Below are 57,671 nucleotides of genomic sequence, written 5' to 3' on the forward strand. Positions count from 1 at the left end.
CCGCGGGCGCCGTCCGCGACAGCCGCACGGCCAGCGCGGCGAACACCGTGCAGCCGAGCGCCGGCACGACGAGCGGCACCAGCTGCCAGGTGACCACACCGGCGAGCACCAGCGCCACCAGCAGCGCACCGGAGCCGCGCAGGTCGCGGACCGCGAGGACCGCCGCCTCGCGCAGCAGAGGGAGCCAGCGCGACTCCGGGAACCAGAGCGCGGACGCCGTCAGCACGACGACCAGCGCACCCGCGAGCAGCGCCGCGCAGACCACCGCGACCGCGGTCGCCCCGGGCAGCGCGCCGGTCGAGGCGACCAGCAGATCGAGGCCGAGCACCGCGGAGAGCGCCAGCAGCGCGAGACCGACCGGCAGCGAGCGCAGGACGCCGGTGCGGGCCTCCGCCAGTGCCGTCCGCAGCGGCGACGGCTCGTCGAGGACGAAGCGGCGCAGGTGCCGGGCACCGACCGCGAGGGCGAGCGGCAGCGTCACGAGCGGCAGCGCGAGCAGCGTGACGAGGAGCCCCGTGAAGAGGACCTCGGCGAACAGCGCGAACCGGTTCGCCGCCCCCGGCCAGCGCAGCGCCGTGCCGTCGGCGGCGGCGGCGCGCGCCTCGCGCTGCGCTCGTGACGCGCGGCTCATCCCTTGAGGCCCTGGGTGGCGACGCCGTCGACCAGGAAGCGCTGGAAGATGATGAAGAAGATCAGCACCGGCAGCAGCGCGAGCACCGAGACGGCGATGGTCGCTCCGTAGTCGGACGCCGAGGTCTGGTCGTTGTAGACGCGCAGCGCGAGCGGCAGCGGCTGCTGGTCGGGCGTGTTCAGGTAGAGCAGCGGACCGAGGAAGTCGTTCCAGCTCCAGATGAAGGCGAAGATCGACGAGGTGATCAGCGCCGGGCGGATCAGCGGGATCGTGATCGAGCCGAAGATGCGCAGGTGGCCGGCGCCGTCGATCCGCGCGGCCTCGTCGAGCTCGCGGGGCAGGTTGCGGATGAACTGCACCATCAGGAAGACGAAGAACGCTTCCGTCGCGAGGAACTTGCCGATCAGCAGCGGCCAGTAGGTGTCCATCATCCCGAGGGTGCGGAAGATCGTGTACTGCGGGATGAGCAGGACGTGCATCGGCAGCAGCAGCGTGCCGATCATCAGCGCGAAGTAGAGCGGACGGCCTCGGAAGTCGAGCCGGGCGAAGGCGTAGGCCGCCATCGACGACGAGATCACCACTCCGATGACCGAGCCGACCGCGAGGATCGTCGAGTTGAGGAAGAAGCGCCAGAGCGGGACTCCGCCGACGCCGGCGAGCACCTTCACGAAGTTGTCGAGCGTCGGGTTCTGCGGCAGGAGCGAGGTCTGCCCGCCGAACTCGCTGTTCGGCTTGAACGCGGCGGCGCCCATCCAGACCAGCGGGTAGAGCACGATCGCGGTGAGGACGATCATCGCCGCGATCCAGACCAGAGTCGCGGTCTTCGGGCGCTTGCGGCGCGGGCGCCGACGGGGTGCCGGCTCGGTCAGCGCCTGCGTGTCGGCCGAGGGGAGAGTGGTGTCGAAGGTCGTCATCGTGTGTCTCCCGAGTAGTGCACCCAGCTCTTCTGGGTCTTGAAGAGGACGAAGGCGAGGACGCCGACGAAGAGGAGGAGGACCCAGGCCATCGCCGAGGCGTAGCCCATCTGGTTGTTCGTGAACGCGCGCGTGTAGAGGTACACGGTGTAGAAGTTCGTCGCGCCGGCCGGACCGCCGGTGCCGTTGCCGATGATGTACGCCGAGGCGAAGACCTGGAAGGCGTTGATCATCTCGAGCAGCAGGTTGAAGAAGATCACCGGCGAGAGCATCGGCAGCGTGACGCTGCGGAACTTCCGCCACGGACCCGCTCCGTCGACCATCGCGGCCTCGTAGAGCTCGGCCGGGACCTGCTTGAGGCCGGCCAGGAAGATCACCATCGGGGCGCCGAACTGCCAGACGGCCAGGATGATCATCATCGGCAGGATCAGGGCGGGGACCCCGACCCAGCCGCCGATCTGGATGCCGAAGATCTGCAGTCCGGAGTCGACCGGTCCGTCGGTCGAGAACATCGCCCGCCAGACGATGGCGATGCTGACGCTCGCGCCGATCAGCGACGGCGCGTAGAAGGCCGAGCGGAAGAAGCCGGTGCCCTTCGCGCTGTAGTTGAGCAGCATCGCCACGACGAGGGCGGCGGCCAGCTTGACCGGCGTCCCGACGAACACGTAGGCGAGCGTGAGCTGCACCGACTGGAGGAACCTCGGGTCGGCGAAGAGGCGCTCGAAGTTCGCTGTGCCGATCCACTCCGGTGCCCGGAAGAGGTTGTAGTCGGTGAAGGCGAAGTAGAGGGACATCAGCATCGGGCCGAGCGTGAGCCCGACGAAGCCGATCAGCCACGGCGAGAGGAACGCGTAGCCGGCCAGGGTGTCCCGCTGGAGTCGCCGCCGCGCCGGAGGGCCGACCGGACGAGGGGTGCTCGTCCGGTCGGCGATCGGCGTGACGCGACCGTCGGCGGCGGTGCCGCTCGGGGTCGACGTCGTCGTCATGTGATGCCTTTCCTGGCCTGGATGAAGGGGATCAGTAGGGGGGCGGATCGGTGCGTACCGGTCAGTTCTGGAGCGTGACGTCGGTCTCGTCGAAGAACTGCTGGACGGCCTCGTCGACGGTGACCGCGCCGAGACCGAGGCTCGTGCCCAGGTCGAGGAAGTTCGCCTCGATGGCGCCGTAGCCGGCGACCGGAGCGGCCGGGGCCTCGCCGAGACGGTCCTCGACGGAGTCGAGGTAGTCGGCGACCTGCTTGTCCGGCCCTTCGAGGTTCGCGCCGGCGAGCTGCTCGGAGGACGCGGGGATGCCCAGCGTGGCGCCGAAGATCTCGCCGACCTCGGGGCTGTTGATCAGGAAGTCGAGGAACGTCGCGGCGGCCTCGGGGTGCTCGGTGGCGGACGAGATCGCCTGCATCAGACCGACCTTCTGGTAGAGGTCCTTGCTGCCCTCGTCCGAGGTCGGCGGGGCGGTCATCACGATCTCGGACGCGCCGCTGTCGCCGATGTAGCCGCCGAGGAAGTTGCTCCAGCTCATCTCGCTGGTCGCGATGCCGGCGCCGAAGCCCGACTTGGGCAGCAGCTCCTGGAGGCGCGCGGCCGGCACGCCGGTGCTCGTGCGCATCTCGTCGCCCTGCTCCCAGAACGCGGCGAGGTCGTCCTCGGTGAAGCCGAGCTCGCCGTCCTCCGTGAACAGCTCCTTGCCGTCCGCGCGCAGCTGCAGCTCGAAGTTCTGGATGCGGCCGGTGTAGTCGGTGCCCCCGTAGACGGCGCCGCCGGTCTTGGCGGTGACGTCGGCGACGTACGCCGCGTAGTCCTCCCAGCTGCCGCCGCCCGCGTAGGGCTCGACGCCGTTCGCGGCGAGGAGGTCCTGGTTCTGGAAGACCGCCCAGGCGCTGTAGCCGGTGGGGATCGCGTAGGTCGCGCCGTCGAGCTCGCCGGTGGCGAGCAGCTCGGGGGAGATGGTGCTCTCGTCGACCACGCCGCCGAAGTACTCGGACAGGTCGCCGAGCAGGCCGTTGTCGCCGTACTGGCGGAGGTAGGTGTAGTCGAACTGCATCACGTCGGGGAGTCCGCCGCCGGCCGCCTCGGTCTGGCGCTTCTCCCAGTAGCCGGGGTAGTCGGTGAAGGTCGAGTTGATGGTGATGTTCGGGTGCTCCTCTTCGAACAGCGCGATGGCCTGGTCGTAGCGGGCGGCACGGTCGTCGTTGCCCCAGAACGTGTAGTCGAGGGTGATCTCCTCGTCGGGGTCCAGGGTGGCGGAAGCCCCGGAGCCTCCACCGGAGCAGCCGGTCAGCGCGAGGGCGGCCACGGCCACGGCGGCCACCGCCGAGTAGCGCTTGCTGTGTGAGCGGAACATCGTCGTCCTTTCGAGAACATCATCGTTTCGAACCCCGAAGTGAAATGAAACGTTTCGGGAAAGCGTTTGCCCCAAAATACGGCGGCGACTTGCGCACGTCAAGCCGACGGGCCCGACGGGGTGTCGGAGCAGACCAGCACGCCGTCGACGACGGTCAGCACGGCGGCGCGCACGTGCGAGCGGCGCCGCTCCACGGACGGCGGCATCGAGGCGAGCTCGCTGCCGTCCCAGCCCGGGTGGGTGAAGTAGACGATCAGGGCGCGGTCCCCGCCCAGGGGCACCACGTCGGCGTGCCGGGCGACGATCGGCGCACCGTCGAGCCGCTCGGGCGCCGTCAGGATCAGACCCGACCGCTCGCTCTGCCGGCGCCAGTCGCCGACGCCGTCGGGGGAGTGGTGCACGGCCAGCCCGCGCCACTCGTCCGTGATCAGCCAGTACCGCCCGGCGAGCGGGAGGACCTTCGGCCCCTCGTGCGGGCGCCCGCCGACGGCGACGCCCTCGATCCGCCAGGACGCGGGATCGCCGGGGTCGTCGCTGACGGCGACCACGGTGCTCGAATCGCGCCGCTCGTCCTTGGCCCACAGCCGGTACCGCCCATCGCCGGTGCGCGCGACGGCGGCGTCGATCACGCGCTCCGAGCCGAGGTCGATCTCGCCGAGGAGGCGCCAGCTCTCGAGGTCGTCGCTCTCGAACTGCGCGATCGTCGCCCGCCCGCTCCAGTCGCCCGGCGCCCCGTCGATCCGGGTGAGGAACATGCACCAGCGATCGCCGAGTCGGACGACGTCCGGCGCCCACAGCGTCGACGGCTGCGCGGTCAGCCCGGCGTCGAGACCGGCCGCGGTGCCGCGGTACTCCCAGGTGACCCCGCCGTCTCGCGACACCGCGACTCCGACGGCACTGCCGTGCACCCACTCGACCCCGGGGAGATCCAGCGTCGCGCGCCGCTGGGTGTAGAACAGGCGCCACTCGCCCCGGAGGGTGTCCGCGACCAGCACCGGGTCGGTCGGGCCGTCGAAGACGGGGTCGCAGTAGGGCACGGCGAAGGCGTCCTCGCGCAGGGGCATCGGCTCGATCATCGGGTCCTCCGGGTCGGATGCGCCGGCTCTCCCGGCGCGGGTCGGTCCGATGCACCCTAGCCAGGAAAACGCTTGCCGGAAGGACGCGGCCCCGGGTAGCGTCGAGGTCACGTCCCCGCCGGAGCGGCCGCTCCCGGCCGCGCTGGGGCGCCCGGATCGGAGTCGACCGTCTCGTGAGAGAAGCCCGCGCCTCGCAGGCCCCGCTGCTGCTCGACCGCCGCCACCCCGGGCGCTCCGCCCTCCGGCTGCTCGGCCGCTACCGCCCGCGGGTGGTCGTGGCCGTGCTGTTCTTCACGGTCAAGGACACGCCGCTCTGGCTGCTCCCGGTCGTCACCGGCGCGATCGTCGACGTCGTCGTCGCCGGCGGTCCGGAGTCGACACTCTGGCTGTGGGCCGGCATCGCCCTGGTCGCGCTGCTGCAGAACTACCCCAACCACGTGATGTACACCCGGCTCTACATGAGCGCCGTGCGCCAGACCGGGACCGACCTGCGCAACGCCCTCGCCGCCCGGCTGCAGAACCTCTCGATCGGCTTCCACTCCCGCGCGAGCTCCTCGGTCGTGCAGACCAAGGTCGTCCGCGACGTCGAGAACATCGAGGTGATGTACCAGCAGGTCGGCCATCCGCTGCTCTCCGCGACGATGGTGGCGATCGGCGCGATCGTCATGACCGCCATCGAGGTGCCCGCCTTCCTCCCCGTCTACGCCTGCGCGATCCCGCTCGCGGTGCTGCTGCGCGCCTTCCTCGGCCGCCGCTCCCGGCAGAGCAACGAGCAGTTCCGGCGCGAGGTCGAGCACTTCTCGGCGGGGGTCGGCGAGATGGCCACGCTGATCCCGATCACCCGCGCGCACGGCCTCGAGCAGACCGCGGTCGCCCGGGTCGCCGCGGGCGCCGAGGGCGTCCGCTCCGCCGGCTACAGCCTGGATCTGCTGAACGGCCGCTTCGCCTCGCTCTCCTGGGTGAGCCTCCAGCTGCTCGGCATCGCCTGCCTCGTGCTCGCCGCCTGGGTCTCGATCAGCGGCTGGCTGCCGATCACGCCCGGGCAGGTCGTCCTGCTCAGCTCCTACTTCGCGCTGCTGACCGGGGCGATGACCAACCTGCTGATGCTGCTGCCCGTGATCGCCCGCGGCACCGAGTCGATCCGCTCCATCGGCGAGCTGCTCGAGGACCCGGACCTCGAGCAGAACGAGGGCAAGGCGCAGGCGGCCGAGGTGCGCGGCCGGATCCGCCTCGAGGACGTCACCTACCGCTACGGCGCGGACGGCGCCGGTACCGAGAGCAGCGCCGACGTCGCGAGCAGCGTCGGCGTCCAGCGCATCGACCTGGACATCGAGCCGGGCCGGACGGTCGCCTTCGTCGGCTCCTCCGGCTCCGGCAAGTCGACGATGCTCAACCTGGTGCTGGGGTTCCTCCGTCCGACCGGCGGCCGCATCCTCCTGGACGGCGTCGACGCCGAGACGCTCGACCTGCGCACCTGGCGCCGCTCCGTCTCGGTCGTGCCGCAGGACTCGGTGCTCTTCGAGGGCTCGATCCGCGACAACGTGGCGTACGGACTGACCGGCGTCGGCGAGGAGCGGATCGTCGCCGCCCTCCGCGACGCGAACGCGCTGGAGTTCGTCCGCGAGCTGCCGGACGGCCTCGACTCGGTCGTCGGGGAGCGCGGTGCCCGCCTCTCCGGCGGTCAGCGCCAGCGGATCGCCATCGCCCGCGCCCTGGTCCGCGACCCGCGGGTGCTGCTGCTCGACGAGGCGACCAGCGCGCTCGACCCGGAGTCGGAGGCGGCCGTCAAGGAGGCGCTGCTGCGCCTGATGCGCGGCCGCACCACTCTGGTCGTCGCGCACCGGCTCTCGACGATCCGCTCGGCCGACACGATCGTCGTGCTCGAGCGCGGCCGGATCGTCGAGACCGGCAGCCACGAGGAGCTGCTGGCGGCGGGCGGGCGCTACGCGACGCTGCACGCGGTGCAGGCGGGGCGCTGAGCCGCCGGTCCCGCTCCCCGGCGCCGGCTCAGCCCGGCGGCCGCCCGACGCCGATCGACCAGGCGAGGGGCGGCGGCGTGCCGTTCAGCGCCCACTCGCCGACGATCCGCTGCTTGTAGATCACCGGATTGTGTGCGCCGACGGTGCGGGCGTTGCGCCAGTGCCGGTCGAGGGCGGCAGTGGCGGCGACCCCGGAGGAGCCCAGCGCGTCGAAGAGCAGGGTCGCGGCGCGCGGCACCGACTCGGTGAGCAGCACCTGGGCCCGGTAGACCTCGGCGCCGGCGGCCGGCACCCGCGCCGGATCCTCCGCAGCCTCGCCCACCGCCTCCGCCGCGACGAGCACCGCGGCCCGGGCGCCGAAGGCGATCGCCGAGATCGCGCCGACCACCTCCTGGATCTGCGCGTCGTCCCGCCCGTGATCGGCCAGGCCGTGGCTGTAGACCCGCGAGCGGGTGCGGACGGCGGCGATCGCGTCCCGCTCGACCGCGGCGGCGATCCCCGCCAGCACCGCGAGCAGCTCGAGCTGGAAGAACGGCGTCTGGTGCGGTGCCCGCAGGACGGAGGCGAAGACGTGCTCGGGCTCGACGAGCGCGTCGCTGAAGACGGTGGTCCCACTGCCCGAGAGCCGCTGGCCGAAGCCCGACCAGTCGTCGGTCGCCACGACGCCGCGCTGGTCGACGCGGACCACCACGGCGGTGTCCGTCCCGTCCTCGCGGCGCACGACGACGTCGGTCCAGTCGGCGAAGATCGTGCCGGTGGAGTAGTACTTCGTCCCGTTCACGACCAGGTCCTCGCCCCGTCGGGTGAGCGTGGTCTGCGTGACGCCGACCGCGGCCGTGCCGATCTCGCTCCAGGCGTTCCCGACCAGCTCGCCCGCGGCGAGCCGGCGCAGCCAGCCGTCGCGCGCCGGCGACGGCGGGAAGGACAGCTGGTCCTCGACGAAGGCGAAGTGGCCGCGCAGCGCCTGCGCGACGTTCGAGTCCGCCGTCGCCAGCTCGATCAGCAGGGACGCGGTCTCCCGCAGCGAGAGCCCGCGGCCGCCGTGCTCGAGCGGCACCCGCAGACCGCCGAAGCGGGCCGCGCGCAGCCGCTGGATCGGCTCGAAGGGCAGCTCGCGGTCGAGCTCGCGCTGGACGGCGCCCGCCGCGATCTCCTCGAAGACCGGGCGGAACGCGGCGCGCGCCTCCGCGAGACCCGACTGTCCGGTGCTGCTCACGTGCCCGGTGCCGCTCATGTGCCCGGTGCCGCTCACGTGTACAGGGAGAGCGGCTGGACGTCGCCGGTCAGGTAGTTCGCGCCGACCTCGAGCTTCTTGTAGTCGACGGGGTCGTGCAGCGAGTGGGTGCGGACGTTGCGCCAGTAGAGGTCGAGCCCGATCGAGCTCTTTGCGGACGAGGAGCCGGTCGCCTCGTAGATGCGGGTCGTCACGTCGAGCGCGAGCGCGTCCGTGACGATCTTCACCTTCGCGATCTCGATCGCCTGCGCGGCGCGCGACTCGGCCGTCACCGCCGCGCCGCGGGCGACCTCGGCGTCGTGCAGCGCGCCGACGCGGTCGGCCAGCGCCTCCGCGGCCGCCGTGTGCGCGACCAGCTCGCCGTAGAGCCGGCGCACGAACGGATCCTGCGCGTAGGTCTCGACGCCGGAGAGGAACCAGGAGTTCTTCCGGCCGAGGGTCAGCCCCCGCCCCTTCGCCAGCGCGCCCTGCGCGATGCCGAGGTAGAGGTTGCCGAAGCCGAGCTGGATCGACGGCGTGATCAGGGTCGCGAACGGCTCGTCGACGAGCGCGCCGAGGATCTCGGACGCGTCCACCCGCACGCCGGTGAAGCGGACCGAGCCGGAGGCGCTCTGCCGCTGGCCGAGGTAGTCCCAGTCGCCGAGCGGCTCGATGCCCTCGCGGTCGCGCGGAAGCACGAAGGTCAGCGTCTCGCCGGAGCGGTCGCCGGACGCGATCACCGCGTTGACCAGGACCGCGTCGCCCGAGGAGACACCGGTCGAGAAGCGCTTGAGCCCGTTCAGCTCGAAGCCGTCGTCGCGCGGCGTCAGCTCGAGGTCGGGGTCGACCGGATTGACCGAGTCGCCCCAGAGCCACCGGCCCTCGATCGTCGCGCGGTAGAACCGCTCGCGCTCCGACTCCGGGGCCGAGAACGCGATGTTGGCGGAGTTGACGTAGTGGTAGAGCAGGATCTGCGCGAGCGAGGCGTCGGCGGCGGCGAGGATCCGGATCACCCGGAACGCCGTGCTCCAGACCGCTCCGCCGCCGCCGAACTCGGCCGGGTCGAGCAGGTTCACGAGGCCCGAGGACCGCAGCGGCTTGAGCTCCGTGGTCGGGTCGAGGTTGCCGCGGTCGCGCTCGAGGACGTCCACCGCGAGGGTCTCGGCGACGCCGGAGGCGACGGCGTCCCAGTACTCGTGCTCGGCGGGGGTGGCGACGCGGTCCCAGTGCGAGCGCGCACGCTCCTGGCGGGTCTCGGGGCTGGTCGGGGCGGGGGCTGTCTGGGTCATCGGACGGGCTCCGGGTCGAGGGCGGGCAGGACGGAGAGGACGCTGTCGGGCAGCCCGTCGGCAGCGCTGGGCGAGCCGGTCCAGGCGCCGCGGTAGGCGGCGGCGGGGTGCGAGTCCTTCACGCGGGCGCTGCCTGGGCCCTGGAGGTACTCGCGGAGGGTCGAGCCCTCGTACTCCTCCCAGACCCGGCCGCGCCTCCGCAGCTCGGGAACCGCGAGGTCGACGAAGTCCTCGAAGGTGCCGGGGGTCACCACGTAGGCGAGGTTGAAGCCGTCGATCCCGGCGACGTCCACCCAGCGCTCGAGCTCGTCCGCGACGGTGCTCGGCGAGCCGACGATCACCGGGCCGATGCCGCCGATGCCGAGGTACTCCGCGACGTCGTCGGGGGTCCAGGCGCGGTCGGGGTCGGCCTTCGTGAAGATCGAGAGCGCGCTGCGCACCGCGTCGGTGTCGACGTAGTCGAGCGGCACGTCCGCCGGGAACTCCGAGAGATCGAGCCCCGCCCAGCCGCCGTAGAACGCGAGCGCCCCCTCGCGGGACGAGTACGTCTTGAAGTCGGCGTACTTGGCCTGCGCCTCGGCGTCCGTCTCGGCGACGATGACGGTCGCGAGGATCAGGATCTTCGGATCGGTGCGCGCGCGGCCGTGCTTCTCCGCGGCGTCGCGGATGGCGTCGGTGGTCCGCCGGGTGAGCTCGGGGCGGATCGCGTTGATGAAGACGGCCTCGCCGTGCTTCGCCGAGAAGTCGATGCCGCGCGGCGAGGCTCCGGCCTGGAAGATCACCGGCGTGCGCTGCGGCGACGGCTCGGAGAGGTGGATGCCCGGCACGCGGTAGTGGGTGCCGGAGTGGCCGATCGGGTGCACCTTGCGCGGGTCGGTGAAGACGCCGCGCTCGCGGTCGCGCAGCACCGCACCCTCCTCCCAGGAGCCCTCCCAGAGCTTGTAGCTGACGTCGAGGAACTCCTCGGCGATGTCGTAGCGCTCGTCGTGCGGGATCTGCCGCTCGAGCCCGAGGTTCTGCGCGGCACTGTCGAGGTAGGAGGTGACGACGTTCCAGCCGATGCGGCCCTTGGTGAGGTGGTCGAGCGTGGAGAGCCGGCGCGCGAGCGCGTACGGCTGCTCATAGGTGGGCGAGATCGTGACGCCGAAGCCGAGGTGCTTCGTGGCCGCGGCCATCGCGGGGATCTGCAGCAGCGGGTCGTTCACGGGGACCTGCGCGGAGTCGATCAGCGCCGGACCGACGGAGCCGCGGTAGACGTCGTAGACGCCGAGCACGTCGGCGAGGAAGAGCGCGTCGAAGGTGCCTCGCTCGAGCGTCCTGGCGAGGTCGATCCAGTACTCGAGGTCGTTGTAGCGGTCGGCCTGCGAGTCGGGGTGCCGCCAGAGGCCGGGCGCCTGGTGGCCGACACAGGTCATGTCGAAGGCGTTGAGGACGATGCGGGACGCCATGTGATTCCGTTCGGTTCGGGGCTGGTGCGCTTCGGACCCTAGGAGGGACGGCCGGCACCGTGTCGGCGCGCGCGCAACCCGGCGTAACGAACGGCCGCCGTGTTGCGCCGTGTGACGCCGCGTTGCGGTGGATGACCGGCCGGCGTGACGAGCCGCCGCGCCACCGCCACGATGTCCAGCAGCACCACCCGCTCCTCCGCGGATCCGGCGCCCCACAGCATCCCTCTCCTCCCGAAGCAGGCCCTCCCATGCGATTCCGCTCCCTCACCTCCGCGGTGGCGCTCCTCGCCGCCGCGACGCTGGTCCTCACCGGCTGCTCCCTCAAGGAGGAGTCCTCCGGCGCGAACGGCGCGAACGCCGCCGCCGCCGAGGCGACCACCGCCGCGGCCTCGACCGCCGACGTCCCGAGCCTCGAGGGCAAGACGGTCGGCGTCGCGGCGAAGGACATCGTCCACGACTTCTCCCGCATCGTGTACCAGTCGGTGCAGGACCGCGTGGAGGCGCTCGGCGGCACCGTCGTCGCCACCCAGGCCGAGGCCAAGGACGACAAGCACGTCTCGGACATCGAGAACCTCGTCTCGCAGAAGCCCGACGCGATCATCGTCATCCTCGGCGACGCGACGACCCTCGCCCCGGCGCTGAAGGAGGTGCACGACGCGGGCATCCCGCTCTTCACCATCGACAACGTCTCCGAGTACTCCGAGAACAACGTCACCAGCGACAACTGGCAGATCGGCTCGACCCTCGCCCGCACCATCGCCGAGGACATCGGCGGCTCCGGGCAGATCCTGGTCTTCAACGGCTTCCCGGGCGTCGCGCCCTGCCGCATCCGCTACAACGAACTCAAGCTGGTGCTCGAGGACTACCCGGGCATCTCGATCCTCCAGCCCGAGCTGCAGGACAAGTACGAGGGCACGATCGAGGACGCGAAGCAGCAGATCGGCGATGCCCTCTCGCGCTACCCGAAGGGCGAGATCTCGGCCATCTGGTCCTGCTGGGACACCCCGCAGATCGGCGCCGCCCAGGCCGTCGACGCGGCGGGCCGCGACGAGATCAAGATCTACGGCGTGGACGCCGACCAGGGCGCGCTCGACCTGATCGCCGACCCCGACTCCTCCTACACCGCGACCGTCGCGCAGCAGAACCTCGCCATCGGCGCCGGCTCGGCCGACAACGTGGCACGCTTCCTCGGCGGCGAGGCGGACTCGGTCACGCCGACCACCTACTTCGCCCCCGTGCTCATCGACAAGGCGAACATCGCCGAGAAGACCGCGGAGCTCGGTCTCGGTGGCTGATCCCGCGACCGTGCAGCCCCCGGCCCTCGTGATGGCGGGGATCTCGAAGTCCTTCGCCGGAGTGCCGGTGCTGCGCGACGTCGGGCTCACCGTCGGCCGCGGCGAGGTCGTCGCTCTGGTGGGCGAGAACGGCGCCGGCAAGTCCACGCTGATCAAGATCCTCACCGGCCTGTACTCGGCCGACGGCGGCTCGATCGCCATCGACGGCGCGCCGGTGGCGATCGCCGCCCCGCGCGACGCCGAGCGGGCCGGAATCCGCGTGGTGCACCAGGACCGCCACCTCGCCGGCCGCCTGACCGTGGCGGAGCAGCTCTACCTCGGCCACGAGAACCTGCGCCGCCGGGGCACCTCGGCCGAGGCCGTGCTCGCGGAGCTCGTCGGACTCGTCGTCCGCGGCGACACCCTGGTCGACGACCTCACCGTCGCCGAGCAGCAGCAGCTGCAGATCGCCCGCGCGCTGCTGGTCGAGCCGCGCCTCCTGGTGCTCGACGAGCCGACCGCGCCCCTGGCCGCCGCGGAGGTGGCGGCGCTGTTCGCCTCGATCCGCCGGCTGCAGGCCCGCGGCGTCGCGGTGATCTACATCTCGCACTACCTCCAGGAGGTGCAGCGCGTCGCGAGCCGCGTGGTCGTGCTGCGGAACGGCGCCGACGTCGGCGCGCTCGATCTGATCGAGGGCGACGCCGAGCAGGGCGCGCGGATCGTCGAGCTGATGCTCGGCCGCGACGTGGAGGAGTTCGCCCTCCGCTCCGACCGGGTGGTCGCCGCCGACGTCGCGCCGCTGCTCGAGCTCGAGGCGCTGACCGTGCCCGGCGCGCTCGACGCCCTCGACCTGGTCGTCCGGCCCGGCGAGATCGTCGGCGTCACGGGCCTCGTCGGCTCCGGGGTCGACGTGCTCGCGGACGCCGTGGTCGGCCTCGCCCGCCGCAGCGGACGGGTGCGCGTGGCCGGCACCGCCACCGCTTCCGCCCGGGCCTTCGTCGCCGCGGGCGGCGGCTACGTGCCGAGCGACCGCCGTCGCGACGGCGTCCTCCTGGCGCACACCGTCCGGGAGAACCTCTCGATCGCGTCGCTCGGGCGGATCAGCCTCGGCGGCCTGCTGCCCAGCCGCCGGCGCGACCGGGCCCTGGCGCTCGAGCAGATCGCCGCGCTCGACGTGCGGCCCGCCGATCCGGAGGCCGTGGTCGGCACGCTCTCCGGCGGCAACCAGCAGAAGGTCGCCCTCGGCAAGTGGCTCGCCGCCGGATCGCGCGTGCTCGTCCTCGACCAGCCCACCGCGGGCGTCGACGTCGGCAGCCGCGCCGCCGTCTACGCGCTGGTGAACCGGCTCGTCGACGAGGGCGCCGGCATCCTCCTCGTCTCGCTCGACCTCGAGGAGCTCGTCGGCCTCGCCGACCGCGTCCTCGTGCTGCACCGCGGCGCCGTGCGCGCCGAGCTGCCCCGCACCGAGCTGAGCACCGACCGCGTGCTCGCGCTCGCCTCCGGCGCCCTCGACGCACCCGCCTTCGACGCTCGGGAGAGTGCCCGATGACCCTCACCACCGCACCGACCGACGACGCGACGACGGAGGCGCCCGCGCTGCCGCGCGCCCGCCGCCGCGGCATCGGCGCCCTCGCCCTGATCGGCTACCTCGTCGTCGTCCTCGAGATCGCGGTGTTCAGCGCCGCCTCGCCGGTCTTCGCCACCGGCGGCAACCTCGCGACGATCCTGATCCAGGCCGTGGTCCCCGCGATCGCCGGCTTCGGCCTCGCGATCGTCGTGATCACCGGCGGCGACGACGTCGTCCGCGGCGGCATCGACCTCGCCTCCGGTCCGATCGTCGGGCTCTCCGGCGTCGTCGCGGCCGTCGCGCTGACCGCCGGTCTCGGCGCCGTGCCCGCCGTGCTGCTGGCCCTGCTCGTCTCGGTCGGCTTCGGCGCGATCAGCGGCACCGCCGTCGTGCTCGGCCTGCGCCCGCTGCTGGCCACGCTCGCCGTCTCCGGCATCGTCGGCTCCGTCGTCTTCCTCGCCACGGACAACGTCAAGGTGCCGGTCGCGGATCCGCTGTTCGACTGGCTGCGCGGCGGCAGCGTGCTCGGCGTCCCGGCGCCGGTCGCGGTGCTCGCCGTCGTGACGGTGCTGACCGCGCTCGCCGTCGGGCGGACCCCGTGGGGCACCCGCAGCTACGCCGTCGGGCAGAACCCGACCGCGGCGAGCGTCGCGGGCGTCTCCGTCTGGCGCCACGTCCTCACCAGCTACCTGCTCTCCGGGCTCCTCGCCGGGATCGCGGGCCTGCTGCTCGCCGCCCGCCTCGCCGCCGCCGTGCCCGGGATCGGCAACCAGATCCTGCTCGACATCATCGTCACCGCGTACCTGTCGGTCGTGTTCTCGCGCCGCTTCGTCGTCACCATCGGCGGCACGCTGCTCGCCGCCGTCTTCGTGGCGGCGCTCGGCAACGGCTTCACCCTGATCGGCGTCGACAGCCAGTGGGTCGGTGCGATCAAGGGGCTGCTCATCCTGCTCGTCCTCGGCCTCGCGGCCCTGCGAGAGAGAGGGGTCCGCTCGTGACCGCCGTCGCCCTGCCCGTGTCCGAGTCGCGCCGCGCCCTCGCCGTCAGGCTCCTCGCGCCCGCCGCGGTCGTGCTCATCCTCGCCGTCTTCGGCACGAGCGTGCCCGGCTACTTCGCGCCGACGAACCTGCTCAACGTCGCGAGCGCCGGCGCGCTGCTGCTGATGGCGGCGTGCGCGATGACCCTCGTCGTCCGCGCCGGCGGGATCGACCTCTCCATCGGCATCGCGATCGACCTCGCGGCGCTGGCGGCGACCGCGCTGATCGCCGACGGCTACGTGACCTGGTTCGCCGTGCTGATCGGCCTCGGCTTCGGGATGCTCGCCGGCGTCGTGAACGCGGTGCTGGTGATCGTGCTGCGCATCCGCGCCTTCCTCGCGACGCTCTCGGTCTGGTTCATCGGCACCAGCGCGCAGCAGCTGCTCACCGGCGGCGGCGCGCCGATCTACCTCCGCCGCCAGGAGACGCCCGACGCCTTCGCCGCCTGGGGCAACGCGACCGTGCTCGGCATCGGCACGCCGGTGCTGCTGGCGATCGCCGTCGCCGTCGCGGTCTGGCTCTTGCTCGACCGCACCCGCTGGGGCCGTGTGCTCACCGCGGCGGGGGAGCAGCCCGGAGCCACCCGCATCGCCGGCCGCCGCGTCGGGATCTCCCTCGCCTCCGCGTTCGTCGTGGCGGCGCTGATCGGCGCCCTGGCCGGCATCGCGCTCGCCTCGCGCAGCTACGGCTACTCGCCGGCGAGCGGGCAGCTCTACGTGCTCGACGCGATCGGCGCGGTCTTCATCGGAGCGACGCTCTCGGCGCACGGGCGGCCGAACGTGCTCGGCACGGTGATCGGCGTGCTGATCTTCGGCCTGATCAACAACGGCCTCGTGCTGCTGGGCGTCTCGTTCTACTGGCAGGGCCTCGTCCGCGGCTCCGTGCTGCTGCTGCTCCTGCTGGCGACCGCGCTGCTGCGCCGCGAGTCGATCGCGCCGCCGCTGAGGACGCTGCTCTCGCCGCGGCGGTGACGGGAGGGGCGCCGCACGCCACCGCCGCGCGGTGAACGTCTCAACCGGTCGTGCGCTTCGACCCGCACCCGCCTCCTCCGGGGGACCGCCCGACCGTCGGCGTCCTGTACGCCGCGACGGATGCCGTGACGTCGCTCGGCGAGACCTCCCAGCGTCGACGGGTCGTCGATCGTGTTCAGAACGCCCCTCGGCTGATGGGCTGGCGTCCGTCCCGTCCGCTGACGCTCCTCGATCCCACCGGTCAGTGGCCGGTCCGCAACGGCTGGCGCTACTGCAGGGTGACCGTCACCGGCGCGCTGACGGTGCTGTTGCCCGCGGCATCGATCGCCCGGGCGGTCAGCGCGAACGTGCCGTGCTCGCCCGCGGTGCTGGTGGTCAGCGACCAGGTGCCGTCCGCGTTCTGAGCGGCGTCGCCGACCTCGGTGCTGCCGAGGAGGAAGGTGACGCGGGTCACGGCGATGTCGTCCGTCGCGGTGACGGTGGCGGTCGTCGAGCCGCCGAGCACGGAGCCGGAGCGCGGCGAGGTGATCGTGACGGCGGGGGCGGTGCTGTCGACGGCGGGCGCCTTCTTCTGGGCGGGCTTCGCGGACGCGGGAGCCGGAGTGGTGGCGGGCGTCACGGTGGGCTTGCCGGCAGCGGGGTTCGGAGCCGCGGTGGTCGCCGGAGCCGGAGTGGCCGCCCTCGGAGAAGGGGACGCCGTCGGGGTGGTGGTGGCGGTGGGCGCCGGGGCGGTCGCCCGGGCGGCGACCTTCGCCGACGCGGGAGTCGCGCCGCCGGAGACGGCGACGCGGTCCCAGACGCCGGTGAGATAGGCGGTCGTCGGCCGCGGGGCCAGCGCGTCGAGGCCGGCGGCGGTCAGTGCGCTGAGGGTGGTGTCGACGGAGAAGCCGCCGCTCCGGGCGACCTTGCCGGTGAGGGTGGTCCGGGAGCCGGAGACGGCGTTCCAGGTGGGCTGCAGCGAGCCGGTGAAGATCGAGTCGGTGGCGTCGACGTTGCCGCCGCCCTTGCCCTGGATCGCGCTGACGCTGCCCTTGCCGTTGATCGCGCCGGGGGAGCCGGCGCCGCCCGGGAGGAACGGGTAGCGCTGAGCGGCGACGTCGCCGCCCAGGATCAGCGCGTGGTCGAAGAGGACGTTCTTCACGCCGCCGACGATGACGGCGCTGTTGTTGGAGCTGAAGACGGCGGTGTCCCGGACGGTGACCTGGCCGGTGATGCCGGCGCCCTCGATCTGGAGGCTGTCCGTGTGCGGGCGAGCGGGGTTCGCGCCACCGCCGTACGGCTTGTCGACGTAGTACGAGGGAGCGATGTAGTCGCCCTCGACGAGCACGTCGCTCACCGTGTTCGGCGCGTACGCCTTGATCTGCGCGGAGTCGCCGCTCTTGAGCTTCGACTCCGGCTCGACGATCTCGAGGAGCTCGACGTCGCGCACGGGGATCCCCGAGGAGGCGGCGAGGCCGACCCAGTTGTTCGCGATCCGGAGCCAGGCGAACGACGAGTGCGTCGCGCCCTTGACGTCGATCGAGTCGATGTCGAAGCGCATCAGCGTGATGCCGGTGACGCCCTTCAGCATCCAGCTGCCGCCGGTGACGGACTGGAAGCCGTCGCGCGCGGTGATCAGGACCTTGAGCGGACCGTCGTTCGTGTAGCCGTCGAGAGCGGACAGGTCGTCGATGCGTCCCGGAGCGACGCGGACGACGGCGCCGGCGGCGATCCGGGCGGGCGTCAGGGCGTCGAGCGCCGCGCGGATCGCGGGGCCCGACGCGGCGACGTCGACGACGGTGGTGCTGCTGGAGAGCGCGGAGCGGATGTCCGGGGTGTCGGAGGGGTAGTGCGTGCCGTCCGGACCGAAGGTCGAGGCGCTCGCCGCGGAGGCGGCCGGAGCGGCGGAGGCGGCCGGGGCGATCTGGAACGAGGCGCCGGTGACGGCGATCCCCACGGCGGCGGTGACCGCGAGGGTGCGGAGAACGGCGGGCGCCCGGCGGGCGGACGGAGCGGCGGGCAGGATTCGTGACATGGCGGTGTCTTTCGTTGGGAGGGCGGGGTGACGGATCGCCCGGCGCTGGGGTCGAGGACCCGAGGCGCGCGACGGACCGGGGTCCTCGCACAGGGGGAGGAGCCCCGGAGACACGCATCGGTGCGTTCCGGGCGGGACAGCGACGGCCGAGCCGCATGCACCCTGTCTCCGTGAGGACGGGTGGGGCGGCGGCACCCGGTCGGACCGGGACGTGCGCTGAGCAACGGTCGGAAACGTATGCGGACGGACCGGTCGATCGACAGAAAGTGGCACGGATCGTGCTGTTTGTCTGGAAACGTTGTCATCGGGGAACGACTCCGGCGGTTCCTGCCTGAGCTGGGCGGGGTGCGCGGGCCGTGCCGAGCCGGTGAGTGACCGCCATCACTCCCCGGCTCGGCACGACGGCTCACTCGGTGGCGCTGCCGGCGCGCCGGCGACGGCGACCGAGGAGGACGCCGACCGCACCGAGGAGTCCGAGGAACCCGGCGACGGGCAGCACTGCGGCCGCGTCGGAGCCGGTGGAGGCGAGGTGACCCGCCGGCGTCCGATTCGACGCCGAGGCCGCTGCACCGGCCGGTGCCGTGGGGACCGAGACCTCGGTGGCCGGCCGGGTCGCCGCTCCCGGCGTCGGAGTGGGGGTCGGCTCCGAAGCGGGTCCGATCGGGACGGGAGTCACCGCGGGGATCGGCAGGGTGCCGAGGATGTTCTCCGTGTAGGCGACTCCTGAGGGCGTGGTGGCGGTGGCGAGTGACGCGACGAAGATCGAGTGGTTGAAGACGTCGCGCTCGGTCACGGTGCTCTCGAAGGAGACGACACCGGTCTCCCCGACGGGCAGCTCCGCGAGCTTCTCGCTGTCCGCGACCTGGACGTCGCGGAGGGCGACGTCGCCGGTGTTCGTGACCTCGGCGACCCAGCGCACCTTCGTCCCGGCGACGACGGGCTCGCCCTCCTCCGTCTCGAACGTGCCCGACACCTGCACGTCCAGATCCGGCGCCTCGGCCGCCACCGGAGGCTTCTCGGGGATCGGGAGCCTGTACTCGAACGGCGCCGAGACCGTCACGCGGGAGCCGTCCGGGAGGGTGCCCCGGACCGGCTTCGACTCGGCCGGCACGAACCCGTCCTGGAGGTTCTGCGCACTGACCACGGCCTCGGTCGTCGTGAGCCGGAACGACTCGCCGACCGCGAGCGTCTTCCGTCCGAGGACCTCCTTCAGATCGACGCCGCCCGTGTTCTCCACGTCGTAGGAGAACTCGACGCGAGTGCCCTCCTTCACGAGCTCGCCCGGGTCCGTGAGGAACGTCCCGGTGATGGTCACCGTCACGGCCGGGACGGCAGCGGTGGGTTCGGGCGTCGGCGCACCGGTGCTCGGCGCGGGTGTCGGCGCAGGCGTCGACGTCGTCGTCGACGTCGGCGTGGGCATCGGCGACGGCGAGGGCTCGGAGGTCGGCTGCGGCGACGGCGCGCCCTGCGGCAGCGCGACTCCGGTCGAGGCGCTTCCGGCGGACGCCGCCGGTGCTTCAGCTGCCTGGGCGCCGGGCGCGGCGCAGCCGAGCAGGCCGACGGTGAGGACGAGGGACGCTGCGACGTCGAGCGGACGGCCGCTCGATCGGCGAGGCGCCGGGGACTGCGAAGGGCGAGTGTGCATCTGCGACTCCTGTAGGGGGCTCGGCGGAGCAAGCGAGTGAACCGAGGAAGTATCACACCCCTTTCCCAGGCGCGCCGTGCTGGAGGCGCGGACGGCGCGGGACGTCGGGCTGCTCGGGCACAGCACGAAGGGCCGCGGTGCACCCAGCACGGCGGCCCTCCCTCGCTGCTCCGCTACAGGAGCCTCACGGGCTACTGCAGCGTCACGGGCACCGGGGCGCTCTCCGTCACGTTGCCCGCCGCATCGGTCGCCCGGGCGGTGAGCGCGAAGGTGCCCTGCACGCCGGCGGTGTCCGAGCTGAGCGACCAGGTGTTCTCGCCGGTCTGCACGCCGTCGCCGATCTCGATGCCCTCGACGGCGAACACGACTTCGGTCACCGCGACGTCGTCGGTCGCCGTGACGGTCGCGGTCGCCGGTCCGCCGAGCACGTCGCCGGCCTCCGGGGCGGTGATCACGACCTCCGGGGCGGTGGTGTCCTCCGCGGGGGTCTCCGGCTCGGCGGGTTCCTCCGGCTCGGTCGGCTCCGTCGTCGGTGCCGGAGCCGGGCTGGTCGGCGCGGACGGGGTCGGCGCAGGGGCGGCCGTCGCGGTCGGCGTCGATGTCGGCGCGGGCGCGGGGCTGCCGCCGAGGGAGACGTCGTCCCAGATGCCGGCGAGGTACGCGGTGGTCGGCCGCGGGCTCCGCGCGTCGAGGTCGGCGGCGGTCATCGAGCCGAGCGACGGGTCGACCGTGAAGCCGCCCGAGCGCGCGGTCTTGCCGGGCAGGTTCGTGCGGGTGTTCGACACGGCGTCCCAGGTAGGCTGCAGCGAGCCGACGAAGGTCGAGTCCGACGCGTCGACGTTGCCGCCGCCGGAGCCCTGGACGGCGCTCAGGCTGCCGGGGCCGTTCTGCGCTCCGGCGGAACCGGCGCCGCCCTTCAGGAACGGGTAGCGCTGCGCCGCGGTGCTGCCGCCGACGATGAAGGCCTCGTCGAAGGCGACGTTCCGGACGCCGCCGATGATGACGGCGCTGTTGTTCGAGGCGAACACCACCGTGTCGCGGAGGGTGACCTGGCCGGTCACTCCGGAGCCCTCGATCTGCAGGGTGTCGGTGTGCGGGCGCGGCTCGCGGGAGCCGCCGTACTTCGCGTCGACGTAGTAGGAGGGCGCGATGTAGCCGCCCTCGACGAGGACGTCGGTCAGCAGGTCGGGCGCGTAGGCCTTGATCTGGGCCGAGTCGGCGTTCTTGACCGTCGAGTCGGGCTCGACGACCTCGATCAGCTCGACGTCCCGCACGGGGAGACCCGCCGAGCCGGCGAGGCCGACCCAGTTGGCCGCGACGCGCAGCCAGGCGAACGACGCGTGCTTCGCGCCCTTCACGTCGAGCGAGTGGATGTCGAAGCGCATCAGCGTGATGCCCGTGACGCCGCGCAGCGCCCAGTCGCCGCCGGTCACCGACCGGAAGCCGTCGCGCGCGGTGATCAGGACCTTGACGGCCCCGTCGTTCGTGTAGCCGTCGAGGGCCGAGATGTCGGCGAGGCGGCCGGGGGCGACCCGGAGCACGGCGCCGCCCGCGATCTGGCGCGCGGTGAGGGCGTCGAGCGCCGTGCGGATCGCCGGGCCCGAGGCAGCGACGTCGACGACGGTGGTGCCGCGGGGGAGGGCGCTGCGGATGTCGGGGGTGTCGGAGGGGTAGTGCGTGCCGTCCGGACCGAAGGTCGTGGACGCGACGGCGGCGGAGGCGGCCGGTGCGTCCTGGATCACCGTCGCGGTGACGGCGATGCCGACGGCGGCGGTGATCGCGAGGAGGCGGGCGAGGACGGTCCTCGCTCGGGAGCGCGGGGACGACCTGGGGGGAGTGGCTCTGGCCATGGGGGTGTCTTCCGATCGGGTCGGGCAGCGGGGGAAGGGGTGCCCGGAGCGCGCAGCGACCCGGGGGTCGACGCGCTGGAGTGCCCGAGGCCCTGGGGAGGGGTCTCGGAGGTCCGCGGCAGTGCGGTCCGGGCGGAGGGGGCGGGGAGAGCAGGGCGGATGAGGCGCGGAAGGGGGAGCGGGAGCCGCGCTGGGAAAGGGCGGGGCGCGGTGCTCCCACGCGCAACCGTAGAGGATGCGTCCCTCTCATGGGGGTTGTGGCGCTCGTGGCGGAGGGGACCGTACTATGCCGCGGCGCGGCGAGACCCGCTCGGTCGCCGGTGCGGGGTCTCGAGACGCCGCCGCGGTGCCGCTCGACCGGCACGGGCGGGGACGCCGAAGGGCCGGCGCCTCGTGTCCGAGGGGCCGGCCCGTTCAGGGGCGGGGGTCTAGCGCAGAGTGACCGTCACCGGGGCGCTCGCGGCGACGTTGCCCGCCGCGTCGGTCGCCCGGGCGGTGAGCGGGAAGGTCCCGCGCATGCCCGCCGTGCTGGTGGTCAGCGACCAGGTGCTCGCGCCGGTCTTGACGCCGTCGCCGACCTTCAGGTTGCCGATGTAGAAGGCCACTCCGGTGACCGCGGTGTCGTCCGTCGCGGAGACCGTGGCGGTCGTCGTCCCGCTGATCACGGCGCCGGCCGACGGCGAGGTGATCGCGACCGTCGGCGCGGTGGTGTCGGCGACGGGGCCGCTGCCGCCGTCCTCCCCGTCAGGAGTCTCCGCGGGGAGGTCCGGGGTCTTGGTCGGCGTCGGCGTCGGCGTGGCGGTGGGCTCCGGGGTGGTGGTCGGCTCGGGGGTCGCGGTCGGAGTCGGCGTCGCGGTCGGGGTCGCGGTCGCGGTCGGGGTCGCGGTGGGCGTCGGGGTCGCGGTCGGCGTCGCCGTCGGAGTGGCGGTCGGCGTCGGCGTGGGAGTCGACGTGTCGACGTCGTCCCAGATGTCGATCAGGCGAGCCGTGGTCGGGCGGGGGCTCTTGGCGTCGAGCTCGTCGGTGCTCATCGAGCTCAGCGTCGTGTCGAGGGTGAACGCGCCCCGGGTCGCGGTCTTGCCCGCGATGTTCGTGACGGTGTTCGTGACGGTGTCCCACTTGGGCTGGAGCGAGCCGGCGAGGATCGAGTCGGACGCGTCGATGTTGCCGCCGCCGGTGCCCTGGACGGCGCTGACGCTGCCCGCGCCGTTGATGGCGCCCGCGTAGCCGGCGCCGCCGCGGAGGAACGGGTAGCGCTTCATGGCGAGCGGGCCGCCGACGATGAAGGAGTCCTCGAACGCCACGTTCCGCACCCCGCCGACGATGACCGCGCTGTTGTTGGAGGTGAACACGACGGAGTCGCGGAGGGTGATCTGGCCGGTGACGCCGCTGCCCTCGATCTGCAGGGTGTCCGTGTGCGGGCGCGCCGGGTTCGACCCGCCGTAGACGGCGTCGACGTAGTACGACGGCGCCATGTAGCTGCCCTCGACCAGCACGTCGCCCATCACGTCGGGAGCGAACGCCTTGATCTGCGCGGTGTCGGCGCTCTTCACCATCGAGTCGGGCTCGACGACCTCGATGAGCTCGACGTCGCGGACGGGGACGCCCGCGGAGGCGGCGAGGCCGAGCCAGTTCTTCTTGATCCGGAGCCAGGCGAACGACGCGTGCGTCGCGCCCTTCACGTCCAGGGAGTCGATGTCGAAGCGCATCAGGGTGATGCCGGTGACCGAGCGCAGCGCCCAGTTGCCGCCCGTGACCGACTGGAAGCCGTCGCGGGCCGTGATCAGCACCTTCTCGTCCCCGGCGTTCCGGTAGCCGCTGAGCGCCGATAGGTCGGAGATGTGGCCGGGGGCGACCCGGATGACCGCACCCTCCGCGATCTGCGTGCGCGTCAGGGCGTCGAGCGCCTTCCTGATCGCGGGGCCGGACGCCGCCGCGTCGACGACGGTGTAGCCGGCTGCTCCGGAGCGGATGTCGGGGGTGTCGGAGGGGTAGTGCGTGCCGTCGGGACCGAAGGCGGCGGAGCTCTCGGCGGCCGCTGCGGCCTGGGCGCCCGGGATCGACACTCCGGTCACGGCGATCGCCACGGCGGCGGCGACGGCCAGGATCCGGACCACGTCCTTCACGGGACGGGTGCGGGGCGGTGCCGTTCTGGAGCGGGTGGTCCGGGCCATGTGCTGTCGTCCGATCGACTCGTGCTGTGCGGGGAGGGGTCGCCCGGAGCACGTCGACGAGGGAGCCTCGAAGCGGGCGGCGGATCGGCGTCGTTCCCGGCGGGGAGCGGCTCCGAAGGACGCGTCGCTGCGTTCCGGGCAGGGGTGCGGCGATGCCGCGATGACCTCGCCGCCGCGCGAGAGCCAGGGAGCAGTCGTGCAACGGAGGGTCGGGTGGGCGCGTGCCGCTTCTCCCGGGGGAGGGCGGATCGCGTGCTCGCGGACCTCCGAGGGACGATCCTCCGGAGCGGTTGCCGAGCCTGTGGAAGGTTTCAGCAACTTTCCAGCTTCGTCAGAATAGAGACAGGCGGCTCCGCGACGTACCACTCCCATGGGGGCCACATCGGCAGAGAAGACTTCATCCGCCGTCGCAGCGCGCCCTGTGTCCCCCGCCCGGGGACGTTCTGCTACTCCAGCGCCCCCAGAACGATAGCGGCCGCCCGCGCGACCAGGGCGTCGTCGTAGGCCGTGTCGGGATCGTTGCGTGCGGTGAGGACGGACAGGACGATCGGAGCCCGGCCCGGCGGCGTGACGACGGCGACGTCGTTGCGGATGCCGCCGGCCCCGCCGGACTTGTCCGCGACGCTCCAGCCCTCGGGGGCGCCGGCGCGGATCAGGGCGTCGCCCGTGGCGTTGCCGCTCATCCAGTCCAGCAGCAGCGCGCGGTCCTCGACCGGCAGTCGCTCGCCCAGGGCGACGGCCGTCAGGTCGGCGGTGACGGCGGCGGGAGTGGTGGTGTTCGCGGTGCTGCCCGGCACGACCGTGTTGAGCCGCGGCTCCTCGTCGACGACGTCGGTGGTCGTGTCGCCGAGCTCCTCGAGGGCGCGATCGAGCGCGGTCGGGCCGCCGAGGCGGTCGAGCACCAGGTTCAGTGCGGTGTTGTCGCTCTGCCGGACCGCGACCTCGGCGAGCCGGGCCAGCGGCAGCCCGGTGGCGGTGCTCTCGCCCGTGACGGGGGAATAGCCGGCGGCCTCGACGTCGGCCGCGGTCCAGGTGACGACGTCGCCGCGCTCGGCGGCGGGGACGGCATGGAGGAACTCGGCGGCGGCCAGGGCCTTGATGCTCGAGGCGTAGCCGAAGCGCTCGTCCCGGCGGTGCGCGACCTGCCGGCCGCTGCCGGTGTCGACGGCGCTCACGCCGATCCGCGCGTCGAACTCGGCCTCGAGCGCGGTGAGATCGGCGGAGACGTCGATCGCCGGGGCGGGGGCGGGGACGGCGGGGGACGCGGCAGCCGTCGTCGACGGGGACGTGGCGGGAGCGCTCGGTGCGGAGCAGGCGGAGAGCGCGAGCACGGCCGCGAGGACGACGGCGGACCCGCTCCGGATCCCGAGGCGGGCGCTCACAGGACCGAGTAGACGACGACGAAGGCGACGGCGGCCGCGGCGGTGACCGCGAGGGCCGCGAGGGCGAGGAGCGGCCGCGGGCGTCTCCTGACCACCGCGAGGACGAGGAAGACCGCGCCGAGGACGATCTCGAGCCACCAGTAGACCGGGCTGGTCGTCTCGGCGACGTTCCTCAGGGCCCAGACGCCCTCGCCGATCAGGACGCCCGACAGCGGGGCGACCGCGAGGACGCGCCAGGGCGTGGAGCCGTGCAGCGTCAGAGCGGCGGCCGCGCCGAGGATCGGGCCGGCGGGCACGGCCAGCAGCCAGAACACATCCGTGAAGGGCGGCGAGTAGCCGAAGCCGCGCGCGGCGGTCACGAGGTCGTAGCCCTCGAGGAGCGCCCAGAACGTGAGGAGGCCGAGCGCCGCCGCCGCGGCCGGGCGGGCGCCGCCGAGCCGCACCAGGGCGAAGACCAGCATCGACCAGCCGCCGGAGGAGTTGGCGAAGGAGTTCACCGGGCCGGGCAGCGATCCCTGGAGGACGCTCGTGAGCCCGCCCAGGATCAGACCGCCGAGCAGGGCGGCGAGGAGGGAGCGTAGCACGCTCGGACGGGTGGTGGCGGGAGGCATGAGTCGATTCTCGGAGGTCGCGGGTCGGGAGGCATCGGGGAAGACCCTGAGTGGAGGGCTGCGGGACCGATCTCGATGCGCGTCCGAGCAGCCGCGCAGCGGTGTCCCGAGACCCGGCGCCCCTGCTCGCCCTAGGCGAGGCCGCCGTTGACGAAGAGGGTCTGGCCGTTGATCCAGCGGCCGGGGCCGGCGAGGAAGGCGACGGTCTCGGCGATGTCGGCGGGCTGCCCGAGACGCTCGAGGGGGACGGCGCCGGCGAGGCGGGCGACCTCCTCCTCCGACTTGCCGTCGAGGAAGAGGGGGGTGGCGGTGGGGCCCGGTGCCACGGCGTTCACCGTGATGTCCTTGCCGCGCAGCTCGCGGGCGAGGACGATGGTGAGCGCCTCGACCGCCGCCTTCGAGGCGACGTACGGGCCGTAGCCGGGGAACGATGTCCGGGTGACGCTGGTCGAGAAGGTGATCAGCGCGCCGCCGGGTCGCAGCCGGGCCGCCGCGAGCTGCGCGATCACGAACGGCCCGCGGATGTTGGTGCGGTGCATCCGGTCGAGGTCGGCGAGATCGAAGGTCGCCACGGGGCCGAGGATCATGACACCGGCCGTGTTCACCACGACGTCGAGGCCGCCGAGGGCCTCCTCCGCCGCAGTGAAGGCGGCGGCCATCGCGGTCTCGTCGGCGACGTCGCCGCCGACGACCACGGCCTCGACGCCCTGCTCGCGGGCGCCCGCGGCGACGTCCTCCGCCCGCTCGCGGTTGCCGGAGTAGTGCACGGCGACCGAGAGGCCGTCGCGGGCGAGCCGCTCGACGACGGCGCGGCCGATGCCGCCGGAGCCGCCGGTGACGAGGGCGGTGCGGGGCGGGTTCTGCGGGGTCATCGGTTCTCTCCCTGGGGGTCGGTGCCGGCGGCTGCGGCGGTGTCGGTGGGGGTCAGCAGGTCCTGCATCCGGATCCGCTCGTAGAACTCGCGGCGCACCGCGTCGCCGAGCTCGAAGACGCGCGCGGCGCCGTCGTCGGCCGGGTCGATGACGACGCGGAAGGGGCGCTCGCCGCGGGGCAGGTCGACGACCCGCGCGATCTCGAGGGCGATCTCCCGGGGGTCGGCGTCCGCGGGAGAGAGCTCGGCGAGCCGGGCCGACACGTCGTCCATCAGCCCCGGGTAGCGGTCCGCATAGGCGGACGCGACCTCGGTGCGGGAGGCGTGCCCGGCGTGCGCGAAGTGGTTGGTGCCCGTGGTGTACGAGCCGGGGACGACGATGACCGTGTCGATCCCGAAGCGCGCGACCTCGACCGCGTAGCCGACGGCCAGCGCGTCCTCCGCCGCCTTCGCCGCGAAGTACGGCCCGAGGTACGGGGGCGTGCCGCCGCGCGAGCTGGACGAGCCGACCCAGACGAGCAGGCCCTCCTCCTGCGCGCGGAGGATCGGCAGCACCGCGTGGTTGAGCCGCTGGGTCGAGAGCACGTTCACGTCGTAGACCTCGGCGAGCTGCTCGACGGTGAACGCCTCGGTCGGCCCGAGGACCATGTGGCCGGCGTTGTGCACGACCACGTCGATCCGCTCGCTCTCCTCGGCGATCCGCGCGACGGCGGCGTCGACCGACGCCTCATCCGAGACGTCGAGCTCGACGGGGCGCAGATCGACGCCGTGCTCGTCGGCGAACGAGCGGGCGTCCTCGGCGGCGGGGGCGTTGCGTCCGCTCATCGCCCGCATGCCTGCGTAGACGCGGTGGCCGGCGAGGGCGAGCTCGCGGACGGTCATCGCTCCGAAGCCGCTCGAGGCGCCGGAGACGATCACGACTTTCGACACGGTGGTCCTTTCGAGGGAGGGAACGGGGTCCCTCCACTCTCGGACCGTCACGGGGGCGGGAGTGTCGCCGTCCTGCGGTGGACGCCCGCGATCCTGCGCAACCGGCCGCAGCTCGCGACGCGTCCGGCGCCGTCCGCCGCCGGGCCGCACGGCTAGGGCGCGGTCGGCTGCTCCGGCATCGCCGCCGTGCCGGTGGCGAGCAGGCGCTCCTTCACGAGCTCCGGGAAGAGGGGACGGCCGTAGAAGTAGCCCTGCGCGCGGTCGGCGTGCAGGCTCGTCAGCAGCTCGTGCGCGGACGGCGTCTCGACGCCCTCGACGATCGTGTGCATGTCGAGGTCGGAGACCAGGTTGATGATCGAGCGGAGGATCGTGGCGTGCCGCGGGTTCTCCTCGTCGGCCAGGAAGACGCGGTCGATCTTGACGATGCTCAGCGGCACGGTCAGGAGCGCCGCAGCGGCCGCGTGCTCCTGCCCGTAGTCGTCCAGAGCGATGGCGATGCCGTCCTCGGTGAGGGCGCGCACCCGCTCGATCACCGCCTCGTCGACGTGCCCGATCGATCCCTCGGTCAGCTCGAGGCAGAGCTGGATGCCCTGATCGGCCGTGCGGTGGGCGCAGATCACGTCGGTGACGCTGTCGTGCATCAGCTGCTCGGCCTCGATGTTGACGCTGAGGAACGAGACCGACGGGTCGATCGCGCGGAACTCGATCATGCAGGCGACCGCCTGATCGACGATCTGCACCGTCAGCTCGTCCAGCACGCCCAGCGAGCGCGCGATGTCGACGAGGGTGATCGGGCTCAGCGCGGTGCCGTCGGTCCGGGTGTAGCGGGCCAGCGCCTCGAAGCCGACGATGCGCCGCTCGGCGACGTCGATCACCGGCTGGAAGGCGACCCTCACGGTCCCGTCGGCCACGGCGGCGCGGACCTCGGCGACGAGGTCGACCCCTTGGGGTCCCTCGCCCTTGCGTTCCTTCTTCGTCTCGTACATCCGCTCGTCGGCCTCCTGCATCACCCGGTCGAATGAGCCGCCGTCGACAGCGACCGGGGCGCCGATGCTGATGCGGGGATGGAGCTCGGCGTCGCCGACGACCAGGGGCCGTTCGACGGCGCGTGTGATCCGGAGCGCGACGGCTCCGGCGGTGACGGAGTCGAGGAGGACGGCGAACTCGTCGCCGCCGATGCGCGCGACGACGTCGTCGCTGCGCACGCTCTCGCGGATGCGGCGGCCGACCTCCTGGAGGACGGTGTTGCCCGTCGAGTGCCCGTGGGTGTCGTTGACGGCCTTGAAGTCGTCGAGGTCCATGAACAGCACCGCGCGCTGCTCCTGGTCGCTGATCGCCGCGAACTCCTCGTAGAGGCCGCGCAGATTGCTGAGGCCCGTGACCGAGTCGGTCGTGGCCTGGTCGCGCAGGACACGGGTGTTTCGGCGGTCGTAGAGGGCCTGGGTCGCGATGTGCGCGAGAGCGAGGAGGGTGCGGTGCTCGAGGGCGGTGAAGCCGCCGGAGTCGGGGCGGCGCGTCAGGACGACGTGGCGCAGGCCCGGACCCGGCGTCGTGATCGGCGCCGACAGCTCGAACGCGCGACCGGGGGTGGCGGAGATCCGCGTGCTCGCCGACGGGATCGCCGTGCGCGCGGACCGCTCGAGCGTTTCGAGGATCGCCTCCTGCTCGCCCCACGGCAAGGCCAGCGCCGCCTCGATCAGGCCGTTCAGCTTGCGCTCGATCCGAGCGCGGCGCAGGTACTGGCTGATCACGGCGACGCCCAGCGCGACGATCAGGAGGGTGTTCGCCGAGCGGATCTCGAGACCGGCGCCGAGGTCGATCCGCTCGATGCCGGCGGAGAGGTGCGCGCCGTAGGCGAGGGCCACCAGCGCGACGTTGAGCCCGAGTGCGAGCAGCACGCGGTCGGGCCGGAGCGCCGGCCGGGGCACGTCGGTGACGTCGGCGAGCGTCAGCCACGCCTGCAGGTACTCGGCCCCGATCGAGAGCAGGGCGTAGGCCAGCACCGCCGGCACCGCCGCGACGACGGGCCACCAGCCGGTGGGCGGGAAGAGGGCGAGCACCAGGAGGAAGGCGCCGCCCGACAGAGCGGCGAGCCCGGTCCAGTAGGCCGTGACGGCCCAGGGGCGCCGGGAGACGACCTGGAACACCGCGATCGCGAGCACCCACAGCAGCAGCGCCTCGATGCGCGGGACGTCCTGCGCCAGGAAGGCCAGCACCGACACTCCGACGCCGAAGGTGACGGTGCCGATCCCCGAGGCGAGCTCGAGCCGGAAGGACGCGGTGATCCACATCGCCGCGAGCAGCACGAGGAACGGCAGCCAGAGCGCCGGGAGCGCTGCCGCGTGCGGGACGAGCAGGACCAGGGCGAGGAGGAGACCGGCGCCGCCGACGCCGAGCCGGAGCGCGCGCACCGGGCGGCCGCTGCCCCGCTCGGCCAGCACCTCGGGCAGCGGGAGGACGTCCTCGGCTCGCGCCGCCGGGAATCCGGTGCCGGCATCGCTCATGCGGTCCTCCGCCCCCTCCGCACGGCCGCCGGTGGTTCCGGCGCTCGCGTGCGTGTCCACCTTGGCAGACGGGGGAGCGGTCGGAGGTGGCGAGCGGGTGGGTCTCGAGACGCCCCCTTCGGGGCTGCTCGACCGGCCGGTGCGGGTGGGCGTCGGCCCGCCGCCCCTCGGAGAGCAGCCCGCGGAGCGGTCCACTAGGGGGTGTGGACCGCCAGGGCGGCGGCCGCGGCCGGGGCCTCGCCGCTGCGGAGGGGGAGGAGGCGGTAGAGCAGGCGGTAGGGGCCCTTCTCCGCGGTGTTGCTGTACTTCTCGGGGCGGGTCGGCACGTCCCAGTTGCCGCCCTGGAGGCCCTCCTGGGCGGCGTCGATCCGGACCACCGTGCGCGTCGACGCCGGCACCTCGTGCCAGTGGCGGCGGTCGGCGAGCTCGTCCGGGCTGTTCGGCTGCACGTTGACGTACATCCCCTCGCCGGGCGCACCGGCGACGACGAGCACGCCGGCGCCGCCGCCGTCGACGATCGCCGCCCAGCGCGTGTCCGCCTTGTTCGCGCTGTCCTGCGGCCGGCTGTAGCGGGTCGGCTGCTCGGCGACGGAGCCGGTCCAGCGGCCGAAGAACGCCGAGGTGCGGCGGTCGGCGGCCGACTCGTGCGGACCGCGGCCGTACCAGTGCAGGGTCGAGAGCTCCGGCACGAGCCCGAACGTCGTCCCGACGACCTGCGGATTCGGCGTCCCGGGGACGGGGGAGAAGGTCGAGAGCACGTCCACCTGCCCCGTGCCGTGGATCGTGTAGACGATCGACTGCGGCGACGTCGTCACCCGGCCGGCCAGGCGGAACGGCACCGTCGTGGTCACCGTGCCGTCGACCGTGATCCGGACGGCACCCGGCAGCTCCTCCACGCCGACCCGGTCGACCGCCCACTGCTCGCCGACCCCGCGCCAGGGCAGCGACGGCTCGGGGTGCGTGGGCCGCATGTCCGGGATCGAGAGCTCGGGGTCGTTCGGGGTGCGCCAGTAGTTCGGCAGCAGCGGGTCGGCGAGCCGCTCGCGACCGCCGTAGCGGAGCGACGTCAGGCGGCCGTTCGCCCGGTCGACGGTGGTGGAGAAGGCCGGCCCGCGCACGACGGTCGTCGTCCCCTCCTCGGCGACGGTGACCGGCGGCGCCTCCCGCCGCGGCGGAGGACCGGCGGGGTCGGCGTCGACCGGGAGGTCGAACTGCGCGCGTGCGACGACGTGTCCCGCCTCCGCCCAGGCGGTGGGGGCGGCGAGGGCCAGCTGCACGTCGAGGCGGTACTCGGCGGCTCCGTCCTGCGCCTCCGGGAGGCGGTACGGCAGTGTCACGCGACCCTCCTGCTGCGGACCGATCGCCCACTCGGCGCCGGGCAGGGAGCCCTCCTCGATCGGCTCGCCGTCCGCGGAGACGGACCAGTGCACGACGCAGCCGCCGAGCCCGGTGAAGAGGTGCTCGTTCGAGACCAGGAGCGAGCCGGTGCGCAGATCGACCGCGGTGATCGTGACCGGCTGGTACGCGAGCCTCGCCTCCTCGAGCTTCGGAGTCGGCGTGAGGTCGGCGAGGACGAGACCGCTCATGTGCGCGCTCTCCTGGTTCGGCTCGTCGCCCCAGTCGCCGCCGTAGGCGAGGAACTCCTCCCCGGGCCGGTCGGGCTGCGGCCAGTGCAGGCCCTTGTCCGCCCAGTCCCACAGGAAGCCGCCCTGCAGAGCGCGCGGGTCCGCGCGGGCGGCCGCCCAGTACTCCTCGAGGTAGCCGGAGGCGTTGCCCTGGCTGAAGGCGTACTCGATGAGCACGTACGGCCGCGGGTCGCGCTGCGACCGCTCGACGAGCTTCTCGACCGGCGGGTAGAAGTCGCCGTCGAAGTCCGAGAGACCGGAGGGGACGACCCAGGTCCCGGAGCCGACGGGGTCCTGGTAGCTCACGGGGCGCGTCGGGTCGTGGGCCTTCGTCCAGTCGTGCATCGCCTGCAGGTTCGAGCCGACGCCGGACTCGTTGCCGATCGACCAGGCGATCACGCACGGGTGGTTCTTGTCGCGGTCGACCATGCTGCGCATCCGCTGGAGCAGGGGAGCGCGCAGCTCGGGGCGGTCGCCGGGGAGGAAGGGCCGGCCGTCGTCGTCGACGCGGTTGATGTGCGTCTCGTTGTCCGCCTCGTCGAAGACGTAGAGACCGTACTCGTCGGCGAGGTCGTACCAGAGCGGGTCGTTCGGGTAGTGCGAGGTGCGCACGGCGTTGATGTTGCTCTGCTTCATCAGGCGGATGTCCGCGATCATGTCGGCGCGGCTCAGCGTGCGGCCGGTGCGGGGGTGCCACTCGTGCCGGTTCACCCCCCGGAGGGAGACCACCCGGCCGTTGACGAGCAGCACGCCGTCGACGATCTCGACGCGGCGGAAGCCGACCCGGACCGCGACGCGCTCGAGGACGGCCCCGGTCGCGTCGCTCAGCTCGAGGACGAGGGTGGAGAGCTCGGGAGTCTCGGCCGACCAGAGCCGCGGGGCCGGGACGGGGATGCTCGCGGAGCTCTGCGCGCGACCGTCGGTGCCGAGGGCGACCGGCGCGGTCAGGTCGCCTCCGGGCTGCGCGTCCGGTCCGGTGCCGTCGAACAGCCGGGCGCGGAGCTCCAGACCGGAGGTGGACGGAGTCCCGTCCATCTCGACCGACACCTCGACCGACCCCGCGGTGAGCGCGTCGTCGAGCGGCGTGCGCACCGTGACGTCGCGGATCATCGCCCGCCCGCGCGAGAGCAGGCGCACGCTCCGGAAGATGCCGGACAGCCGGACGTTGTCCTGGTTCTCGAGGTAGGAGCCCGTGCACCAGCGGTGCACCTCGACGGCGAGGACGTTCGCCCCGGCCCGCACGTGCTCCGTCAGGTCGAACTCGCCGGTCGTGTAGCTGTCCTCGCGGTAGCCGAGGCGGTGCCCGTTGAGCCAGACCGAGTAGGCGGACTCCACTCCGTCGAACTGGAGGAACGTGCGGCGCTCGGCCCAGCCGTCGGGCAGCTCGAAGGACGTCCGGTACTGACCGACCGGGTTGTAGAGCGTCGGCGCGTTCGGGTAGTCGCCGCGCGGGTCCGGCTGCTCGTGGTGCCCGTTCGCCCCGGTCCACGGCAGCACGAGGTTGGTGCCGATGGGGAAGTCGTAGCCGTGCAGCTGCCAGCTGGACGGGACGGGGAGGGTCGGCCACTGCGCGTCGTCCCAGTCCTCGGCGGCGAAGCCGTCCAGGCGGGCGGCCGGGTCCGGCACCCAGTGGAAGCGCCAGTCGCCGTCGAGGCTGTGCGCGAGCGGCGTGCCCGCGGCGTCCCCCTGCAGTGCGGCGTCGAGCGTGGCGAAGGGGGTGAGCGCGGCGTGCGCCGGCTCCGTGCCCCACTCGAACACGTCGGGGTCGTTCCACTCCTGGGCGAGGGTCATACGGGGCTCCTTGTGCTGGTTCGTGCGTGCGGCGTGCCGCGTCGTGCGTGCTGAGTGCTGAGTGCTGAGTGCTGGGTGCTGGGTGCTGGGGGCGGACAGCGGAGTCCCCTCCCGCCGTCCGGTCGAGGGGCGAGGGGAGGGGACGGGATCCGCTACTGGTCGTAGGCGTTCTGCCAGATCTCGGCGTAGCGATCGGCGCCGAGGCTCGTCAGGGCGTCGAGATAGGACTGCCAGTCGGCGTCGCTCCCGGGGTCGCGGACCCCGGTGACGAACTCGGCGGTCGCCGTGGCGACGCTGCTCTCGACGTTGGCGGTGAGGGTGGAGAGCTCGCTCGCGTCCTCCGAGGGGACCCAGATGTTCCAGTAGGGGAACATCGCGTCGGACTCCTTGCCGGCGTACTGGTCGGTCGCCTCGAACAGGCGGCGCTCGAAGCCCGCCTCGGTGTAGATGTCGAGCGGCTGGACCTGGCTGGCGCGGAACTCGGCCGTGTCGAACACCTGGGCCATCGGGCCCCAGTTGCCGTTGTAGTCGGCCTCGTTCGACTCGTCCATCTTCGTGTCGACGAGGGACGGCTCGAGGCTCTGGTCGAGCGCGATCTCGCCCTCCTCGGGCGCGCGCCAGCCGATGCCCTCCTCGCCGAACTCACCGCGGACGTGACCCTCGGGCGAGAACAGGTAGTCCATCATCTCGACGATGACCTTCTGCTCCACCTCGTCGGCCGCCTTGGTCACGACGAAGGTCGCGCCGGGAACGCTCGGGAGCAGGAAGGTGGCGTTCTGGCCGCCGGGGCCCGTCAGCGGCGGGAGCAGGTCGTACTGCGTGTCGCGCCCGTCCTCCTGGCCGATGGTCACCGCGAAGCCGGGGTGGATGGCGGTGAAGCCGCCGATGAGCACGCCCTGCGCCGCGTTGCCGGTCGCGGTCATCTGGTCGCCGCCCTGCGAGAAGGTGGCGGGGTCGATCAGGCCGGCGTCCCACAGCTTGCGGAGGAACTTCAGGCCGTCGCGCCAGCCGTCCTGCATGGTCTGCAGCTGCACGGTGTCGCCGTCGAGCCCGAGCGAGACGGGCTGGCCGTTCGCGCCGGAGCCGGTGTTGAACGCGTTGTAGACGAAGGCGTTCATGATGTACGGCACCAGCGACTGCTGGGTGCTGCCGGTCAGCGGGATCTCGTCGGCCTGGCCGTTGCCGTTCGGGTCCTGGGTCTTGAAGGCCTGCATCACCGCGAAGAACTCGTCGGGGGTCGTCGGTGCCGCGAGGCCGAGGGTGTCGAGCCAGTCGGTGTTGATCCAGAACTTGTAGGGGTAGGAGCAGTGGTAGCAGTCGTTCCACTGCGGCAGGCCCCAGATCTTCCCGTCCGGCGTCTCGGTGAGCTCCTTGAAGCCCGGCTCCGCCTCGAGGGCGGCCTTGATGTTCGGGCCGTTCTCGTCGATGAGGTCGTCGAGCTGCACGAGCAGCCCCTGGTCGCCGTAGCGCTGCAGCTCGGCGCGGCTGAACTGGGACGCCCACGGCACGAGCATGTACGCCTCCGGCAGGTCGCCGCCGGCGAGCGAGATCTGCCGCGCCTCCGTCGCCTCGGACGCGCCGTACGAGGTCGTCTCGAACTGGATGTCGACGTCGAACTCGTCCTCCAGCACCTTGGTGAAGGAGTTGGTGTTCAGGTCGATCTGAGCGCCCTGCTCGCCGAAGATCCGGATGACCTTGCGGTCCGCCTCCGGGCTCTCGCCGGTGCAGCCGGTGAGCCCGATGATCGCGGTGGTGAGGACGGCGCCGACGAGGAGGTGCTTCCTCCGCGCGGCGCCTTTGCCGTGCTGTGTGCGAGAGAACAAGGTGTTTCCTTCCATGGGTGAGGACGCCGCGTGGCGATGCGCGCGACGGAGGGAGGAGCCGGCCCCGCGGGGCCGGCTCCGGGGGTGGGAGCGGGTCAGCCCTTGACGGCGCCGAGCATGATGCCCTTGTTGAAGTACCGCGCGACGAAGGGGTAGAGGACCATCACCGGGACAGTCGAGATGACGATCAGCGAGTACTTGAGGAGATCGGCGAGCTGCTGGCGCTCGATCTGCGCGGCCGCGTCCATGCCCGGAGTCGCCTGATTGAGGATCAGGACGTTCCGCAGCACCAGCTGCAGCGGATAGAGACTCGGATCGCGGAGATAGAGCAGCGCGTCGAAGTAGGAGTTCCACTGGTAGATCGCGTACATCAGCGCGACCACCGCGAGCAGCGGCTTCGAGAGCGGGAGCACGATCGTCCAGAGGAAGCGCAGGTCGCTCGCGCCGTCCAGCTGCGCGGCCTCGTAGAGCTCGTCCGGGATGGAGGAGCGGAAGAAGACGACCGCGATGATCACCTGCCAGACGCCGACGGCCTGGGGGAGGATGAGCGCCCAGCGCGTGTCGAGCAGGCCCAGCTGCTGCACCACCAGGTAGGTGGGGATGATGCCGCCGGCGAAGAGCATCGTGAAGATCACGCCGAGGGTGATCCCGCCGCGGCCCCAGAAGTCCTTCCGCGAGAGCGGGTAGGCGATCGCGACCGTCAGCACGAGGCTGACGAAGGTGCCGGCGGCCGTGTAGAAGAGCGAGTTGGCGAAGCCGGCGAGGATCGTCGAGTCGCCGAGTGCGCGCTCGTAGCCCTCGAGGGTGAAGTCGATCGGCCAGAAGCTCACTCGACCCGATGAGACGGCCAGCGGCGAGCTGAACGAGCTGGCGAGGATGTACAGCAGCGGCAGGAGCACCGCCAGCAGGAACGTCGTGAGCAGGACGTAGACGGCGATCATGAAGACGCGGTCGACCAGCGGGTCCTTGATGCGCGTGGTGCGCTGCCGGCGGCGCGAGGGCTTCGCGGGCTCGCGGCCCTCGAGGGCGGTGGTCGGCGGCGTGTCGAGTGCGGTCACCAGAGCCCCTGTCCCGTGGTCCGCTTCGCGAGCGCGTTGACGCCGAGGAGCAGCACCAGGTTGATCATTCCGTTGAAGAGTCCGATGGCCGCGGCCTGGCTGAAGTCGGCGTTGAGCAGTCCGACCTTGTAGACGTAGGTCGGGATGATCTCGGACTGCGAGAGGTTGAGCGAGTTCTGCAGCAGGAACGCCTTCTCGAACCCGATCGCCATCACGTTGCCGACGCCGAGGATCAGGATCGTGATCGCCGTGGGCATGATGCCGGGGATGTCGACGTGCCAGATCTTCTGCAGCCGGCTCGCGCCGTCGACCCGGGCCGCCTCGTAGAGCGAGGTGTCGATCGACGACAATGCGGCCATGTAGAGGACGGCGGAGTAGCCGGTCGTCTGCCAGACGTCGCTGAAGACGTAGATGTGCCGGAAGAAGTCCGGATCGCCGAGGAAGTCGATCGTCCCGAGCCCGAAGAAGGAGGTGACCTCGCTGACGGGTCCGAGCTTGGGCGAGAGGAACAGGATGGTCATCGAGATCACGACGACCGTGGAGATGAAATAGGGCGCATAGGTGACCATCTGCACGGTGCGCTGGAAGAAGCGCAGGCGCACCTCGTTGAGAGCGAGCGCGAGCAGGATCGGGAAAGGGAAGCCCGCGAGCACCACATAGGCGGAGAGCAGGAAGGTGTTCTTCAGCAGCGTCCAGAAGATCGGGTTCGAGAAGAACCGCTCGAAGTGCTTCAGGCCCACCCAGGGGCTGCCCCAGACGCCGTCGATGACGTTGTAGTCCTTGAACGCGATGATCGCGTTCGACATCGGCACGTACTTGAAGACGATGAAGTAGAGCAGCGGCGGCAGGATCAGCAGGTAGAGCTGCCAGTGCCGGCGGAAGCTGCGCCGCGCGGCCCGGAAGCCGCGGACGTTCGAGCGGCCGCGGATCGTGGCGGATCCGCCGGGGACGGGCTCCTCCGGGCCGGGGGAGCCGGGCACGGTCGCGCCGGGGACGGTCGTCCCCGGGGCACCGGTCAGCGGCATCACCATGCCGTGCCGACCGGTGTCGGGAGAAGGGGCGGACGGGTCGCCGTGCAGGCGCCGCGTGCCCCGTGTCGGGTGGTCATGGTCGAGACATCCAATCGCCGGTGATGAGGAATGAGAACGACACTAAACACCGGGACAAACGGATGTCAATGGAAAAACGAAACGTTTCGCCTACTTCTCCGAATATCGGGGAGAAGGCCGTGATTTGCGCAAGTGCGACCTTCGGCGACTGATTCGCTTTGCGCAAGATCAGCATGGGATCACAGGTGGTCTTTGCGAAAGATCACGGAGGGATAAGCGGACCTGGCTCTGCACAGAGAAGTACTCGAATGCTCTTTCGCAAGAGGAGGAAAGGGTCCGCTCGCGGTCGGGTCGGTCGACACGGCCCGACCCGACCCGACCGCAGGACGATCAGGCGGGCGACCGGAGCAGCCCGCCCGGGGAGCGGATCGTCGCCGCGGCGATGGCCATCGCGCGGGTCAGTGCCGCCGCGGGATCGCGCTCACCGGCGACGAGGGCCGCGACCACCGTGGTGAAGACGGCGTCCCCGGCGCCCATGGTGCGCCTCCGCCGGGGCGGAGGAAGTGGGGGAGGGACTCGGGGTGGATTCCGGGGCGCGGGTCAGACCGAGTCGCGCAGGATCGGCGGGCAGCGGACGGTGAGCCGCGGCACGTCGTGATCGCCGGAGCCGCGCACGAGGAGCTCGGCGCCGAGCCTGCCCATCTCGCGGAACGGCAGAGCGATGGTCGTGAGGGACGGGCGGAGGTATCCGGCGATGACCTCGTGATTGTCGAAGCCGACGATGGAGAGGTCCGACGGGATGCCCAGCCCGGCCTCGCGGGCCGCGTCGTACGCGCCCATCGCGATGCGGTCGTTGCCGCAGAAGAGCCCGTCGGGGCGCACCCGGGCGAGCAGTGCCTTCGTGGCGTCGTAGCCCGACGCCGCATCGGCGCCGCCGGCGACGATCAGCTCGGGGTCGACCGGGACGCCGGCCTCCTCGAGGGCCTGCCGATAGCCGGCGAGGCGTCCGCGGGCGGCGTCGAGGTGCTCGTCGATCCCGACGAGCGCGATGCGGCGCCGACCCCGGTCGAGCATCAGCCGAGTGGCGGTGTAGCCGCCGTCCTGCTCGTCCGGGACGATCGAGGGATGCGTCCCGGCCTCGTCGTAGCAGTGCACGAGAGCGATGTCGATGTCGTCGAACTCGCTCGGGATCTCGATGGCGCGGTTGTAGGTCGTGGCGATCATCACACCGCCCACGCGGTGCTCGAGCATCATCTCGACCGACTTGCGGTCGGGACGGTCCGGCGTCGGCGTGCCGACGATGATCAGCGACTTGCCGTGCTCCCAGAACCACTCCTGCGCGCCGGCGATCAGCTCGCCCGCGAAGGGCGTCGAGACGATGTCGGTGACGAGGCCGAAGAGGTCGGTGGTGCGCCCGGCGAGGGCGCGCGCGCCGGCGTTCGGGCGGTAGCCGAGCTCCGCGGCCGCGGCCAGGACCCTGGCCTTCGTCTCGCTCGAGACCTGCTTCTCGTCGTTGAAGGCGAACGAGACGGCCGAGCGGGAGACGCCGATGTGGCGCGCCACGTCGCTCATGGTGACTGCTCTCCGTGTCATCCGGCAACCTCCCTGTCGCGCGCCAGAAGTAAAGCTAACGCGCGTTAGAACGGGTGTCAACACCCGCGGCGCGACCCGGCGGATCCACGCGGACGGGAGGGGCGCACGGCGGCGCGCCGAGCCCCGCCGTCACTCCGCCGCGGCGCTCCGGTCCTTGCAGAGCGACCAGACGTTGCGGCTCGCCGAGCGCTCGTACTCGAAGGTCGTGACGAGGGCGTGGATGAGGGCGAGGCCCCGCCCGGACTCGGCGAGGACGTCGGGCATCTCCCGCGGGCCGCTGTCGATCCCGGGCGGGTCCGCGGTGTCGACGAGGAGGGCGCGCAGCGACACCTCGTCGACGGTGACGCCGAGCGTGCAGACGATCGCCGTCGCGGAGGAGCCGTGCTGGACGACGTTGCCCGCGAGCTCGACGACGGCGGTCTCGAAGGCGAAGCGGTCCATCGCCTCGACGTCCGGCCGGTCCTCCCACAGCTGAGCGAGCATCGAGTGGACGACCTCCACGGTGTCCGGGGGAGTGCGGAACCGGACGCTGCGCTCAGTCACGGTACGCGTCGCCGGGCGAGTCGAACCGGGCGAGCACGCGATCCAGGTTGGAGAGCTGCAGCACCATCATCACCTGGGCGCTGGGCGCCGCGATCCTGAGGTCGCCGCCGGCCTGGCGGGCGGTCTTCAGGCACGCGACGAGGGCGCCGAGTCCGGAGGAGTCGAGGAAGTCGACGGCGCCGAGGTCGACGACGATGCGGGGACTGCTCTCCTCGATCGCGCGCCGGACCGTCTCGCGCAGCTGCGGGGCGGCGACCATGTTCAGCTTGCCCGACGCGGTCACCACGGCGATGTCCGGGTCGATCTTCTCGGTGGTGAACGTCATGCGTGCTCCTTCTGGGCGGCGGTGGACGGGGCGGCGTCGAAGCCCCGGTAGGCGACGGCGCGGAAGAGGACGCTGAGCACGACCAGGTCGAAGAGCGCCCAGACGATGTTCACGCCGGTGCCGACGAGCTGCGCGCCGTCCACGAGGAGGTGGACCACCCCGACGACGACGGCCACGACCAGCAGGACCATGACGATCAGCTGGACCCGGATCAGACGCCACGGGATCCCCGTCGACTCCTGCCGCGTCTTGGGGGTGACCGCGAAGCCGAGCGGGATGCGCAGCAGCACGTTGTTGATCGCCGTCGAGCAGGCCTCGATCCAGACCGGGAACAGCGCGAGGCTGTACTGCTGCCCCCGCCAGGTCGGCGTCCCCTTCGCCGCCACGAGGAACAGCAGCTGGTTCACGATCATGAACGGGATGAAGCGCACGAAGAAGTCCGCGGCGATCGAGTCGACGGGCAGGATGCCCAGCACCAGGAAGACGATCGGGGCGGCGAAGTAGACGACGGCCGCGTAGCCGCTGAGGTAGCTCCACATCGTCGCGAAGTACATCAGGCGCTGCGGCACGCTCAGTGCGCGCTGCAGCAGCGGGTTCTCGCGCAGGAACACCTGCATCGTGCCCTGCGCCCAGCGCAGCCGCTGGGTGAGCATCGTCCCGACGTCCTCCGGGGCGAGGCCGTCGGCGAGCAGCTCGTGGTGGTAGACGCTCCGCCAGCCCAGGCCGTGCAGGCGCATGCAGGTCGCCATGTCCTCGGTGACCGAGATGGTGGCGAGCGGCATGATCGGCTGGGCCTCGCCGGGGCGGTCGACCGCGATGCTCTGCAGGACGGCCTGGACCGACTCGAGCGCGTTCAGGGGCGAGAGCTCCCGGTCCGCCAGTGTCGAGACGATCGCCTCGATGTCGACGACGGTGTCGGCGGACGCGCCGCCCTGCGCACGGTTCAACGCCCGGATCTCGGCCAGGTCGCTCTCGAGTCCGGCGACGTCCGAGGCGACGAGGGAGTAGCTCGCCGCGTCCACGCGGCGGTGCAGCTCGTAGGTGACGGTCCCGATCGGCCCGCCGGCCGCGATCGAGGTGCGCGCCTCGGCGATCGCGCCCGTCACCTCGTCGAGCGCGGCCCGCACCGCGGGGTCCGCCGCCGCCGGGTGCGAGCGCGCCTTCGCGACGACCCGTGCGGCCGTGCGCAGGGCGCTGCCGATCCTCCGGTCGAGCTCGCGGACGTAGCCGACGATGCCCAGCTGCATGAGCGCCTCCCGGCGCAGGACCGCGTTGGAGCCGCAGAAGAAGGCGGCGTTCCAGCCGTCCTTGCCCTGCTGGATCGGGCCGTAGAACAGCGGCGCCTGGCTGCCGAGCGGATCGCCGGTCGCCACGTTCGAGAAGACCTGCGGGGTCTGCACCAGGGCGACCTTCTCGTCGCGGAAGTAGCCGAGCGTGTGATCGAGGATCTCGGGCCGCGGGATCTGGTCGGCGTCGAGGATCAGGACGAACTCGCCCGTGGTCAGCTCGAGCGCGTTGTTGAGATTGCCGGCCTTGGCGTGCCGGGGGCGGTCCTTCCAGTCGGCGGACCGGGTGATGTAGCCCAGCCCCGCACCCTCGGCCGCCGCGCGCATCTCGGCGCGGTCGCCGTCGTCGAGGACCCAGGTCTCGTGCGGGAACCGGATCGCCTGCGCCGCGAGGGCGGTGGCCATGACCAGCTCGATCGGCTCGTTGTAGGTGGTGATGAAGACGTCCACCGTCGCGTCGGAGGCCGGCGGCGGGGGAGCGGGCCGGCCCTTCGCCCGCCACATCGTCATCCCGAACAGGCAGACGTCGATCAGGCTGTAGGTCTCGGCGACCACCAGGGGCACGGCGATCCACCAGGCGTCCCAGTTCAGCGAGAACAGCCACCGCCAGGCGACGTAGTTCACACCGAGGAGGACCGTGAGCACGACGATCACCCGCAGCAGGAGCATGCGGCCGGGCGAGGTGAGCGTGCTCTCGGTGCCGGCGCCCGTCGACGGACGGCTCATCGGGGCACCACCCGGAAGAGGAAGCGCGTCCTGACCATCAGCCAGAGCAGGGCCAGGACGACGAGGTAGGCGATCGAGTCGACCACGGGGTTCCCTTCGCGCAGGACGGGGATGTTGGCGATGACGAGCACGAAGACGACGTGCATCACGAAGACGTAGAGCGTCGCCTGGCCCAGGGGGACGAAGAACCAGCCGAGCAGGCGGTGGATCGGCTTCCAGAGCACGGTCAGCGCCGCATAGGCGGTGACGACGACGAGGAGCACGTTGAGCACCCGACCGGGATCCAGCGTCGTGCGCTCGAACGCGGCCGAGTAGACGTCCGAGAAGGTGTTGGCGGGGATCAGGCCGAGGCGCAGGTCGAAGGTGCTGGAGAGGTAGGGGTTGTTCCAGGAGAAGAGCGCGAGGCCCGCGGTCGCCATCACGCAGACCGCCAGCACGATGCGGCCGACGCGGGTCGCGAACCAGGCGACGATCTCGCGCCGGTGGAAGCCCGCGACCACGCCCGTGACGAACAGCGCCTGCCAGGTCAGCAGCGGGAACGAGTCCTCGAACTGCAACGGCAGGACCCGCAGCCGCAGGAAGGCCTGCACGGCGTAGACCGCCCACGACACCAGCAGCACCGGCAGCCAGCGGCCCCGCGAGAGCGCCCAGAGGACCAGCGGCGACAGCGCGAGCATCACGACGTAGAAGCCGAGGACGTTGACCTGCCACGGACCGAGCCGGAGCGCCGCGAGGTCGACGATGATCGACGGGTCGACCGGATAGCGCAGCAGGCTCCCGATGTTCTCGTAGAGGTCGTAGACGCGACCGGTCGCCTCACTGCCGGCTGCACCGGTGCCCTGGTCGATGTAGGTGGTCGCCGGGGTGGACCGCACGACGTCGATCAGGCTGACGAGCCCGACGACGAGGGTGACGACGAGCGCCGTGAGGTAGAGCGTCACCGCCCGGCGACCGGTCCGCAGGGTGACCTCGCCGATCCCGCCGCCGAGCACCTTGGGCCGGTGCACCAGGCCCAGCACGGCCCCGGAGAAGAGCACGAACAGCTCCGCTCCCGAGACCATCCCGATGGCCTCCTGGGTCGCGTTCTGCCAGATCGAGACCAGGGCGATGTGGTTGATCACCACGAACACGATCGCGACGCCGCGCAGGAGGTCGATCCGCAGATCGCGGTTCGGCGGGCCGTCGTAGGCGAGCGCGGTGCTGCGGCGCCGCGAGAGACCCCAGGCCGTGGCGCCCGCCGCGACGAGGAGGGTGAGCGCCACGACGATCCAGGCGGCGGTCCCGCCGAGGGTGCCGCCGGTGGCCGGCCCGGCCGACGCCGCCGTGAACGGCGTGTAGACGGGGCCTGAGACGAGGTCGCTCGCCGCGGCGTCGGCGGCGAAGGCGGCGGCGATCTCACCGGATCCGGAGATGCTCCAGTCGATGACGACCTCGCCGACGACGGCGCGGGTCGCGGCCGAGTCCCGCCAGAGCACGGCGTCGAGCAGCGGGTACTCCTCGTCCGAGGCGGCCGCCATGACCTGCCGCCACCACGCCTGCTTGAGGGCGAGCTCCCCGGGACCGCCGGCACCAGGACTGTAGAACGCGGCGGTCTCGAGCAGCATCGGAGTCCCGGTCGCCTCGGCGTACTCGCCGTAGAAGTCGAGGGCGCCGGCGCCGCTCAGGTCGGCGGCGAGCTCGCCGTCGGCGGGCAGCGCGTTGCGCGGGGCGCCGCCTCCGCTCGGGTCGTGGTACGCGGCGAGGCCGACCCAGTCGACGACGTCGTCGCCGGGGTAGTAGGGGGCGTACGGATCGTCGCCCGCGCCGAGGAGCCCGTCGCCGTCGGTGTCGAGCGCGGCCGAGCCGGTCGGAGCCGCCGCGGAGAACGGGTACGACTCGCCGGCCGTCGGCGACCAGACCACCACCGCATCGGGCAGGTCGGCGTGCAGCGTCTGCGCGAAGATCCGGAAGGCGTCGACGTACTCCTCGGGTCGCTGACCCCAGGGCACCCAGGTCGCGTTCATGTCGGGTGCGAAGCGCACGTAGAGCGGCAGGGCCTCGCCGGCGCGGGCGCGCGCGAGGGCGCCGACCGCCTGCTCCGCGTCGGCCCTGTCGAAGTCGGCGAGGTCGCCCTCGGGGCGCAGGGAGACCGCGGCCAGAGCGCCCTCGCCCTCGGCCTGCCGCAGGAACTGGGCGAGGTACGAGGTCTCGGTCTCGCTGATCGGCAGCGCGGCGGAGTGCTCGAGGACGGCGGAGGAGCGTCCCAGCCGGTCCGCCTGGGACGCGGCGCTGTCGACGCTCCAGTCGAGGCTCGCGCCGAAGTACGCACCGGTCGCGGGGGAGAAGACGGAGTCGGCGGTGGCCGGCTCCTCCGCCTCCGCGGCGAGGACCGGCGCGGCGGCGGCTCCGGCGAGCAGTGCCGCCGCGGCGATCGCCGCGAGGACGGCGAGGCGGCGCGGGCGGCGGGTCACGGTCGGCATCGGCACGGAGCGCCTCCCGCCGTCGACTGCTCGTCGGTCATCGTGCCCCCTCCGTGCCCGTGGGAGCCGGTTCGATCCGGCTCCGCCTGGACCCGACCGTAGCGGCACGGGACGCACCCTGGGAACGAACTGACAGCCGCATCAACGGATGACCCACAGACGGGGGTGGTCGCCCTGCGGAGGGCGAGGACGGGGCGACCACCGAGCGGGAGGGTCCCGCCGCGCTCAGTCGGCGGAGGCCAGGACGCGCACGTCCCACGGCCCGAGCGCCAGCTCGGCGCCGGCGGCCAGCTCCTCGCCGGAGAGCACATCGGTGGCGGCGGCCGGCAGCGGGTACACCGACGGCTCCCACGACCAGTTGTGCACGAAGCGGACGCGCTCGCCGTGGCGGTTGGTCGCGCTCGTGACCGTCTGCGAGGCCGTGACGCGGCGCCAGCCGGTCGAGGCGTCTCCGACGGCCCAGGCCATCAGGCTCCGGGCGAACTCGAGGTCGGGCACGGTCCCGACGGTCGTGACCCGCCCCGCGCCGTGCGGCCGCGTCGTCACCGCGGCGAAGCGGCCGTGGTGCGGGTGGTCGTAGCGCACGAGCACCTCGGCGTCGTCGGGCTGCAGGCCGTCCGCCCAGAGGGTCGCCGCAGCGCCGGCCGGCAGCGGGAAGCCCGACTCCGCGAGCACCGGCACGGGGACCGCCAGGTTCGCGAACTCGTCGTAGTGCACGCCCGCGGCCTCGTCGAGGAACGCCGGCTTGCGCTGCAGCCGGGCTCGCGCCTCCTCGTCCTCGTAGCCGGTGCGCACACCGACGATCAGGTGCCCGCCCGCCGCCGCGTACGCCTCCAGCCACTGCAGCTGCGCGTCGTCGGCGATGGTGAACGCCGCCGCGATCAGCACGGGATGCGCGGCCGCGGAGGCGGCGGGCGTCGTCGCGGTCAGCTGCGAGGGGTGGACCGTGCTCGACTGCAGCCCGGCGTCGAAGGCGCCGCGCGCGAAGGCGTCGAACACGGTCTGGAAGGTGCGCGTCGAGGCGACGGGCACGCCGCGGGCGGCGCTCATGCCCTGGGTCGGATCGCTGAACGACGGGTACTCCTCGAGCGCCCACTTGCTCTCGTTCGAGAACAGGATCGCGACGTCGGAGTCGGGGGTCAGCTCGGTCACCCGGTCGCCGGCGGCCGCGAAGTCGGCGCCCAGGGCGGCGATCTGCTCGTAGACGCGGCCCGGCTCCTGCGAGTGCGGCAGGATCCCGCCCCAGTAGGTCTCGGCGCCGTGGTGGAGGGTGTGCCAGTGCCAGTACTCGATCATCGTCGCGCCGCGCGAGACCAGGGCCCAGGCGGCCTGGCGCCACTGCCCGTCGTAGCCGGGCTCGTTCGACCACGGCATGCCGATCGCCTGCGCGTCGGTCTCGGTCACCAGGAACGGCGCCTGCTTCGATCCGTACATCCGGTCGGCGGTGGCGTACAGCGCCCAGGTTCCCGAGGTCGTCCAGTGCTGGTCGAACGCTCGCGCGTCCGGCAGCTCGAGCCCGTCCTGCATCCGGTAGTAGGGGTTGCCGGCGGCGATGTCGAGGGAGCGCACGAGCTCCTCGTCCTGCACCGTCCGGCGCTCGTAGGAGAGGCAGGTGGTGACGAACTGGTCGTCGCGGCCGGCCCGCGCGGAGATCTCCCGGACCATGTCGGCCTGCCAGCCGATGAAGTCCGTGGTCAGCGAGGCCTGGAAGCGGCGCCAGGCCAGGTCGTACTGCGGCTGCTGATTGGCGTCCGGGGTCCAGAGGTCGGCCCAGGTCGACAGGCGGTGCGACCAGTAGGTCAGCCCCCACTCGTCGTTCAGCGTCTCGACGGTGCCGTAGCGCGCGCGCAGGTGGTCGACGAAGCGCTGGAAGACCTGCCGGTTGTGGAAGATCTCGTTGCCCGGCTCGTTGTCGACCTGGAAGCCGATCACCGCAGGATGCTCGGCGTAGCGCTCGACGATCCTCCGGACGAGGCGCTCGGCGTGGAAGAGGAAGGCCGGGTGGGAGTAGTCGATCTCCTGCCGGGCACCCCAGCCCATCGGCCGACCGCTCGAGCGCTCGACGTTGATCTCGGGGTACAGCCGCGCGAGCCACATCGGCGCCGCGTAGGTCGGCGTGCCGAGCACCACCGCGATCCCGTGCTCGTGCGCGGCGTCGAGCACCGGCTGCAGCCAGTCGAGCTCGAAGACGCCGTTCTCGGGCTCCCAGGTCGACCAGACCGACTCGCCGACGCGGATGACGGTGAAGCCCGCGGCCTTCATCAGCCGGAGGTCCTCGGCGAGGTCGCGACGGCCCAGCCGGGAGGTCGGCTGGTACTCGTGGTAGTACGCCGCGCCGAACAGGATGCGGTCGGTGAGGTGCTGCATGGGAGGGCCTTTCGGACGTTCGGGAGAGGAGTGGCGGAGGAGGGCGGTGGGGGTGTCAGCCCTTGACGGCGCCCGCGGTCAGCCCGTCGAGCAGCTGCTTGCGCAGCAGGAAGAACACAAGGATCGTCGGCACCGAGGCGAGGACCGCGCCCGCCAGGACGAGGTCGTAGGAGCGGTTCTCGGACGCGAACAGGATGTTCAGGCCCAGCGGGATCGTGTACTGCGACGAGTCCGAGAGCAGCACGAGCGGCCAGAGGAAGCTGTTGTAGCTCTGCAGGAAGCCCCAGACGCCCAGCGCTCCGAGGGAGGGGCGCAGCAGCGGCAGCACCACGCGCCAGAAGGTGCCGAACTCGCTGTTGCCGTCGATCCGGGCCGCCTCGATGATCTCGTCCGGGATCGACTGGACGATGAACTGCTGCATCATGAAGATCCCGAACGCGGGGGCGACCCACGGCACGATGAGCGCGAACCACGGGTTCGAGAGCCCCGCCTTCACGATCAGGATGAAGAGCGGCACCAGGATCACGACGAACGGCACCGACAGCGACGAGAACATGATCGTGAAGAGCACCTTCTTGCCGCGGAAGGCGAACTTCGCGAAGCCGTAGCCCGCCATGGCGCAGACGAAGACCGAGACCGCGGTCGCGAGCAGCGAGGTGCCGACGCTCATGCCGAACCAGGCCCAGAAGGGCTGCGTGGTCAGCAGGTTCACGTAGTTGTCGGTGGTCGCGGGGTTCGGGACGAGCGACGGGGGAGTGGAGAAGATGTCGCCGCGGTTCTTGAACGAGCCGCTCAGCGCCCACAGCAGCGGGAACACGAAGACGAGCAGCAGGGCCGAGAGGGTGGCGTAGAGCAGTCCTCGGCGGGCGCGCTCGCCGCCGCTCGCCCGGCGCTGCCTCCGCGGGATGCGGCGGTCCGGAGCGTCGGCGGTGACGATTCCCGTGGTGGCGGTCATGAGGTTCTCCCGATGGCGAGGGCGCGGTTGAGGATCTGGCTGACGGCGAAGACGAGCACGAAGAGCACGACTCCGGCCGCGGCGGCGTAGCCGAACTGCTGGCGTTCGAACGCGGCGCGGTAGATGAACATCGAGACGGAGAGGGTCGCCTCGCCCGGTCCGCCCCGCGTGAGCAGGTAGGGCTCGTCGAAGAGCTGGGCGGCGCTGATGAAGGAGGTGACGACGACGAACGCGGTCACCGGGCGGATCGCGGGGAGCGTCACGGTGCGGAACTTCGCGAGCACGCCGGCGCCGTCGAGCTCGGCCGCCTCGTACAGCTCCTTCGGCACGGCCTGCAGTGCGGCGAGGAAGAAGATCGTCAGGTAGCCGACCGTGCGCCAGAGCAGGACGAAGCCGATCGCGACCTTGGCCAGCGTCGGGTCGCCGAGCCAGTCGATGTCGCCGAATCCGAAGACCGCGCGGATCAGCGAGTTCAGGAGTCCGTAGCTGCGGTCGAAGATCAGGCTGTAGATCAGCGCGATGACGATCGGCGAGAGCACCATCGGGATGAAGAAGGTCAGCCGGAACAGGTCCCGCGCCTTGAGCCCGCGGGCGTTCAGGCCCTGCGCGATCAGCAGCGAGCACGGCACGATGACGAACACCGCGATCAGCGTGTAGATCAGCGTGTTCACCAGGGCGACGCCGAAGCTCGTGTCGCCGAGCAGGTTGCCGTAGTTGGCCAGCCCGACGAACTCGGGGGAGCCGAGGCCGACCCACTCCGTGAGGCTGAGGGAGATCGCCGCCCCGACCGGGACGATCATGAACAGCGCGTAGAGCAGGTAGAACGGCGCGATGAACAGGTACGGGGCCCGGCCGCCGGAGGTGTTCAGGCGCTTCCGCTTCGCGGCGCGCCGGGCCTCGAGCGGTGAGCCGCCGCGGCCGTCCTGAGCGGAGGCGGGCGCCCCGGCCGTGGTGAGAGTCGACATCATCGATCCTTAGCTGCGGGCCTGGCCGCGGAAGTCCTCGACCGTGGCGCGGAGCGCCTGCGCCGGGGAGAGGGTGCCCTTGTAGGCCTGGAGGAGGTAGCCCGACAGCACGGTCGTGAGGATCTGCTGGTCCTGGCTCTGGAAGAGCGACGGGACCTCGTCGATGATCTCGCCGTAGACGTCGAAGAGCGCCTGGCCGCCGAAGTAGTCGTCGGTGATCGTCGCGAGCTCGGGGTCGTCGTAGACCGAGCGGAGCGTCGGCAGGTAGCCGAGATCGCGGTAGCGCTTCACCTGCTGGGCCGGGTCGAGGTAGGCGGCGAGGACGAGCTCGACCGCGGCGTCGCTGTTGGCCTTACCGGTGACCGCGGCGAAGCCGGTGCCGCCGCCCACGGCCGTGCGGCTGCCGCCGTTCTCGAAGCGGGGGAGCGTCTTCACCCGCCAGAGGCCGGCCTGCTCGGGCACATTCGGCTTGATGCCGTAGCTCGAGTACCAGGTGGGCATGTCGACGCCGAGGATCGAGCCCTGCTTGAGGCCGCTCTGCATGCTCGGGCCGTAGTAGTCGGCGACCGTCGTGAAGAAGCCGGAGGCGAGCCCGTCGACCGCGAACTGCAGCGCCTCCTCGGCCTCCGGGGTCGCGAGGTCGAGGTTCCCGTCGCGGTCGAAGAGCTGCCCGCCGCGCTGCATCAGCAGCAGCTGGTAGCCCTGCACGACCTGGGGCAGGTCGCTCCCGACGGAGAGGGCGCCGAACGAGACGCCCTCGCGGGCGCTGATCTCGCCGCCGACGCGGGCGAACTCCTCCCACGTCTCGAGGTCGGTGGGCACGCCGAGGCGCGCGAACTCGTCCTCGCGGTAGTAGTAGACGGCCAGCGGCGTGTCGGAGTCGAGGGCGTAGAGGGCGCCGTCCTTGCTGAACGCGTCGACGCGCGCGGCGATCAGGTCGTCGCGGTAGGGCGCGGTCGCGCCCGTGAGGTCGACGAGCAGCTCGGGGGCGATCGAGCCGCGGAGCGTGCGGGCGAAGTTCGCGACCTCGATGCCGACGAGGTCGGGCGTGCCGGAGCCGGCCACCGCCTGCGCGATCAGCTTGGTGACGATGTCGGTCGCGCCGATCTTGGTGACGTCGAGCGAGTAGGAGAAGTCGCTGCGCGCGTCGGCGAGCGCGAGCGCCTCCGTGAAGAACGTGACGTAGCCGTCGTCGTGCGTCCAGAACGAGAGATCGACGGCTCCGGACTCGACGGCCGCCTGCGGACCGGTCGCGGCGCACGAGGCGAGCAGGGAGGCGAGGGCCGCCGAGCCGCCGGCGGCGGCGCCGAGACGGAGCAGCCCGCGGCGGGAGAGCGCGGGGGAGAGGGGAGGCATGGAGGTGCTCCTTCGGAGAGGGGGAGGGATGGGCCGGCGGGCGCGCCGGAGGCACCGCGCGGAGGCGGCTCGTGCTGACCGCACGGACGGCGGTGGGAAGGGACGGGTCGAGGGAGAAGGGGAGCCGAGGGACCGGGAGCCCGGACGGGGGAGCTACCGGACGGGGACGGGCGACGCGGGCGCCAGCGCCGCGCGCTCGGGGTTCGCGGGCCCGCTGGAGGCTCGAACGATGAGCTGGGCGGGGACGGAGCGGTGCCGGTCGGTGGGCGCATGGCCGTCGAGGGTGCGGATCATCCGGTGCATCGCGATGCGCGTGACCTCGGCGAAGTCCTGCTTGACCGTGGTGAGCGGCCGGTGCAGGAACTCCGAGAGCGGATCGTCGTCGAAGCCGACGACGCTGAGGTCCTCGGGGATGCGCAGGCCGGCGGCCTCAGCGGCGTGGATCGCCCCGACGGCCATCTGGTCGTTGGCGGCGAAGACGGCGGTGACGTCCCGGCGGTGCAGGATCGACGCCATCGCCTCGGCGCCGGACCGGGGGGTCCAGTCGCCGCTCAGCACCGGCGGCTCGGCGGCGTCGGCGTCGGCGAGGGCGGCGCGCCAGCCGTCGATGCGGCGGCGGGTGGCCGACCAGGTGCTGGCGCCGGCGATGTGCCAGACCGTCTCGTGGCCGAGGGCGAGCAGATGCTCGGTGGCGCTGCGGGCGGCGCCGGCCTCGTCGGTGCCCACGACGAGCTCCTCGGGGCGGTGCGCCTCGCTCGGGTGGTCGAAGCTGAGCACCGTGACGTCGGCCGGGATGCGCAAGCGCGGGTGCCCGAAGTCGACGGGCTCCGAGAGGATGATGCCGTCGACGCCCTGGTCGACGAGCGCGTCGACCGCCTCCTGCAGCTCCGCGCCGCTGTTCTCCACCGTGCGGACCACGCTGAGCGAGTAGCCGGCGGCGCGGGAGGCCTGCTCGACGCCGTCGAGGATCGCGGACGGGCCGTAGAGCGACGTGCCCATCGTGACCATGCCGATCCGGCGGCTGCGCTGGGTGACCAAGGCCCGGGCGGCGGCATTCGGCCGGAAGCCGAGCGCGCGGATCGCGGCGGTGACGCGGTCGCCGATCTCGGGGGAGACGTGCGCCTCGCCGTTGACCACCCGCGAGACGGTCTTCTGGCTCACGCCGGCGGCGCGGGCGACATCGGCCATGGAGACCCGACGACCGCGGTCGTCCGGCTGCGGCACGGCCTTCGATGCGTCCACGCCGCAGCTCCTTCGCTCGTCCTCTGCCGAGGAGTTGACAGCGCAGTCAACAGCGCCGTGCGACGAGTACAACACGGATTGACTGCGCAGTCAATCGCGGCGGTCCCTCCGGCGTTCGCCGACCAGCGCGGATGGAGACGGCAGGTCTCGATACGCCCCTGCGGGGCTGCTCGACCAGCATGCGAGGGGCGGGTCGTCTCATGCTGATCGAGCAGCCCGCGCAGCGGGCGTATCGAGATCCACCGGCGTCGGAAGGCGGGTCTGCGGGCCGATCTCGCGGGTCAGCCGCCGAGGGTCACGCGGAGGATCTTCTCGCCGCTGTTGTTCGGGATGCTGTCCTTGTCGCCGGTGTTGGAGGTCGTCATCCAGAGGCCGCCCTGGCCGTCGGGCTCGACGGTGCGCAGGCGGCCGTAGGTGCCGACGAAGGCGGAGGTCGGGGTGGCCAGCGCGTCGCCGGTGATCGGCGCGCGGTAGAGGCGGGTGCCGCGGAGGCAGGCGATGTAGACGACGTCGCGGACGACCGTCAGGCCGGAGCAGGAGCCCGCGGAGGTCGGGTAGGTCTGCTTCGGAGCGAGGAAGCCGGCGGTGCCGCAGCTGCCGGAGGTCCCCTCGCAGGCGGGCCAGCCGTAGTTGCCGCCGCGGACGATCAGGTTCGTCTCGTCCATGATGCCGTTGCCGAACTCCTGCTCCCAGAGGCGGCCCTGCGAGTCGAAGGCGAGCCCCTGCGGGTTGCGGTGCCCGTAGCTCCAGACGGCGTTGCCGAACGGGTTGTCGGCGGGGATCGAGCCGTCGGCGTTGATCCGCAGGATCTTGCCGCTGAGGGAGTTCAGGTTCTGCGCGGTGGCGGTGTTCTGGCCGTCGCCCGTGCTCACGTAGAGCTTGCCGTCGGGGCCGAAGCGCAGGCGTCCGCCGTTGTGGTACTTGTTCCGCAGGATCCCGGAGGCGAGGACCTGCACGGTGCTCGTGTCGAGGCGGTCGCCGACGAGCTTGAGTCGGATCACCCGGTTGTCGGTGGGGGAGGTGTGCATCACGTACAGCCACTGGTCGGTGGCGAAGGTCGGCGACACCGCGATGCCCAGCAGACCGCCCTCGCCGTCCGTGCTCTGCACGTTCGGCACGGTCCCGAGGCTCGTCTTCACGCCCGTCGTGGGATTGAGTCGGACGATGTCCTGCGCGTCGCGGCGCGAGTAGAGCACGGTCCCGTCGGGGACGGTGGTCAGCCCCCAGGGAATGTCGGTGTCGGTGGCGGTCTGGGTGACGGTGCAGAACGCGGTGCTGCAGGCCCCGCCCGTGGTCACCGCGGCGGCGGCGCTGCGGGCGGAGGTGTTGCCCTGGGCGTCGACGGCCGCGACCGTGTAGGAGTAGGCGGTGTTGGCCGCGAGGCCGCTCTCGGTGAAGGTCGTGACGGGCGCCGTCGTGCCGCTGCCGGCGACCGTCCCGACCTGCGTGGAGCCGCGGAAGACGGTGTAGCTGCGCACCCCGACGTCGTCGGTGCTCGCGGTCCAGGTGAGGGTGACGGCGGTGCCGACCGCCCGCGCGGTGAGCCCGGTCGGGCTCGTCGGCGCCTGCGTGTCGGTGCTGCACTGCGGGATGGTGACGGCGACGGTGGCGCTCGCCTGCGAGACGTTGCCGGCGGCGTCGCGGGCGTTCACGTAGAGCCCCCACTGCGCACCCGGCACCACGTCGAGGCCGGTCGACAGGACGTTCCCGGCGACGGACTTCATGAACTGGCCGTCGTGATAGACGTCGTAGCCCGCCACTCCGACGGCGTCCGTGGACGCGTTCCAGGAGAAGGTCGCCGTGCGGCAGGCGAGGTTCGTCACCCGAGGGCTCCCCGGCGCGGAGGGGGCGGTGCTGTCCGCGACGACCGCGGTGGTCCGCCACTTCTGCCAGTCGCCGCCGGCGCAGGCCGCGATCTGCACGGACGAGCGGTTGGCCGTCTTCCGGTCCTTGACGCTCAGGCAGAGGCCCGAGGCGACGGCGCGGATCGTGCCGTCGCTCTCGATCCGCCAGCGCTGCCCGTCCCCGCCGACGCAGTCCGAGATCTGCACGTCGGCGCCGGCCGTCGTCGAGCGGTTGCGCACCTCCAGGCACTTCGCGCCGCCGTAGACGGTGATCTCGCCGGTCGTGGCGATCGTCCACTTCTGGTTGGCGCCGCTGTTGCAGTCGTAGAGGACCACGATCGTCCGGTTCGCGGTCGACCCGTTCGGCACGTCCAGGCAGCGCTTCGACGCGACCCCGGTGATCGGGCCGACGACCGGTGCCGCTGCTGCCGCCGCCTGCGCCGGAGCGGGCGCCGCGTGGGCGGGAGCCCCGGAGACGATGAGCGCGGCGGCCAGCACGGCGACGGCGAGACTGCGGGGGACGGCGAAACGGCGACCAGTGAAACGCATCAGCGGGTTCCTCTACGGGCGGAGCGACCGGGCGCCTGCACGACTCGCCCTGTGCCGACCCTGGCACTCGGGGCGACCCGCGACAACCAGTCCCGGCTGTCATCTCGCGCCAGATCTGGCGGTTCGAGCGGGGGCGCGACGCCGATACGGCCACGCCAACGCGGACTGCAGGCTCGCTCCTCGCATGCTCGGACGCGACTCGCCGGAAGAATAGGAGGCGGAGGTGGTTCCCATGAGCCAGGTGGCCGAGGGAGAGAGCCGATGAGCGACCAGGCAGCGGACGAGAGAAGGACGGACAACGAGGCGCTCCTCCGCAGCGACGGCGGACTCGAGCGGCTGTGGACGGGCGCCGTCTGGAGCGAGGGGCCGCTGTGGATCCCGGCCGAGGGGCGTCTGCGCTGGAGCGACATCCCGAACGACCGCATCCTGCAGTGGGACAGCGCGACCGGGGAGACCTCGGTGCACCGCGAGGGTGTCGAGTTCACCAATGGCCGACTCCTCGACGCCGACGGGAGCGTCGTCCAGTGCTCGCACGGACTGCGCCGCCTGGAGCGAGAGCGGCCGGACGGCACCGTCGAGGAGCTCGTCTCGAGCTGGGACGGCGGAAGGCTGAACTCGCCCAACGACGTCGCGGTCGCTCCCGACGGCTCCTACTGGTTCACCGATCCGGACTACGGCATCCGGCAGCCGGCCGAGGGGCACCCCGGCGAGCGCGAGTACGGCGCGCGCTGGGTCTTCCGCTGGAGCGAGGAGGACGGCCTCGCGCCGGTCGTCACCGACATGGTGCAGCCGAACGGCATCGCCTTCTCGCCCGACGGCGCGACCGCCTACGTGACCGACACGGCGATGAGCCTCGAGGACGGCCCGGGCCACTGGATCCGCGCCTACGACGTCGTCGACGGCGGAGTCGGCACCCGCAACGGGCGGCTCTTCGCGGAGACCGAGCAGGGCTTCCCCGACGGGATCGCCGTCGACGAGCGCGGCCGAGTGTGGTCCTCGGCCGGCGACGGCGTGCACGTCTTCGCCCCGGACGGCGCCGAGCTGCTCTTCGTGCCCGTACCGGAGGTCGTGGCGAACGTCTGCTTCGGTGGACCGGACGGCACCGACCTCTTCATCGTCGCCACCACCAGCCTGTACCGGCTGCGGACGCGCACCCGGGCCGCCCAGGCCACCACCGCGTAGCGAAGTCCGTCCGCCATTCGACAGGATCTGCTGTTCACCGGGGTTCAGAACAGCACATCTTGTCGAACGGAGAAGCGCGTCCATCGGATGCTCGCCGGACGACTCGCGGCGCGAGCAGGGTCCGTCTCCAGTCTCGGCCGGACTCTGCGGCAGCCGCCGAACTCGGGGGAATCGACGGGGAGATGAAACTACGCTCAACCTCTTAGCGGCGGCGACCCCGGCGGGCCTGGACCATCCGGGCGACGAAGACGTGCGGCCGGACGACCGGCATGCGTCCGTGCCAGGGACTCAGATCGGTGAGGTCCGTGTCGTCGCTGACGATGAGGGTCGCGTCGCAGGCCAGGGAGAGATCCACGATCAGGTTGTCCTCGTAGTCCTCGACGTCGAAGCACTTCCGCGGGGGATCGAGAGTCGCTCCGCCCGACACCTCCACGAGCTCGAGCACGGTCTGCAGGTATCCCTCGATCAGTTCGGCGCTGAGGCCGAGCTCACTGAGGACCCGTGTCAGGTTGCGGAGGATGTGTGGCGAGACGAACAGCCGGAAATCATCGCCGTCGAAGGCGAGGGAGAGGCAGTCGGCCGCGGAGTTGCCGGTTCCGGGAGGCACCTCGACGATCCGTGGAAACTCGGAACCAGGGCCTACGAGCGCGTTGACGTAGATGTGGATGTCGAAGACGACCGCTGGGCCGACGTCATGCGGAGGCACTCGAGCCCAAGGTCTTCTTCACGAGGGCGGTGACCTCTTCACGAGAGACCACCCGGCCGGCGAGCTCCTCGCGAGCCCGGTCCTGCAGCCCGCGCATCTTCTCGGCCCACATGTCGTGCGCCATCCGCTTCATCGCCACCCGAAGGAACTCGGACCGGTTGCCGTGACCGAAGTGGTCGACGAGGGCCTGCAGTTCGGCCTGGTCCTCGTCCGCGATCGCGAACCCGACTGTCTTCGAGCGCATGGCCACAACCCTTCGTCTCTCCGTCTGCAACGCGTGTGCAACTCTACGCTCGATCGGAGGCGGCGCGGAGAAGGAGTCGCTCACCGTACGTCGCCGCCCTCGCAGCGACCACCGGATTCCGCGCCCGCTCGAGCGGGCCCGAGCGCCCGCTCGCCCTCGTCGAGGCGGCGCCGAGCCCGAACCCTCGTCCGCGATCACGGCACTCTCAGCTCGTGCAGCGGGTCCCTGCTCGCCGCCCTCTGAGCGGGGAGAAGCGCGGCGACGACGGAGACCACGATCGCCAGAGCGCCCGTGGCCACCAGGAAGTCGAGGCCGGGAAGCGGGTCGCCGCCGGCCACCAGGAACACGGCGGAACCCACCGTGCCCAGAAGAGCGCCGATCGTCGCGACGAGGAGGACCTGACAGACGACGAGCAGGACGATCAGGCCTCTCGTGGCCCCGAGCGCCCTTCGACGTCCGAAGTCCTTCCGCCTCATCTGGACGAGACCGTACTGCGTCGCACCGACCAGGACCGCGCCCGCGCCGGCGATGAGAACCACGAGATCTCGTCCGAAACCACCGAGAGTGCCCTCGAGAACGGTCCGCAGGTCCGCGTACCGAGCGCTCGTGGTGACGGTGACGCCCTGCGGGTTCGCCGGAGCCAGAAGGGAGCCGATCGATCGCGTCAGCGGGCGGATCATCTCGGGTTCCGTGGCGATGACGACCACATAGCCCACACTCCTGGTCGCGGAGGGAGGCATCGGGACCAGGACGGACGGGCCGAGGAAGGACAGGTACTCGGACGAGGCGAAGGTCCCGACGACGTCGACCCCGGCTCCACTGCCCGAAGAGACCGAGCCGGTCTGCTCGGCGAAGCCCAGAGTGGCGAGAGCCTCCTCGGACGCCCACGCCGAGCCGCTGGGGAACCGCCCCGCCTCGATTCCCAGCTCTGCGAAGTCGGACGACCACACGGATCGAAGAGCCACCTTCCTTCCCTCCGCGATCCGGGAGTTGCCGACGTCACTGGCATCCGAGAACGCTGCGGCCCACTGCACGCCGGAGAGTCGGGAGATCCTCTCCAGTGCGTCCGAGGACAGGCCCGCCTCTGCCTCCCCTCGGACCAGGATGGAACGCGTCCCCGCCGAATCCACCGTCGCGAGAACGCTCTGCTCCGTCCCCACGGTCCGCCCGGTCGTCAGAACGATCCCGGCGCACATCGCCACCACCATCACCAGAGTGAGGAGAGAGGCCACCGGTTGCGCGATCGAGGAGGCGAGGGCTTCCCGGAGCACGGGCAGGACGAATCTCCGCCTCACAGGCTGATCCTCCGGTCGCAGGAGGCGACGACCGTCTCGTCGTGAGTGACCACGATCACGGACGAACCCGATCGGGCACGCTCTCGCAGTGCGTCGACGACCACCGCCGCGGACTCCGGATCCAGATTCCCCGTCGGCTCGTCCGCGAGGACGATCGTCGGGTCGTCGAGGAGCGCCCGGCAGAGCGCTATCCGCTGCGCCTGGCCACCGGAGACCTGATGGGGTCTCGCCGAGGCGCGCAGGGCGACCCCGAAGCGCTCCATCAGGCCGTGCGCTGCGAGCTCCACCGCCGCGTTCCGGCGCCCACGATAAAGAGCCGTCTCGACGATGTTGTCGAGGACCGTTCTCGTGGGATCCAGAGCGGCGTCCTGGAAGACGAACCCGATGTTCTCCGCGCGGTACTCCGCCCTCGATCGATCACTCAGGCCACTGACATCGACGCCATCGATCCGGATCCGTCCCGATTCCGGAGTCGCCATCAGGCCCAGGACGTAGAGCAGGGTCGACTTTCCCCTTCCCGATGGGCCGGTGATCGCGACCATCTCGGAGGGCATCACGACAGCGCTGAAGTCGGACAGGACTCGGGGGCCGCGTCGATAGCTGAAGTCGATGCTCTCAGCGGTGATCATCGGGGTGCAGCGTCGTCGCCGTAGACGCGCACTTCCGTGCCTTCCACGAGGCCGGTCACGACCGAGATGCCCTTGGCTGCAGCGACGACATCCACACGATGTCTCTCGCCGGCCGAGTCCGTCACTTCGAGATCCCCGTTCACGTCGGTCCGGATGCTCGCGGTCGGGACGGTCAGACCCGACGTCTCGGGTGTCGTCGTGAGGACGACGGGGAGGAGGGTGTCCTGAGTCACGTCGAGATCCGCGCACTCCTCGCCGCAGATGATCTCGCCGTCCACGCCGGCGAGCGCTATCGACACCCCGACCTCGGGCTTCACCTCCTGGACCGTCGTGACCGCC

The 57,671-nt window shown here is 72.0% G+C and carries 44 protein-coding genes (2 of these 44 only partly in view); 6 read left to right on the forward strand and 38 right to left on the reverse strand.

Going from position 1 to position 57,671, the window contains the following annotated elements; genetic code table 11:
* The 5 genes from GTU73_RS10885 to GTU73_RS10905 form a co-directional block, all read right to left on the reverse strand.
* On the reverse strand, positions 1–631 hold the 5' portion of the coding sequence (locus tag GTU73_RS10885) for a hypothetical protein (protein ID WP_160089377.1). 8 nt of this gene lie to the left of the window's left edge; the window shows 631 of its 639 coding nt (coding positions 1–631); it begins with the start codon at positions 629–631; its stop codon lies off the left edge, out of view.
* Positions 628–1,545 (reverse strand): carbohydrate ABC transporter permease, encoded by a 918-nt coding sequence (locus GTU73_RS10890; RefSeq protein ID WP_160089379.1) that lies wholly within the window; start codon positions 1,543–1,545, stop codon positions 628–630. The genes GTU73_RS10885 and GTU73_RS10890 overlap by 4 nt, the downstream gene beginning before the upstream one ends.
* Positions 1,542–2,531 carry a sugar ABC transporter permease gene (locus tag GTU73_RS10895; protein WP_160089381.1) on the reverse strand — a complete coding sequence of 330 codons (990 nt, stop codon included), beginning with the start codon at positions 2,529–2,531 and terminating at the stop codon, positions 1,542–1,544. Before GTU73_RS10895 ends, GTU73_RS10890 begins: the two co-directional genes overlap by 4 nt.
* A 61-nt stretch (positions 2,532–2,592) precedes the next feature.
* The gene (locus GTU73_RS10900; RefSeq protein ID WP_160089383.1) at positions 2,593–3,885 is read right to left on the reverse strand and encodes an extracellular solute-binding protein; all 1,293 of its coding nucleotides are present in this window, start codon (positions 3,883–3,885) and stop codon (positions 2,593–2,595) included.
* Between the two features lie 98 nt (positions 3,886–3,983).
* The gene (locus GTU73_RS10905; protein WP_244231605.1) at positions 3,984–4,949 is read right to left on the reverse strand and encodes a family 43 glycosylhydrolase; all 966 of its coding nucleotides are present in this window, start codon (positions 4,947–4,949) and stop codon (positions 3,984–3,986) included.
* A gap of 185 nt (positions 4,950–5,134) precedes the next feature.
* Here GTU73_RS10905 and GTU73_RS10910 point away from each other — a divergent pair, with 185 nt between their 5' ends.
* A complete protein-coding gene (locus GTU73_RS10910) occupies positions 5,135–6,940 on the forward strand; it encodes an ABC transporter ATP-binding protein (RefSeq protein ID WP_244231606.1) in 1,806 nt (601 codons plus the stop codon).
* A 28-nt stretch (positions 6,941–6,968) separates the two neighbouring features.
* On the opposite strand, the gene GTU73_RS10915 is transcribed toward GTU73_RS10910, so the two are convergent.
* From GTU73_RS10915 to GTU73_RS10925, 3 genes are read right to left on the reverse strand one after another with little or no spacing between them, the layout of a single operon-like run.
* A complete protein-coding gene (locus GTU73_RS10915) occupies positions 6,969–8,192 on the reverse strand; it encodes an acyl-CoA dehydrogenase family protein (protein ID WP_244231607.1) in 1,224 nt (407 codons plus the stop codon).
* On the reverse strand, positions 8,189–9,442 hold the full coding sequence (locus tag GTU73_RS10920) for an acyl-CoA dehydrogenase family protein (protein ID WP_160089389.1): 1,254 nt from the start codon (positions 9,440–9,442) through the stop codon (positions 8,189–8,191). The genes GTU73_RS10915 and GTU73_RS10920 overlap by 4 nt, the downstream gene beginning before the upstream one ends.
* On the reverse strand, positions 9,439–10,890 hold the full coding sequence (locus GTU73_RS10925; RefSeq protein WP_160089391.1) for an LLM class flavin-dependent oxidoreductase: 1,452 nt from the start codon (positions 10,888–10,890) through the stop codon (positions 9,439–9,441). The genes GTU73_RS10920 and GTU73_RS10925 overlap by 4 nt, the downstream gene beginning before the upstream one ends.
* A 248-nt stretch (positions 10,891–11,138) precedes the next feature.
* On the opposite strand from GTU73_RS10925, the gene GTU73_RS10930 reads away from it, so the two are divergent.
* Genes GTU73_RS10930 through GTU73_RS10945 form a run of 4 tightly spaced genes read left to right on the forward strand, consistent with a single transcriptional unit; the run spans position 11,139 to position 15,739 of the window.
* Positions 11,139–12,185 carry a sugar ABC transporter substrate-binding protein gene (locus tag GTU73_RS10930; protein ID WP_160089393.1) on the forward strand — a complete coding sequence of 349 codons (1,047 nt, stop codon included), beginning with the start codon at positions 11,139–11,141 and terminating at the stop codon, positions 12,183–12,185.
* Positions 12,178–13,713, forward strand: a complete 1,536-nt coding sequence (locus GTU73_RS10935) for a sugar ABC transporter ATP-binding protein (protein ID WP_160089395.1) — start codon at positions 12,178–12,180, stop codon at positions 13,711–13,713. The genes GTU73_RS10930 and GTU73_RS10935 overlap by 8 nt, the downstream gene beginning before the upstream one ends.
* Positions 13,710–14,729: an ABC transporter permease gene (locus GTU73_RS10940; protein WP_160089397.1), complete on the forward strand. Its 1,020-nt coding sequence runs from the start codon at positions 13,710–13,712 to the stop codon at positions 14,727–14,729. Before GTU73_RS10935 ends, GTU73_RS10940 begins: the two co-directional genes overlap by 4 nt.
* Complete coding sequence (locus GTU73_RS10945) at positions 14,726–15,739, forward strand: ABC transporter permease (protein ID WP_160089399.1); 1,014 nt, start codon at positions 14,726–14,728, stop codon at positions 15,737–15,739. Before GTU73_RS10940 ends, GTU73_RS10945 begins: the two co-directional genes overlap by 4 nt.
* Before the next feature lie 268 nt (positions 15,740–16,007).
* On the opposite strand, the gene GTU73_RS10955 is transcribed toward GTU73_RS10945, so the two are convergent.
* The 25 genes from GTU73_RS10955 to GTU73_RS11075 all read right to left on the reverse strand — a co-directional run bounded on the left by GTU73_RS10955 (position 16,008) and on the right by GTU73_RS11075 (position 53,276).
* Complete coding sequence (locus GTU73_RS10955; RefSeq protein WP_160089403.1) at positions 16,008–17,753, reverse strand: Ig-like domain-containing protein; 1,746 nt, start codon at positions 17,751–17,753, stop codon at positions 16,008–16,010.
* 406 nt (positions 17,754–18,159) lie between these two features.
* On the reverse strand, positions 18,160–19,398 hold the full coding sequence (locus tag GTU73_RS10960; RefSeq protein ID WP_160089405.1) for an LPXTG cell wall anchor domain-containing protein: 1,239 nt from the start codon (positions 19,396–19,398) through the stop codon (positions 18,160–18,162).
* Positions 19,399–19,589: 191 nt separating this feature from the next.
* A complete protein-coding gene (locus GTU73_RS10965) occupies positions 19,590–21,248 on the reverse strand; it encodes an Ig-like domain-containing protein (protein ID WP_160089407.1) in 1,659 nt (552 codons plus the stop codon).
* A 428-nt stretch (positions 21,249–21,676) separates the two neighbouring features.
* Positions 21,677–23,422 (reverse strand): Ig-like domain-containing protein, encoded by a 1,746-nt coding sequence (locus GTU73_RS10970; protein WP_160089409.1) that lies wholly within the window; start codon positions 23,420–23,422, stop codon positions 21,677–21,679.
* 446 nt (positions 23,423–23,868) lie between these two features.
* Positions 23,869–24,804, reverse strand: coding sequence for a class A beta-lactamase (gene bla, locus GTU73_RS10975; RefSeq protein ID WP_244231608.1), 936 nt, complete (start codon positions 24,802–24,804; stop codon positions 23,869–23,871).
* Positions 24,801–25,415: a DUF6518 family protein gene (locus GTU73_RS10980; RefSeq protein WP_160089411.1), complete on the reverse strand. Its 615-nt coding sequence runs from the start codon at positions 25,413–25,415 to the stop codon at positions 24,801–24,803. Before GTU73_RS10980 ends, bla begins: the two co-directional genes overlap by 4 nt.
* Positions 25,416–25,546: 131 nt before the next feature.
* Positions 25,547–26,287 (reverse strand): SDR family oxidoreductase, encoded by a 741-nt coding sequence (locus GTU73_RS10985; protein ID WP_160089413.1) that lies wholly within the window; start codon positions 26,285–26,287, stop codon positions 25,547–25,549.
* Positions 26,284–27,216: an SDR family oxidoreductase gene (locus GTU73_RS10990; protein WP_160089415.1), complete on the reverse strand. Its 933-nt coding sequence runs from the start codon at positions 27,214–27,216 to the stop codon at positions 26,284–26,286. The genes GTU73_RS10985 and GTU73_RS10990 overlap by 4 nt, the downstream gene beginning before the upstream one ends.
* Before the next feature lie 152 nt (positions 27,217–27,368).
* Positions 27,369–29,720 (reverse strand): bifunctional diguanylate cyclase/phosphodiesterase, encoded by a 2,352-nt coding sequence (locus GTU73_RS10995; RefSeq protein ID WP_160089417.1) that lies wholly within the window; start codon positions 29,718–29,720, stop codon positions 27,369–27,371.
* Between the two features lie 194 nt (positions 29,721–29,914).
* Positions 29,915–33,136, reverse strand: a complete 3,222-nt coding sequence (locus tag GTU73_RS11000) for a glycoside hydrolase family 2 TIM barrel-domain containing protein (RefSeq protein ID WP_160089419.1) — start codon at positions 33,134–33,136, stop codon at positions 29,915–29,917.
* 152 nt (positions 33,137–33,288) lie between these two features.
* Positions 33,289–34,959: an extracellular solute-binding protein gene (locus tag GTU73_RS11005; protein ID WP_160089421.1), complete on the reverse strand. Its 1,671-nt coding sequence runs from the start codon at positions 34,957–34,959 to the stop codon at positions 33,289–33,291.
* 95 nt (positions 34,960–35,054) lie between these two features.
* Positions 35,055–36,017: a carbohydrate ABC transporter permease gene (locus GTU73_RS11010; RefSeq protein WP_244231609.1), complete on the reverse strand. Its 963-nt coding sequence runs from the start codon at positions 36,015–36,017 to the stop codon at positions 35,055–35,057.
* Positions 36,014–37,042, reverse strand: coding sequence for an ABC transporter permease subunit (locus GTU73_RS11015; protein WP_160089423.1), 1,029 nt, complete (start codon positions 37,040–37,042; stop codon positions 36,014–36,016). Before GTU73_RS11015 ends, GTU73_RS11010 begins: the two co-directional genes overlap by 4 nt.
* Before the next feature lie 414 nt (positions 37,043–37,456).
* Complete coding sequence (locus GTU73_RS11020; RefSeq protein ID WP_160089425.1) at positions 37,457–37,603, reverse strand: hypothetical protein; 147 nt, start codon at positions 37,601–37,603, stop codon at positions 37,457–37,459.
* 63 nt (positions 37,604–37,666) lie between these two features.
* Entirely contained in the window at positions 37,667–38,659 is a 993-nt protein-coding gene (locus GTU73_RS11025; RefSeq protein WP_160089427.1) for a LacI family DNA-binding transcriptional regulator, read from the reverse strand.
* A gap of 129 nt (positions 38,660–38,788) precedes the next feature.
* The gene (locus tag GTU73_RS11030) at positions 38,789–39,202 is read right to left on the reverse strand and encodes an ATP-binding protein (RefSeq protein ID WP_244231610.1); all 414 of its coding nucleotides are present in this window, start codon (positions 39,200–39,202) and stop codon (positions 38,789–38,791) included.
* The gene (locus tag GTU73_RS11035; RefSeq protein ID WP_160089429.1) at positions 39,195–39,527 is read right to left on the reverse strand and encodes an STAS domain-containing protein; all 333 of its coding nucleotides are present in this window, start codon (positions 39,525–39,527) and stop codon (positions 39,195–39,197) included. The genes GTU73_RS11030 and GTU73_RS11035 overlap by 8 nt, the downstream gene beginning before the upstream one ends.
* On the reverse strand, positions 39,524–41,482 hold the full coding sequence (locus tag GTU73_RS11040) for a glycosyltransferase (protein WP_244231842.1): 1,959 nt from the start codon (positions 41,480–41,482) through the stop codon (positions 39,524–39,526). The genes GTU73_RS11035 and GTU73_RS11040 overlap by 4 nt, the downstream gene beginning before the upstream one ends.
* A 53-nt stretch (positions 41,483–41,535) precedes the next feature.
* A complete protein-coding gene (gene opgC, locus GTU73_RS11045) occupies positions 41,536–43,998 on the reverse strand; it encodes an OpgC domain-containing protein (protein ID WP_160089433.1) in 2,463 nt (820 codons plus the stop codon).
* Between the two features lie 225 nt (positions 43,999–44,223).
* Complete coding sequence (locus GTU73_RS11050; protein ID WP_160089435.1) at positions 44,224–46,365, reverse strand: beta-galactosidase; 2,142 nt, start codon at positions 46,363–46,365, stop codon at positions 44,224–44,226.
* Positions 46,366–46,420: 55 nt separating this feature from the next.
* Positions 46,421–47,320, reverse strand: a complete 900-nt coding sequence (locus GTU73_RS11055) for a carbohydrate ABC transporter permease (RefSeq protein ID WP_160089437.1) — start codon at positions 47,318–47,320, stop codon at positions 46,421–46,423.
* Entirely contained in the window at positions 47,317–48,285 is a 969-nt protein-coding gene (locus tag GTU73_RS11060) for a sugar ABC transporter permease (protein ID WP_160089439.1), read from the reverse strand. The genes GTU73_RS11055 and GTU73_RS11060 overlap by 4 nt, the downstream gene beginning before the upstream one ends.
* 9 nt (positions 48,286–48,294) lie before the next feature.
* Positions 48,295–49,641: an extracellular solute-binding protein gene (locus GTU73_RS11065; protein ID WP_160089441.1), complete on the reverse strand. Its 1,347-nt coding sequence runs from the start codon at positions 49,639–49,641 to the stop codon at positions 48,295–48,297.
* Positions 49,642–49,794: 153 nt separating this feature from the next.
* On the reverse strand, positions 49,795–50,883 hold the full coding sequence (locus GTU73_RS11070) for a LacI family DNA-binding transcriptional regulator (protein WP_244231611.1): 1,089 nt from the start codon (positions 50,881–50,883) through the stop codon (positions 49,795–49,797).
* Between the two features lie 281 nt (positions 50,884–51,164).
* Positions 51,165–53,276 carry a PQQ-dependent sugar dehydrogenase gene (locus GTU73_RS11075; protein WP_160089443.1) on the reverse strand — a complete coding sequence of 704 codons (2,112 nt, stop codon included), beginning with the start codon at positions 53,274–53,276 and terminating at the stop codon, positions 51,165–51,167.
* A 261-nt stretch (positions 53,277–53,537) separates the two neighbouring features.
* Between GTU73_RS11075 and GTU73_RS11080 the strand changes: the two genes are divergently transcribed.
* Complete coding sequence (locus tag GTU73_RS11080) at positions 53,538–54,458, forward strand: SMP-30/gluconolactonase/LRE family protein (protein WP_160089445.1); 921 nt, start codon at positions 53,538–53,540, stop codon at positions 54,456–54,458.
* A gap of 202 nt (positions 54,459–54,660) precedes the next feature.
* Here the strand turns inward: GTU73_RS11080 and GTU73_RS11085 are convergent, their stop codons facing one another.
* The 5 genes from GTU73_RS11085 to GTU73_RS11105 all read right to left on the reverse strand — a co-directional run.
* Positions 54,661–55,164: a PIN domain-containing protein gene (locus GTU73_RS11085; protein WP_160089447.1), complete on the reverse strand. Its 504-nt coding sequence runs from the start codon at positions 55,162–55,164 to the stop codon at positions 54,661–54,663.
* Positions 55,151–55,408 carry a hypothetical protein gene (locus GTU73_RS11090; RefSeq protein WP_160089449.1) on the reverse strand — a complete coding sequence of 86 codons (258 nt, stop codon included), beginning with the start codon at positions 55,406–55,408 and terminating at the stop codon, positions 55,151–55,153. The genes GTU73_RS11085 and GTU73_RS11090 overlap by 14 nt, the downstream gene beginning before the upstream one ends.
* A 194-nt stretch (positions 55,409–55,602) precedes the next feature.
* Positions 55,603–56,679 carry an FtsX-like permease family protein gene (locus tag GTU73_RS11095; RefSeq protein WP_160089451.1) on the reverse strand — a complete coding sequence of 359 codons (1,077 nt, stop codon included), beginning with the start codon at positions 56,677–56,679 and terminating at the stop codon, positions 55,603–55,605.
* A 20-nt stretch (positions 56,680–56,699) separates the two neighbouring features.
* Positions 56,700–57,332 carry an ABC transporter ATP-binding protein gene (locus tag GTU73_RS11100; protein ID WP_160089453.1) on the reverse strand — a complete coding sequence of 211 codons (633 nt, stop codon included), beginning with the start codon at positions 57,330–57,332 and terminating at the stop codon, positions 56,700–56,702.
* On the reverse strand, positions 57,329–57,671 hold the 3' end of the coding sequence (locus GTU73_RS11105; protein ID WP_160089455.1) for a peptidoglycan-binding domain-containing protein. The gene runs 746 nt beyond the window's last position; the window shows 343 of its 1,089 coding nt (coding positions 747–1,089); its start codon lies beyond the right edge, outside the window — the gene reads right to left on this strand; it ends in the stop codon at positions 57,329–57,331. The genes GTU73_RS11100 and GTU73_RS11105 overlap by 4 nt, the downstream gene beginning before the upstream one ends.

This window comes from Rathayibacter sp. VKM Ac-2804 (genome assembly GCF_009866655.1).
Taxonomy (GTDB): domain Bacteria; phylum Actinomycetota; class Actinomycetes; order Actinomycetales; family Microbacteriaceae; genus Rathayibacter.

Bases quoted from the DNA above. Each gene is read 5' to 3' on its own strand.
- GTU73_RS10890 (WP_160089379.1), bottom strand. From the start codon at position 1,545: ATGACGACCTTCGACACCACTCTCCCCTCGGCCGACACGCAGGCGCTG.
- GTU73_RS10895 (WP_160089381.1), bottom strand. From the start codon at position 2,531: ATGACGACGACGTCGACCCCGAGCGGCACCGCCGCCGACGGTCGCGTC.
- GTU73_RS10900 (WP_160089383.1), bottom strand. From the start codon at position 3,885: ATGTTCCGCTCACACAGCAAGCGCTACTCGGCGGTGGCCGCCGTGGCC.
- GTU73_RS10905 (WP_244231605.1), bottom strand. From the start codon at position 4,949: ATGCCCCTGCGCGAGGACGCCTTCGCCGTGCCCTACTGCGACCCCGTC.
- GTU73_RS10920 (WP_160089389.1), bottom strand. From the start codon at position 9,442: ATGACCCAGACAGCCCCCGCCCCGACCAGCCCCGAGACCCGCCAGGAG.
- GTU73_RS10925 (WP_160089391.1), bottom strand. From the start codon at position 10,890: ATGGCGTCCCGCATCGTCCTCAACGCCTTCGACATGACCTGTGTCGGC.
- GTU73_RS10930 (WP_160089393.1), top strand. From the start codon at position 11,139: ATGCGATTCCGCTCCCTCACCTCCGCGGTGGCGCTCCTCGCCGCCGCG.
- GTU73_RS10940 (WP_160089397.1), top strand. From the start codon at position 13,710: ATGACCCTCACCACCGCACCGACCGACGACGCGACGACGGAGGCGCCC.
- GTU73_RS10955 (WP_160089403.1), bottom strand. From the start codon at position 17,753: ATGTCACGAATCCTGCCCGCCGCTCCGTCCGCCCGCCGGGCGCCCGCC.
- GTU73_RS10960 (WP_160089405.1), bottom strand. From the start codon at position 19,398: ATGCACACTCGCCCTTCGCAGTCCCCGGCGCCTCGCCGATCGAGCGGC.
- GTU73_RS10965 (WP_160089407.1), bottom strand. From the start codon at position 21,248: ATGGCCAGAGCCACTCCCCCCAGGTCGTCCCCGCGCTCCCGAGCGAGG.
- GTU73_RS10970 (WP_160089409.1), bottom strand. From the start codon at position 23,422: ATGGCCCGGACCACCCGCTCCAGAACGGCACCGCCCCGCACCCGTCCC.
- GTU73_RS10980 (WP_160089411.1), bottom strand. From the start codon at position 25,415: ATGCCTCCCGCCACCACCCGTCCGAGCGTGCTACGCTCCCTCCTCGCC.
- GTU73_RS10985 (WP_160089413.1), bottom strand. From the start codon at position 26,287: ATGACCCCGCAGAACCCGCCCCGCACCGCCCTCGTCACCGGCGGCTCC.
- GTU73_RS10995 (WP_160089417.1), bottom strand. From the start codon at position 29,720: ATGAGCGATGCCGGCACCGGATTCCCGGCGGCGCGAGCCGAGGACGTC.
- GTU73_RS11000 (WP_160089419.1), bottom strand. From the start codon at position 33,136: ATGACCCTCGCCCAGGAGTGGAACGACCCCGACGTGTTCGAGTGGGGC.
- GTU73_RS11015 (WP_160089423.1), bottom strand. From the start codon at position 37,042: ATGCCGCTGACCGGTGCCCCGGGGACGACCGTCCCCGGCGCGACCGTG.
- GTU73_RS11020 (WP_160089425.1), bottom strand. From the start codon at position 37,603: ATGGGCGCCGGGGACGCCGTCTTCACCACGGTGGTCGCGGCCCTCGTC.
- GTU73_RS11025 (WP_160089427.1), bottom strand. From the start codon at position 38,659: ATGACACGGAGAGCAGTCACCATGAGCGACGTGGCGCGCCACATCGGC.
- GTU73_RS11035 (WP_160089429.1), bottom strand. From the start codon at position 39,527: ATGACGTTCACCACCGAGAAGATCGACCCGGACATCGCCGTGGTGACC.
- GTU73_RS11040 (WP_244231842.1), bottom strand. From the start codon at position 41,482: ATGCTCCTGCTGCGGGTGATCGTCGTGCTCACGGTCCTCCTCGGTGTG.
- opgC (WP_160089433.1), bottom strand. From the start codon at position 43,998: ATGCCGACCGTGACCCGCCGCCCGCGCCGCCTCGCCGTCCTCGCGGCG.
- GTU73_RS11050 (WP_160089435.1), bottom strand. From the start codon at position 46,365: ATGCAGCACCTCACCGACCGCATCCTGTTCGGCGCGGCGTACTACCAC.
- GTU73_RS11055 (WP_160089437.1), bottom strand. From the start codon at position 47,320: ATGACCGCCACCACGGGAATCGTCACCGCCGACGCTCCGGACCGCCGC.
- GTU73_RS11060 (WP_160089439.1), bottom strand. From the start codon at position 48,285: ATGTCGACTCTCACCACGGCCGGGGCGCCCGCCTCCGCTCAGGACGGC.
- GTU73_RS11065 (WP_160089441.1), bottom strand. From the start codon at position 49,641: ATGCCTCCCCTCTCCCCCGCGCTCTCCCGCCGCGGGCTGCTCCGTCTC.
- GTU73_RS11075 (WP_160089443.1), bottom strand. From the start codon at position 53,276: ATGCGTTTCACTGGTCGCCGTTTCGCCGTCCCCCGCAGTCTCGCCGTC.
- GTU73_RS11080 (WP_160089445.1), top strand. From the start codon at position 53,538: ATGAGCGACCAGGCAGCGGACGAGAGAAGGACGGACAACGAGGCGCTC.
- GTU73_RS11090 (WP_160089449.1), bottom strand. From the start codon at position 55,408: ATGCGCTCGAAGACAGTCGGGTTCGCGATCGCGGACGAGGACCAGGCC.
- GTU73_RS11100 (WP_160089453.1), bottom strand. From the start codon at position 57,332: ATGATCACCGCTGAGAGCATCGACTTCAGCTATCGACGCGGCCCCCGA.